The organism is Granulicella sp. dw_53 (assembly GCF_018449545.1).
Taxonomy (GTDB): Bacteria; Acidobacteriota; Terriglobia; order Terriglobales; family Acidobacteriaceae; genus Edaphobacter.
In genome coordinates, this window is the sequence record NZ_JAAVUR010000007.1 from 230,687 (window position 1) to 288,357 (window position 57,671).

Consider the following 57,671-nt stretch of genomic DNA (forward strand, 5'->3'; position numbering starts at 1 on the left):
GTATTCAACTGCGGACTTCCACTCACGCGCTTACCGATATGGTCGCAAAGATAGGTCAGCGCGGCGTAGCCATCGTTATCCGCCATCGCCGCGGTAAGGATCCTGTCGGCATCGGTCTTGTACTTGGCAGCCAAAGGCCCCGGCACCGCCGGCATCCCCGAGGACTGCTCCCCCGGCAACTGCATCTGAGCCCCTGCCTGCAACGTAGCAAGCAAGGCAGCGGTGGTGACGAACGACATAAAACGGTTCATTTGCATCTCCTATAAAAAAGCTTCTCAACCTAAAAAGGTTCTTAAAATCCTTGCTGACCAACGGCCACAAGCAGACACACCTGTCCGTTACACGCAACGACTCAACAAATAAAAACCGGCTGAGAGGACATCCTCTCAGCCGGTCTATGCATTCGTCATCAACATTCTCTGCAGGTCATCTTTCTTAGAAGATGATCTTGCCAGCGAACTGAACGTTGAACGGCTCGCCCGATCCGATACCAGGTGCGCCCGCGTTGTCACCAACCGTCGTCGTCGATCGGCCAAAGGAACCGGACGTAAATGATCCAATGGAACTGGTATTGGCCAGATTCAGACGGTTGAAGATGTTAAACATCTCTGCACGAATCTGAAGGTTGACGCCTTCATGCAAGGCAGTGTTCTTCACCAGGGAAGCATCCACCGTTCCGAAGCCTGGACCACGGCCATCGTTGCGATGCATCCCGCTGAAGGTTCCCTTTGCAGGAAGCGCATAAGCGGCGGGATTGAACCACTGCACATAAGCTCCTGCGGTTGCAGAGGCGCGAACGAGCGTGTGGGACGTTGTGTAGGGATTTGCAACCTGCACAGCACGGTCTTGAAACTCGCCCGTACCGCTGTTGTTGGTGGTGGTCTTCACGTTGATTGGCTTTCCAGTGAAGAAAGTCATGAAGGTGTTAACCTGCCATCCATTCGTAACCGGCTTCCAGCGCTCAGTGAACTTCGGCACCTCGTAGACAACATAACCGTTGAATGTATGACGGGTATCGAAGTCCGCGTTTCCGTACTCCGAAGCCAGATCCAGTGAATTCTGAGGAGCGAATCCCCGTGTTCCGGAGACGTTATCTAGGCTGTGGCCAAAGGTATAGCTGCCCTGGGCTGTCATGCCATGGTAGCTGCTGGTACGAATCATGGATTGGAGAGAGTGATAGTTAGATCCCGCCCTCGATTCATATTGATTGATCGCCGCGAAGGAAGGGAACTGATTGAAGTATGGCCGCGTGCTCTGGATAGTGGAGCCGGTATTATTCGCTGCAGCCTGGTTAATGTCGCGCAGATTGAATAGCCGGCGGCCGAGCGAGCCAACGTAGCCAATCTGAAGGACAGTGTTGCGGCCCAGTTGATACTCCGTGTTCAGGTTGAAGTTCTGAAGATATGCGTTCCTGAATCCCGGGGATACCGTAGAGACGCCAAAGGTGGCCGCCGCGCCGGTGCTCGGGAGCGGGTCTACATTGTTGGTGATCTGGAAGGCCGAAGACTTCGAGACCGTGAAGACAGGGCTCGGCCCAATCTTGTTCGCTTGGACGCCAACCGATGCTCCATTGCCTGGACGGTTGTCGAAGAAGCCATTCAGATTTGGCAGGTCGTAATAGATGCCGTACGTTCCACGCAGCACCAGCTTGTTCGTAACCTGAGTCGTGAAGCCGAGACGAGGCGCAACATTCCGGTAGCTACGCGGATAAAGAGTATCCCGGTTCTGACCGATGATTGCGAAACCCGTCGAGGAAGACGGATCGAAGTCCGACAAGGTGCCATTTGTCGAGTAAACCGGACCAGAGAAGTCCCAACGCAGCCCATAGTTGAACGTCAGACGGGGCGTGACCTGATATTGATCCTGAGCGAAGAGACTCCACTGGTTCAGATAAAGGTCGCGCTGCAACTGGCCGCGAACGATGCTTCCGGAGGTTGCATAGCCAGCGAGAAAGTCTGCCAGCGCCCGCGTTGTGCCGTCGGCTTCGTTTGCGTAGTTGTTGGTCGGATGAAGTGCTGTATAAGCCGTTCCATCGAAATTAAACGATCCACGAACATTGCGCTGATAAAGCAGGTTCATGTAGTTGCGACGGAACTCTCCGCCGACCCGGATCTGGTGTTTACCGGTAACAAACGTTCCCGTGTCGTTGAGCATGCCGGTGTAATCTTGCCGGCCGAGGGGCGGTGTGGGTCCGACCTGATCGAAGCTTGTAATCGTGATCGTCGGAGCTCCGAACAACGATGGGTCCGTAACTCCTGTAGCTAGGCCAAGTGCAGGAATGTTCTGGTTGTGAACGTTGTCGTTGAAGGTCTGGCCGAAGTAATTGACCGCCGCCAAAAGTTGGTTCGATAGGTGAGGGGTCACAGCCCAGTTGTGTGTGATCGCATAGTTGTGCACATGGTCCGGAGCAACCTGGTAGTACTCCCAGATGTTGGGTCCGGCATTGCCAAGCTGACGACCTGTGCCGATGAAAGCGCGAATGGAAAGAGTTTGCCTGGAGGTCAGGTTCCAATCGACTTTACCAACGGTATTGTCGCTGTATCCGCTCTGCGGACGAGCATCGGTGTAGTTGTTGATCGTAGCGCCGCCCGTGTTCTTGTTACCCTGCGGCCACAAGCTCAAGAGGTTCAAGGCAGTCTGGCTGACCGGAATGCCGTGGTTGTTGAGCAACTGCGTCGCTTGGGCAACCCAGGCTGTAGTTGGTTCAGTCGCAGCCGACTGGGCACCGATAATGTACTTCTGGCGTTCGTAGTTGACGAAGAAAAACAGCTTGTCGTGCATCACCGGACCACCCAGCGAACCGCCAAACTGGTTGTTGCGAATTTTTGGCTTGCGCGCAGTTGTTGCCAGCATCTGGCTCTTCGAGGCGAAGTACTCATTGCGCATGAAGTAGTACGCCGTTCCGTGGAAACGGTTGGTACCGCTCTTCACTACCATGTTGACCAGTCCGCCTCCGTTGCGGCCAACCTCGGCGTTCGCCTGGGATTGAACGGAGAATTGATCGATCGCGTCGATGGGCAGTGTTACGCCGGCGATACCGGAGACACCACCCTGATTCGCGCCCTGTGAGTTGTGGAAGATGTCGTTGTTGTCGGCGCCGTCGATCTGAAAATTATTCTGGTTAGTGCGAGCTCCGTTCAGCGAGCCTGCGCCATTGAAGCCAGGCGTGATCTTGAGCAATTGTGTAAAGTCGCGGCCATTCAAAGGAATATTCGCCACAGCCTGGGCCGGTACGACGGCGGTATTGGTCGAAGACTCGGTGTCAACGGCGATTGCATTTGCATTCACCTCGACCAGCACATTCGAGTTCGACAGGGCTAGCTTCGGGCTTAGCGAATACACAGCGCCTGGGCGCGTTGCGATGTCCACAATCTTTGCCGAAGCAAAGCCGGGTGCCGTGATGGTAATTGTGAACTTCCCAATCGGAAGATCCTGAAACGAGTAGGCTCCATCGCCTGTGCTCGCTGTTTCACGCGTAAGGCCCGTATCCTGCGACAGTAGAGAGATCTGCGCGTTTGGGATAACGGCACCAGTGCTGTCCTGAACCGTTCCGGAGATACCTCCGCGGAACGTCTGCCCCAATACAAACTGCGAGATACTTATCACAAGCAGTAGGAAGAGGAATTTCATTTGCTTTGGATGGGAATTCATTTGGCACTCCTTTTGGATCGCCCGACGCACTCCGGCAAATGCCAGAGTGTTAGGCAGTTTCAGACACGCGTCACCGCCCACCGCGTAGCACAAATACTTGCGGTGTGGGGGAACATAAGAACCCGTGCAGGTAAAAAATTAGGTAATTTCCACAAGTATACCTTCACCGCTTACTAATATGGGAATAAATCTTGTAAAGAAGGGTTAAGCGGCTCGGCCAGTACACAACTCCAAATCTGCACCCTCCCCCAAAAGTCCCACATCCGCCACCTCCCCAATCCACACTCCCCCAACTACACTTGTCGCATGTGTGGAATCGTCGGATACATCGGTCCTAAAGCAGTCGTCCCCGTCATCATCGAAGGTCTTCGTCGTCTTGAGTACCGCGGCTACGACTCCGCTGGAATCGCCGTTGCCGGTGGCCCGGACGGCATGCAGCTTCGCCGCGCGCCCGGCAAGCTCCGCAACCTCGAAGCCGTACTCGCAGACTCCCCCGTCCACGGCTCCTTCGGCATCGGACACACCCGCTGGGCCACCCACGGCCGTCCCACCGAAGAGAACGCTCACCCTCACCGCGACTGCACCGGCACCCTCGTCGTCGTACACAACGGCATCGTCGAGAACTACCTCGCCCTCAAAAAAGAGCTCATCGCCGCCGGCCACACTTTCGTCACCGAGACCGACACCGAGATCATCGCTCACCTTATAGAAGAAGAGATCAAGCAATCCCCCGGCGTCCTCCTCGAAGAAGCCGTCCGCCGCGCCGTCAAACACCTCACCGGAGCCTTCGCCATCGGCGTCCTCTCCGCCAACGAGCCCAACAAGCTCGTCGCCGCCCGCATGGGTCCGCCCGCCGTCATCGGCATCGGCGACGGAGAGTTCTTCCTCGCCTCCGACGTCCCCGGCATCCTCCACCACACCCGCGACATCCACTTCCTCCAGGATGGTGAGGTCGCCATCCTTACTCCCACCGGCGTCGAGCTTACCGACTTCCAGGCCGCACCGCTCAAGCTGAAGATCCAGCGCATCACCTGGGATCCCATCATGGCCGAGAAGGCCGGCTACAAGCACTTCATGCTTAAGGAGATCAACGAGCAGCCCCGCGCCATCCGCGACACGACCCTAGGTCGCATCTCTCTCGAGACCGGCAAGGTCCACCTCGCCGAGATGCAGATCTCCGACGAAGACCTCCGCAACGCCAGCCAGATCACCATCGCCGCCTGCGGAACCTCATGGCACGCCGGCCTCGCCGGCAAGTTCATGATCGAGCGCCTCGCCCGCATCCCCGTCGAGGTCGACTACGCCTCCGAGTACCGCTACCGCGATCCCATCGCCGACCCCCGCGCTATCGGACTCCTCATCACCCAGTCCGGAGAGACCGCCGACACCATCGCCGCCCAGCGCGAGCTCATCTCCAAAGGCTCCAAGACCCTCGCCATCTGCAACGTCGTCGGAGCAGCCGTCACCCGCGAAGCCCAGGGCACCATCACCACCAACGCCGGCCCGGAGATCGGCGTCGCCTCCACCAAGGCCTTCACCGCCCAGCTCACCGCCCTCTTCGTCCTCGCCCTGCACCTCGCGCAGGTCCGCGGAACCATCACCGAAGCCCAGTCCCTCCACCTCGTCGAAGAGCTCAGCAAGCTCCCCGGAAAACTCGAAGATGTCCTGCGCTCCGTAGACGACCAGTGCTTCCAACTCGCCAAGGTCTTCCACACCGTCAACGACTTCCTCTTCCTCGGCCGCGGCATCCACTACCCCATCGCCCTCGAAGGAGCCCTCAAACTCAAAGAGATCTCCTACATCCACGCCGAAGGCTACCCCGCCGGAGAGATGAAACACGGCCCCAACGCCCTCATCGACGAGACCCTCCCCGTAGTCTGCATCGCCACCAAAGACCCCGAAGACCCCTCCTCGGTCCTCAAGTACGAAAAGACCCTCTCCAACATCCAGGAGGTCACCGCCCGCAGCGGCCGCGTCATCGCCATCGCCATCGAAGGCGACGAGGAGATCAAACAACTAGTCGAACACACCATCCAAATCCCCCAGGCCCCCGAACTCCTCCTCCCCGTCCTAGAAGTAGTCCCCCTCCAACTCCTCGCCTACCACATAGCAGTACGCAGAGGCTGCGACGTAGACCAACCAAGGAACTTGGCCAAATCCGTCACCGTCGAATAACTTCGTCACATAAATCCAGGGTTCGATCTTATGCGGAGTATTGCCCTGCATGTCTGTTGCAAATCTCGTCTTTGAGTACGACCCACGCAAAGCTGCCGCCAATCTCCGTACCCACGGAGTATCCTTCGATGAAGCCATCACCAGCTTCTTCGACACCAACGCCATCTCCGAGCCGGACCCGAACCACTCGACACCCGGCGACGAGCGGTTGATCAACATCGGTAAATCCACCAGGAACCGTCTCCTGTTTGTGGTTCATAATGAAGAAGACGGGCGAATTCGAATCATCAGCGCCCGGTTGGCCAGCCCAACCCAGAGATCACTCTATGAAGAATCCTGAGACCTCCGCAGCAACCCCCGCCAAACGCACCGCTGTTCGCGGCAAGTACGCGAACCTGCTTCAGCGCGGAACCAACATCGCCGTCCTCGACGCCGATATAGTCGAACACTTCCCCGACTCTGAGTCAGTCAATAACGCGTTGCGTGCCTTCCTGGCTATCGGGAAACAGGTTCAGTCTGCGTCAATCCACATCCTGCCGAAGACTCCTCGTAGAGTGGGACCTAAAAACTCTGTTACCTTCGATCCACGGAAGGGCACAACCCTGAAAACGCGAGTTGCCGCAAAGTAGTCTTTCCTCGCTATTGGAGATAGCCAGGACGGCGAACTCCTAATCGTCCCTTCCAACTCCTCGCCTACTACATCGCCGTCCTTCGAGGCTCCGTAGACCTCTCCCATCCAAATCTACAACGTTAAGAATAAAAACGAAGCTCTGCAGGCACTTACAACCGAAACAACTACCGATCATGATGAGAGCATCGGAGTAAGCTTTACCCTTAGAGGCCATCCACACTTCTCTTTGACACATTGGGGGCACCATTTTGAATTCATCCTTTTTCTCCCTGCAGTACACGAGCATCCTGCCTTACTTCATTCTCATGGCGCTCTTTTACTTCGAAGCGTCCATCATCCTCCGCACCGTACCCTTCTACAAGCGCGCCCTGGCCCAGGACTTAGCCGACCGCAATCACTTCGCCCAACTCGACGGTCTCCGCGGACTCCTCGCCATCAGCGTCTTCTTCACCCACTCCGAGACGTTCCACCAAATGTGGGTCACCGGCTCCTGGGATCTGCCCCCCTCGAAGTTTTACTCGCAACTAGCCGTCGGCCCCGTCTCCATGTTCTTCCTCATCACCGGATACCTCTTCTGGTCCAAGGCGCAAAAGGGCACCAAAGAAGGCCTGGTCGTCTTCTTCCAACACCGCCTCCGCCGGCTCTTTCCCGCCTATCTCTTCGCCGTGTTGCTGGTTTGCATCGTCATTGCGTTCCTATCGAACTTCCACCGCACCGTCTCTATCTTCAGCCTCATCCGCGGCTCCATCGGCCTGCTCAGCTTCAACATGATCCCCGGGCCCGCCCTCAACAATCTGGAGAACACCTCGCTCATCTACGCCGGCGTCTTCTGGAGCCTTCGCGTCGAATGGATGTTCTACATCGCCTATCCTCTCCTGGCTCTCTTCGCGCGAACCTGGCGTCGCCAACTGCTTCTCGTCCTGATCACCTTCGGACTCTACATCCTTCTGCCCATCGTCCGCGGCCACATGCATGGTCAACACGGAACCCTGGGCCTCGGAACCATCCAGTACTTCATCTTCTTTCTGGTCGCCTTCTTCTCCTTCGGAATGGTGGCTGCCTTTATCAAGAAAAACTATCGGCTGGAATCCCTCGCCAATTCCATGCCCGCAACCTTGCTCGGCATCGCCGTCATCGTGGCCCTCTTTCTCTTCGTCCCGCCCACGCTGGACTGGGTTGAAGGCGCAGTGCTCGTATTTCCTTTCCTGCTCGTCGTCTACGGAAACTCCTTCTTCGGCTTGCTCCTCACCCGGCCTCTCATCCTGCTCGGACAAGTCAGTTACAGCACCTACGTCCTCCACGGAGTCGTTCTCTACACCATCAACCACCTTCTCGCTCGAACCATCAACATGGCGACCATCAGCCCTCTAGGCTTCTGGCTCGTCACCGCACTCATCGGAACCGCGGTGGTCTGCCTCTCCGCCCTCTCCTATCGTTTCTTTGAAGCCCCCTTCATGAAGGGATACGGCATGAAAAAAACTACGATCGTAACCGCTCCCGCCCTTGGTGTGCATTGATCGGGGCACCGTCATCATCGGTCCAATGAAAACTTAGATGTCCCTCCCAAAATCGGCGTCATAGATAAGGGTGAGATCTCTCTCGCACCCATAGGAGGTTAGGTTTGGAACACCCTCTCGTCTCCATCGTCGTATCGTCGTACAACCGGCCCGACATGCTTCAGAAGGCCCTGTCATCCGTGCTCGAGCAATCCTTCCAGAACATCGAAGTCATCGTGCAGGACGACAGCCCCGGCATGGAATGCGAAGCCGTCGTCACCAGCTACAACGACCCGCGCATCCGCTACACGCACAACCGGCCCTCGCTCGGTACCGGAGCCAACCTCCGCGCCGGATACCGCAAATGCACCGGCAAGTACTTCTCCACCCTCAACGACGACGACCTCTACGGCCCCGGCTATCTGGAGCGGATGGTCGCTATCCTCGAAGCGAATCCCACCTACTCCATGGCATTCAGCGATCACTATCTGATCGACGGAGACGGAACCGTCCTCCAGGAGGCGAGCGACAACAACAGCCGCCACTTTGGCCGCGCAACCCTCCCTCCCGGCTCCGTGTCCGATCCCATCCACTCCGCCCTGATCACCATGAGTGTCCCCGGAATGTTCGCCCTCTACCGCGCCGAAGCCATGGATCTCGACGACTTCCCCGACGAGGTCTCCTCCGGATACGACTACTGGCTCGTCTACCTCGCGGTACGCAGTGGTCAGCCCATCCACTACACCCCCGAGCGCCTGACCTCCTACCGCGTCCACGGCGGAAGCCAGACCGCCTCCTTCCAGGCTCCCAAAGAGAGGATGCGCTCCTACAACTTCGCCGAGTACATCGATCACAGAATTCTAGCCGACGAGCGCGTCCGCTCCGTATGGCCAGACGTACGTCAGCGCCTCAGCCAGATGCACACCTCAGGCGGCTTCGCCAACCTGCGCTTGAATCAACGCGCCGAAGCCAGACAGCAATTCCTTCTCTCCATCCGCAACAAAGCCACCCCACGCGCCCTAGCAGGCCTGCTCCTCACCGCCGCTCCCACCTTCGTCTTACAGCGAATCTTCAAAAAAAGATACGAGCCCAAGCCCGCAGAGTAAGCAACTGGCAGGAGCGTTGTGTGTACCATGACACTCTTTCGATGGGGCAGCCACAAGGAGCCGACTGAAACGTACATCGCAGTCCGCAGAGGAATGAAACTAAATTTATTCTTGACCGGATTCTAGTTTTGTCGCTAGTGTAGTTGCATTAACGTCTGGGCCCAGGTTTAACAGTTGAGAGTATTCCTGAGGTGTATCGTGACGCCATCTAATGAAAACCCAAATCCTTCAATTTTAACTTCAACTCCAACAACTCCAATAGATGGCAGTACTCCTACTAGGATTGAAGGAATGGGATTCAAAATTGAGATTCCACTTCCTAAATGGGCAATCGCTGGAATCGGTGTCATTGTTATTCTTGCTTCAGCTGGAGCCGGAGCTTTTTTTACATTTAAGAACATAGCTAATTCAGTTATTGTTCCCAAAGATCAACTAAGCGTATATCAAGCTACTCAGTTTCACGCACTTAGTGATCCAGAAGATCACCAAGACATCATTATCAAAGATTTTCCTGATGAAGGAGCCACCTTGACGATTCGCCACTATCATAGTGACGGTTGCGTGCAAGTAATTCGCTTTAATCATGCGTTGAAAAGAGGCGATAGTAAATGGTTGTTCGCCGCTTTAAGTACTCACCTAACTGGAGATGGAACTAAAAGCGGAGATATTAGAGATCCGCCCAAATTGCCACAAGTTGAAATGAAAGCTAAGGTTCTTGAGACTTCTCTAGGCGGCCCTATATCGCCAGGTTGGCACAATTTGATCAGTAGAAACTTATCAACTGCACCAACGACTGCAAACTTTATATTGGCGAGTGAGTCCAGTTCTCATAAATCTGATCCAGTTGTACGAGAGCCATTATTGGAGGCTGCTCGAGGAAAACTGGAAGCGACGAGCGAACCACAGGAACCTCAGATGGCAGATCCGGTGAAACAGGCTATTAGGGGCCTTCTACGACAAAGTGCCGATTCATTTCCCGCGACGTTTGCAAACTATCAGGGGGGAAGATGTATGGATCCGCATCCGGGAGCTTTCGGAGTTACAAACCAACAGGTCAATCAGTGCATAGTTCAAGTTTGGAGAAATTTTCAAGACGGGTGTACACACTTCCAGTATTTCAATGCTTGCACGGGCAGCTGGGATGTTTATCCTAACGGAGCTCCTCATGTGACTTGGACTAGATGCGTACATTAATTTCATCGACAGATGGCCCACCCGTCACTTAAATTAAAAACTAGCTTCAGTGCTTCATTTTCGCGACCTTGTTCTCTGGTTGTTCGCTTACTGCATAGCGGCACGCTGAGGCTATGATGTGGATTCGACCAAACCTTGACGGATACCGTTACAGCCAAATAAACAACCCGAGAAATTAAAAACCACGCGGAGGAAACCATTTTCCCTCAGCATTGAAATTACGCGATTTTTCGATACCGCAGGCGTTCCAAACCAAGTCAAGAGTCGGACGTAGTGTTTCTAATATGGATTCAGTCAGAGCAGAGAAGACCATTTCAGGCAAGATTAGATGATCTTGCAAAATGGGATCTGTACTGTCGAAACTATTGATTCCTAGTTGAGCCCCTCGCATATTGGTCATCGTCAGACCCACCGCAATGGGAGCTTGAACTCCAATCGTGTTTAGTAAGCTGATATATCTCGGAAGAGTCTCAATCAAGAGACGCTCATAGGCAACAGACGGCAAGTTATTTTTTCCGTTTGGCAAGATGTGATTAAGAATTCTTCCTTCGACCGCTTCGATAATTCCATTGCGATAAAGATGAACATAAGTGCTGGAAGTTTCACGAACCTCGGAGTAGGCCATGATCCCTTCGAAGGTGATTCGATTCCCCCAACCACTGGTATTCATTGGTCGAAAGTCATTTGAATTCTTGACTACGGATAAGTCGTAAGACTGTTCGTGGGTAAAAGCTTCAAATGGCATAAGGTGGAGAATGAACTTAGAACCATCCACCATCGGAATAGCAGGCTTTCCAGCGATAATCTCGAAGAGACGATCCGTTCTAAAAGCTCGCATTCTCTCGGTGAATGCCGCAGCTTCGGTGAACGATCGGCGCAATTGTTGCACGTCCAGCGAGTATTTACCCGCTGAGGTTCTTCCGTAGAACTTATCGTGGCCCTTGAGGATGACTCGATGCGGGCCGTTCCAACTTTTGTGTACACGGATTAGCAGAACCCTCCCACTCTTAGATTCGATTAACTTCAGAGAATGTCGAATGCGAGGTTCAAGTCCCGAACCGATAAGACTATCAAGGCGCAATACCTCCGAATCGACATCTGATATCCCGATGTCGATGATCGAAGAAGCGCAGCCGTCCAACTCTTGAATGCCGAACAGCAAGTCTCCTCCAGACGTGTTTGCCAACGCTGAGACATCAGCTAAAAACTCTTTTTTGTCAGTATCTGTTGATCCCGGCAACTCTCTCTTGAATTCAAGTGAGATGGATTCAGCTATCGAGTTACTTATAAGTGACTCGATATCAGCAGGTGTGACTTGGTCGAAGGGCTTGGCTATCAAACTTCACCTTGTTTCTTGAATTCAGCAATAAGTTGTTTGCCGTCTATTATTTTCCAAACCACCAAAGGCTCACATCGAAGCGCATCAAACGCTGCGATGTGAGCCCTTGGCGGAGAGGATGGGATTCGAACCCATGGTACTCGTGAGAGTACGACGGCTTCTTAGGCCGACACTTTAAGCCGCTCAGACACCTCTTGACAGACGCCTCGGGCGCCCCTCAACAACTGTCCGCCTGAGGTTATCATGACAATATCCGATTCGGTGGGCGAATATACTGGTCGTCCTACAATCTCTCCTTGCCTGTGCACACTGGCAACGAAAGATTGCCCATTCGAACCTAATATCAACTAACTCACCACAACCCGCAGCCAAAACAGATCTCCAGCCCTGAGCACGAATGTCTACCTCTTTCCAGCGTCCCGACTCGGACGCGGGCCAAGCCCTGTTCTGAGTTCTCCTATTTGCTGGAATCGCCGTTGTGCCTCACGATAATCTCTACCTCTAAATCCCGACACTGTCGAACTCCAGTCGCGCATTCGTCACACACAGACGAAGGTTCTTTTAGCTTGCAGCCATCATCTAACGCTCAGAGGCAGACTCACTTAGCCCGAAGACTTCGACGTCCATCGAAATACCTTTTGGAATGGCCAATCGGTTGCAATCAGTTGATCGGTTAAAGAAGGCACCCGAGGCTTCCGGCTGCTGCACCTAAAACCCTGATATAACTCACTACAACACGAAGCCCCAAACACATCCCCAGGCGCGAATATTCATGTCCAACTCTCTCCCGCGTCCCGGCGCCTCCCGGAACCTGGCCAAGAACCTGATCTGGGCCTTCCTCGGAATCGCCGGAATCTTCGTCCTCATCGATACCGATGTACCCCTCCTCTACCAGCCCAGCGCCTACCGCACCAAGCTCATCAAGGACGTCGTCCTCCTCGTTCCCCACATCATCTCCGGAGTCCTGGCCACCGCCCTCGGACCCTTCCTCTTCTCCACCCGCTTCCGCCAGCAGCACTTCAAACGGCACCGCATCATGGGCCGCGTCTACGTCATCTCCGTCGCCATCTCCGCTCCCACCGCCCTCATCCTGCAACACGGCGGCAATCCATTACTCTTCTTCGCGAACGGAGCCACCGCCGCCCTCTGGTTCCTCTGTACCCTCGCCGCCTTCCTCGCCGCCCGCAACCGCCAGATCCAGGTCCACCGCCAGTGGATGATCCGCTCCTACGTCTTTACCCTCAACTTCATCTTCTCCCGCATCCCCAACCCCATCCCCGCCTTCTTCAACATGTCCGACGAAGCCTTCTCCGTCACCCTCCTCTTCCTCTCCTGCTGCTACCTCGTCCTGCCGGACCTCTACTTCAACTGGAGCGAACTAACCACCTCCCGCAAACCCCCAAAAAACTAACCCACCCAAAACGCCCGGGTGCCCTATCCTTCGTTATTGTCGTTCGGATTAAGCGTAGGGCTTTAGCCCTACGAAAAAAGCCACGTCGTAAGGGGCTTTAGCCCCGGGCCTTCTTCCACCAGTACGGCGAGCTAGGCCCCGTAGAGATCGAATCCGAATGGACACACCGCCGGACAGAATCCAAAATCCTGTCAAGCCCCTGAACTCCCCACCAACCCCCTAAGTCCTTCAAACAACGAAAGATAAGAAATAAAACAAAGTGGCATGTTAGTTATGGCCCGTTTGATAAAATAGAACCAGCGAACAAAAAAGAAAGCCCCGGCCATCCGGGGCTTTGCTCTTTAAACAATCGAATCCCCGTAACTCCAACCGCTGCACGTACTTGGACGTAAGCCCTTTGTCTGCAATATTTTGGCACGGCTCGTGCCCCGTATCTCAGTGCAAAGACTGCGTTTATCCGCGGGCAAGGGGGGGCACCCACCCCCTTTACTCCTTACTTACGCCCCGCCCTATAGCGTGGAGTAAGAAGGGAGGCATCTTCACATGCCGAACGTGCACGGTATCGATTTCAGCGACAAGCAAGCTGAGCTCGTCAAAGACTTGATTCGAGAGCTACTGAAGGACGGCGGCTGCGCCGTCTATGCATTGCGCAACATGAAGCCCAGCGGAGAACTCCGCATGGCTCAATCTCCACCCACTCCGGGACCGAGGACTGCCCACGGCGTCTTCCTCCGGATTCGCCCTGGAGTAAAAGAAGCGACCATCGTGCGTCCGATGAACGCCAAGGCCGGTGAGAAGTTCACACCTGTAGCCAAGCTCACTCAGGCCCAGACGCTCGAAACCATCCGGACCTGGCGCAAGCAAACCGCACCTAGATAGCGCGCAGGCAGACAGCCCATCTTAGCCAGACAAAGCTAAGATGGGCCGCTAAACCAGCCCACCCATCAGAGGATCGCTGAAGCTGGACCGCCCCGTCTCCACCCGCCCAGCGAAGCGAGACTCACCCTTGGCTCCCTCCACCTTCACCGAGAAGTCATACCAGCCATGGCTCCCCTTGAGGTTGAGCACAACAGAAGCCTCCCGTCCCGCAGCAATCTTCTTCGTCACAACGCCGGTCTTATAGGAGTTGTCCTGCACCACCACCGAAGCCGCCCGCTCCCCATCATTCCGCAGACGAACCTCAACATTCCCACTCAACCCCGCCCCCAGCCGCTCGTACAAAGCATCGACCCGCAAGGCAGCCGCCCCCGAATCTCCCGAAAAAGAACGATAAAAACCATTCGGCCCATGAACATCGATCAAGTAACCAGAACTCGCAAACAGCTCCAAAGGAATCTCCTCGCGAAGCGCATCGCCAGCCTTCACAGCATAAGTCGCTACAACTAAACCTGCAGCGTCATGCGTATGACGCAGATACACGTTGAACGGAGCTCCAGCCGAGCGCTTTCCATGCACCTCGTTCCCAGCCTTCATATGCAACTCAATCTTGGCGCGATCCGCACTCAAGCGAGCATCCGCATAGAGCTCATAAGGAAGCGAGCAAGCCGGACGAATCCCCTTCTCCTGATGCGCTGTCGCAGGCGAATGCCGCTGATTCCGATTCACCTCTTCGATCTCTGCTAAGGTCAGCTTCCTGAAGTTCGAAGGAACCTCCTTGTAGCGAGCCTTCTGAATCCCAACGACAAACTTGTCGCGGTTCAGGAAGTCGAGCTTTCCTTCCTTCCCATTGTGAGGACGAAAGCACGAGGTGAGATCTCCGGAGATGGATCGACGCCACGCACTGATGTTCTCCTCGCGCACCTTCTTGCCATACTTCTTCTGCACAAAGTCTTCCAGAAACATCAAGGTCGAAGAGTGATCGAAGAGCTGAGAGTTCACCCAGCCACCACGAGTCCACGGAGAAGCGACGACCATCGGCACGCGATAACCCATCCCAATCGGTCCGGAGCGCGCCTGCTCCTTGTTGACACCTTGCTGCAACTCGTCCTCAGCATAGGTGTACTCGAGTCCCGTATCGATACCATCGGACGCGCGTCCCGTCTCCGGCCGCTTCGGATCCGCGGCGACAAAGGAAGGCGCGTGATCGAAGTAGCCATCGTTTTCGTCATAGGTCAGAATGAAGATCGTCTTCTTCCATACCTCAGGATTCTTGGTCAGGATGTCCATCACCTCGGAGACGTACCACGCTCCGTACCAAGGTGACGACGGATGGTCGGAGAACCTCTCCGGCGCGCTCAACCAGGAGACCGTTGGGAGCTTCCCTTCGTTTACGTCGCTCCGAAAGCGATGCAGAATATCGCCCTTCGGCACCATCATCTCTTGCTGCTTGCCATCACCTTCGAAGGAGAGCGACTCCAGGGATCTGTAATGTGGATCTGAGGTGTTGGTGATGAAGGCAGCATCGTGAAGCGCCCGTTGCTCCGGGGTAAGTGCCTGGTAGCGCGGAGTACCGCTGTCTTCGAGCGCCTTGTTCATCTTTTCGATTCGGTTTTGGTTGTTCGCGAGCCTTGCCCGAATCTGTGCTGCGCTGTGCTGATCCTTCTGGTCCGCCAAGGAGTGTTCGAGTTTTGCAATCTGCGCTGTAAGGAAAGCAATCTGCTCCTGCATCCAGGAGACGCAGCTAGGATAGGCCTCGATGTTATAGGCGGCGAAGTACTCGAGCAGGTTGCAGCCGTAGTTCGACAACCATGCTTGTTCCTCGTGGCTTAGTCCGCCCGATCTTGTCAGCTCATTCTGATAGAACTTCCAACTTACTCCGGCCTCATGCAGCCGTTCGGGATAGGTCTTCCAGGTCATGCCGCCAGTCAGAAGCTCGTCGTTGCGCATGAAGACTTTGGAGTCAGCGCGCTGCTCGTCCCGCACGGTTCCAGTCCAGAAGACACTGCGATTGGGAGTGGTGCTGGTCATTACGGAGCAGTAGTTCTGATCGCATACCGTGAACGCATCCGCCAGTTCATAGTAGAACGGCAAATCTTCGCGAGTGTAGTGCCCCATGGTGAGCGGCAGATGCGAGTATTCAGGCGTACCGGAGCGTTTGGCTTCCAGCCATCCGTCGTGGCGGCCGCCGTTCCAGGCATCCACCTGGCTGTTGCGGGAGTGAGGGACAGATCCCATCCAGGTGATGCGTGTGTCCCGGATGTCCAGTCTCCACGGAGCGTACGAATCGCCAGCGGCATCGGTCTGAACGAACACAGAGTTCCCGTTGGCCAGCCGAATTGCGCGTGGATCGTCGAATCCGCGAACACCTTGCAGAGTGCCCAGGGCATGATCGAAGGAGCGGTTCTCCTGCATAAGGATGACGATGTGCTCGGCATCCATATAGGTCGATCCTGCTGCTGGTTCGATTGCGTATGCCCGCTTGATGGAGTCGGGAACGAAGCCAGCCACGCCAGCCGCACCTGACAGCATTGCCGCTGCCTTTAAAAAGTCTCGCCTTGTTTGCGCCATAGTTCTTTCTTACGCAAACTATGTTATCGCCAGATTAATGCGAATCGTTTCGCGGCAATTTGAGACTGCTATCGACCGGGGATGAACTTATGCGCGGCCGGCAAACTCGCGGTTCTCCGTCGATACTTTTACCTTTTCTCCATCTTTGATGAAGAGGGGAACACGAATCTCCAGGCCGGTCTCGAGCTTGGCTAGCTTTGTTCCGCTGCCGCTCGATGAGTCGCCGCGCGATCCTGGTTCCGCATAGACGACGTCCAGTTCCACGAAGATCGGAAGCTGTAGACCGATAGGATTGCCGTTGTACTTGTGCAACTGGATCAACGCACCCTCGATCAGGAAGTCCAAAGCGTTGCCGACCATCTTGTCGGTAAGCGTCAGGGTCTCGTAGCTCTCCTGGTCCAGGAAGTGAGAGCCGTCACCATCGCTGTAGAGATAGGAGGCTGGGACGATCTGGAGGTCCGGCTCCTTGAACTTGTCGTTTGCCTTGAAGGTCTTCTCAAAGACCGCGCTGGTGAGGAGATTGCGCATCTTGAGACGCACCAGGGTTTGCGCGCCACGGGCGGTAGGAGAGGTTACCTCTGCTTCCAGGCAGGCATACGGGGTATTTTCAAGCTCAAACAAAGTCTTGCGCTTGACGTCAATCGCATCGATTAATACGGCCATGAACTCCTCATCGGAAGGTTGCGGCGGACTGACGGCAACCCGATACTGACTTTAAGTATAGGGGAAGGTGCTCGGGCGATAGAAGATCGAAGCTCCGTTCGAGATTCCCGCTACGGAGGGATCAGAACTAGTCGGGCAGTCGCCTCTCTCTTCCGACCACCTCATGAAGATTTGCGCCAGCGATCTTCATGAGGTCTTGTCGAATATTCTGCTTGCCAAACGCAGCCAATCGGCCCATTCTGGATCGCATTCCAAAGATATATAGAGAGAGGTCGCCTAACGTGAAGAAGGCTTTGCTCCTCCCGCGAGTTCTCTCGTTGGCTATGGCCTTTTGTCTTATTGCAGCTCTGGCGCCTCTCTCGGGATGTGTTCCCGAGGGATATGCTGCGACAGTTACCGAGTTCGAAGAGTCCTCGGATAGACTTACCGGGGTCTTTCACTCGCTTCTGGTCAATGCGAACATCACCGAAGAGAATCACTTCATCGACAGCCAGGTCTTTGCCGCGCAGCCTATCGATCCGGTCTCCATTCAGGGCTCCGACATTCTCACGCCCAATGAGATCAAGCTCCGCATCTCGGCCATTCGAGCGCTCGCGGACTATACGACGGCTCTCGCTACTTTGGCGTCGGGCCAGCCCGCGGCGCAGATTCAGATCGACGCAAATAACGCCAGTGCCAGCCTGCAGACTCTCTCGGCGGATGCGGCATCTGCCCTGGCCCACCCTACCGAGGGTTCCACCACTCCGAACTTCTCCGGCGCCATCGGCTCCGCCGTCAGTGCTATCGGAGAGGTCATTGCGTTGGTCGAAAAGCGTCGAGGCGAGAGGGAGATCAGGGAGAGCCTGAGGAAGAACGACCCTCAGCTTCGGGCACTCTTTGAGTTGATGAGCAAAGAATCCAGGGAGCTTTACGCACGGCAGAGATTGACCCTCAGAGCCACTGGGGTCATTCTCTTCCATGATTACGATGTCGCTCGCCGTGCGCAATCCGCAAATTCCGCCGTCCTAATGGAACTTAGCGACCGCATCAAGCGATATCGAAGAGACACGGCGCTTATCGACGAGGCGGATCCGTCGCGAGCCATCCAGGCCTTTCAGAGATCGCACGACGCACTCGTTGAAGTGATTCTGGCGCCGAAAGAGAAGAAGAAAGAGTCGCTGGCGCAACTGATTGGAGCAGTCAAGGCTTTCGCTTCCGAGGTCACTCCGCTAGCCGAGGATATCTATGCAGTCGGAAGACCTTCCTAAGGAGAGACCGGTGAGCCCAGAGGATCTGTTGGCCCTGATCGTGGTTGCAATCGGGCGGCTAGATGCGTCCATGAACGGTCTGCACGACCAGGATGAACTGTGGGAGCGGCTCTACAAAGCGAGAACTCTTCTCGACGAGAAACATAAACTGTTGCTCAAGGCGGAGCTCCAAGCGGACGACGCCGAGTTTCAAAGGTTGACCGGCGACCTCCAGAGTGCAACCGAGAAGCTGAACGCGAAGATCGGTGATATGACGAAGATCGACTCGATCCTCAAGATCGTCTCTGAGATCGCTTCCAATGCCGACAGCATCTTGAAGCTCGTCTGAGAGGCTAACTCCGAAACCGGTAACGCTGAATCTACTTCTGACCGTCCCGTTTGATGCATCCCACTCTGGGACATTCTTACTGCAGGCTTGATCGAACACAGTGGTTCGATCTAAGGTCTGTCCTTCGAGGGCTTTGCACTTTTTTGTCGCGGACTTCGGAACCTCCGCGGTTAGTTCTCCGAATGAAGATCGGTCGGATCGAGCGAAAAGGTTCAAGCGGTTCGCTTGTCAGCTCTAACGGATCATCTATATAGTGTCGGCTCGAACTGAGCCGGAGTATTTCCGGTCTCCAAGTCCATTCAGCCTATGTATTTAGAGTCAGGGTGTTTAAGTGCAAATTTTAGGCAACACGCAACCCCAATCCAGCGCACCTCCAATCGCAAGCCATCCCTTCGAGCACGACGAGAGATGGCTTCTTGTGCAGCGTATCGTCCGAAGCAGGCACTTCGTCAAGGCCTCTCAACTCCGAGAGATTCTGATCTACGTCACTCACCGTGCTCTCTCCGATGAGGGCATCGCGATTCCCGAGCACGAGATTGCGTGCCGTGTGCTCGGACGTAGGGAAGGCTTTAATCCTAACGACGACAATATCGTTCGCGTCCAGGCCGGGCATCTCCGCAAGAAGTTGGAACAATACTTTGCGACCGATGGCCGAGGTGAAGCCTATCTCCTCGTCATTCCGAAGGGAGCGTATGTTCCTCACTTCGTGCCGAGACAGAGTGAGGAGGCGCTCGACAGATCGATCTTGAGGTTCGAACCGAATCCAGAGAGTCCTCAATCCAATCTGACGACTCAAGTCTTGATCTCTTCGGAGGTCAAACGAGCTGCGTCTCTTTCCTCGCCGACTTACTCCGATCTTGACGAGGCCTCCTTGCTCGAGCCGTTTCCTCAGCCGTCCGCGGAGATAGGGACGCGATGGTCTCTCCCATCCCTTCGCAAGGTCCAGTGGTACTGGACGCCGCTGGCGTTCTGCCTGGGAGTTGGCGCTGTGGTCGGCTTCTATCGGCTCGGTCCAACTGTGCCGTCTGTCGCGGTGACGAAGGTCCTTCCACGCAACATTATCGAACAGCATATCTTTGCTCCGGGTGTCCCTCTTTCCATCGTTGCTACGGATTCGAGCCTTGTCCTGCTGCAAAATACTCTGCATACCGATATCTCCGTGGGCGACTATATCGATGGCCAATATCCATCGAGCATCCTCTCCCAGTCGCCGGATGATGGGAGACGTGCCGCTCTGGAGAATGCCACGGCTGGGCGCTATACGAGCCTCGGGGATCTGACCATTACCTGGCAGTGCGAGGAGTTGGCTCAGCAGTTGGGAGTTTCGGCTACGCTGCGTTACGCACGCTATATGAGCGTTCGGGACTTCGAGAAAGGGAACTTCATCGTCATTGGAAGCCGAAGAGGAAATCCCTGGACCTCTCTCTTTGAGCCGCAACTGAACTTTGCCCTCGAAGAAGATAAAGCGACGCATATGTTTCATTTTGTGAACAAGAATCCGAAGCCTGGGGAGCAGAGAGAGTATGCCAACCAGCAGGAGCCCCATGGGGACTATCTCAGCTATGTCGACATTGCACTGATTCCGAATCTCACGAAGACAGGATATGTTCTTCTCCTTAATGGATCGGTGATGGACTCGAACGAGGCGGCTGCTCATCTGATTTTGAATGGCACTTTATCTGCACCACTGCTGCATGCAATCAATGACCAATGGAATAAAGCACAATCGATCGAAATCTTTCTTCGCGTTCACTCCGTCGGCGGTGCACCCAGTAAAGTCGAGGTAATTTCTCCGCGGATTGGGTTCGTGAGTCCATAGACGATCTGTGCGATTCTCCTGCGGTTTCTTTCGCTATTGACTCCAGGACTCGGACTCAAAATAGAATTTTGAGTCCGACCTGAAGCTGGCGTGGGGAGTTGGACTGCGCTGAGACCACGCCAAAGTTGGGATCTGCGACGTTTGTGACTGGCCCTGAGAAGGCGGGTGTATTGAAGGCGTTGAATGCTTCGACCTTTAATACTGCTTTGACTCTCTCTGCCTCGAAAAACTCCTTGCTGACTGAGACGTCAAGATTTCGCAGACCAGGATTGCGAAGGTAGCCCGACGTACGGGACATATTTCCGAAGGTATAAGTGGCCGGTTGCGAGAAGGTCGCGGTGTTGAAGTACTTGCTTAGCCGATCCTCGACTCTTCCGCCGATCGATGCATTCTGGCCGTTGCTGTTGGGACGCTCTCCTGGGTTGAAGATATTGGCGACGTTGTTGGCCGAGAAGGCGAGCGGCGTGCCATTATGCGCGGAGAAGATTCCATTGATTCCATATCCTCCGAAGAGGGTATCCACAAGACGATTCCAGTGGGAGCCGAACTGCTGACCACGGCCAAAGGGCAAGTTGTAGACTCCACTGATCACTAAGTTTCGAGAGATATCGAAGCTCGAAAGAGAGTAGGAGTCCTGTACGAGAGGGATGCTGGCGTCCTGATAGGTTCCGTTGTTCCCGTAGTTGGAGTTACTGATGGAGTAGTCGTCGAGCGACTTACTTCCGGTGTACGAGAGAAGCAGCGTTGCATTCTTGCTGAAACGCCGCTCGACACGTATCTGTACCGAATCGTAGCGGGAGATCGCTCCAACGTCCTGATAGCCGTTGACAGTCGTGAATTGGGGAAACGGTGCGAGCAGGTATCGTCTCTGAACGGTAGCTCCGGAGAGTGGTCCCGAGATCTGAACCTTCCCTTGGAAGGGGTTGGAGACGGTCTCCAGCAACTTTCCTCCGAGAGCCAGCGCCGAATCCGGAAGCTGATTGTAGCTTGGGCTAAAGGGCAGTTGCAGACCACGGCTTCCAACGTATGTCACACCGACCAACCAGTCTGATGGCAGTTGGTATTCGACTCCGAGTTGGTAGTTCTCCGAGTAGGGCGAAGGCTGTCTGCGCAAGCCTGCCACGATTGATCCGCCTGTTCCTGTAAGGAGGCCGAATGTATTTCCAGTCTGCGCGACGAAGGCTCCTCCGGGAAAGGGATTGGAGAGGTAGTTATTGGGTGTTGCTCCATCGAGGGTTCCAAAGTACGAGGTGGTGGCGCGATAGCCAGTGTTCTGAACAGTTGCTGCGGCTTGGTTCGGGCTGTCGGCGAAGAAGATGCCGTAAGCGGCGCGCAGGACGAAGGGGCGAAATGGGTGGTACGCGAATCCGACGCGAGGAGAGAAGTTTTTGTAGTTCGGGTCGGTTACGTTCCTGGGGTTGCCGTTCACTCCTGCGTACTGGAGACCGCCCTTCAGACCGGGGAGTCCGGTCGTTGCGGCGAGGGGGGAGGGGACGTTGAGGTCCAGGAAGGTGGTCTGGTTGTGGCGCTCTGTCCGGGGACGGAAGAGATCGTAGCGCAGACCGAGGTTGAGGGTCAGCTTGTCGGTTACTCTCCAGTCATCCTGGAGGTAGGCTGCAGCGTAGTGGCTGATGCTGTTGACGATCTTGAAGTAATGGACCACGCTACCTGACGTTCCCAATCCGAGCAGGAGGGAGGCGAATCCGTCTCCCGCTGTAGGTGAGGCTGTCAGTGCGTTGGGACCCTGGGTCAAGGTGGTTCCGAAGGTAAAGCTGCCAGTTGCTCCTCCGTCGCCGTTGGCGTTGTTGGCCAGGATTCTAAATTCGCCTCCGAAGTTGAGTGTGTGGCGATTCAACATCTTGGTGTTGTTGATCAGCAGCGAGTCTTGCAGGTATCCGTTATTTCCTTTGCCTTGCTGGCCGCCGGAGCCGATTGCGAGATATCCGGCTGGAGCGATTCCGGGAAAGGTAAGTGCGGTTGCGGAGCTTTGGACGGCCGCTTCTCCCAGATAGGAGGGGAAGCCCAGCGTTGCGGGGTCGAATCCGTCGCCGGCGGTGGCGACGTTGTAGTTGACGTGACTTACTCCGGCTCTTAGCTCGAAGATGTACGTCGAGCTCTTGGCGAAGGTATAGTCCAGACCTGCTCCGATCGCCGGTTGAGATCCAGTGGTTGCGTTTTGCGCGACCTGAATCGCGCTGGGGAACTGATGTGCGTAGCCTGTGGTGGGATTTCTCTTAGAGAAGCGGAACGACACGCGATGGCGGTCGGAGATGATCTCATCCACCTTGATGTCGTACTGGTCGATGATGTAGGGAGATGAGGCGTTGACGATGTAGTTGTTTCTCCCGAAGGTTCCGGGAGTGTTGGGCAGCGGATAGTACTTCAGGATGTTGGCTCCGACCGGATCGAACCGCGACGGATTGATGAAGTTTCCAGGGAATGGCGATCTGGAGAAGCTGGTGGAGCCGTTCGCGGAGACTGTTTTTACGGTCGTCGCCGGATCGTAGATCACGATCTTGGCTCCGGTGCTGGTGGCGAGGGCGGAGAAGTCTCCTCCGCGCTCGGCGAGGGTTGGGACGGTTGTCGTCAGTTGCGAGGCGGTGTCCTGTCGGAGGCCTTCGTAGTCGACGAAGAAGAAGGTCTTGTCGCGTCCGTTATAGAGCTTCGGGATATAGACGGGGCCGCCGAGGCTAAAGCCGAACTGGTTTCGCTTGAAGCTGGGCAGCTTGAACCCGAAGCGGTTGGCGAAGAAGTTATTGGCATCCACGTAGGAGTTGCGGAGGAAGTCGTAGACGCTGCCGTGGAGGTCGTTGGTTCCGGACTTGTAGATCACGTTGATGATGCCGCCAGCGGCGTTTCCAAACTGCGTGGAGTAGTTGTTGGTCTGGAACTTGAACTCCTGCGTGGCGTCGACGGATGGAAAGATGCTGAGCACGGTGACGTTGTCCGTCGGGGGCGAGGCCGGTACGCCATCGAGCAGGACGTCGGTGTTGCCGGCTCTCGCTCCGTTGACGTTGAACTGCAGGCCGTTGAAGTCGGATCGGACCGTACCCGTGACTCCGGTAGCGAGAAGGACCAGGCTGAAGGTGTTCCTCTGGTTGAGAGGGAGGTTCTCGATGCTCCTGGTGCCGATCACCTGGCCGATATCGGAGGTCTGAGTCTCGAGGAGCGGTTCGGCGGAGTCCACGCGGATGGTCTCGGTGGTCGATCCTACCTCCATGACGAGGTCGATCTGCGCGGTCTGGTCTACGTTCAACACCAGACCGGATCTCTCGAGGTGTTTGAAGCCGGGCGCGTCTACCGTGATGTTGTACGGCCCTGGAGGCAGATTGGAGACGTCGAACTGGCCTGAGCCGTTGGTTTGCAGCCTGGAGGTTGCGCGGGTGCCGGTGTTCATCACGGTCACGGTTGCGGTGGGAATTACGGCGGTGGTGGAGTCCCGGACGGTGCCGCGGATGGAGGCAGTAATTCGCTGGGCGCTGAGTTGGAAGGCGTGAGCGAAGAGAAGTATCGCCGCGAGGGTTAGAAGGGTCCATGCCTTGGCAGTTGAGGTCAGGTGAAGCTGGGAGATCTTTCCTTGCATTTGTGGCCTCGAAATTTGAATGGACAGATGGAGCAGAGAGAGCAGTCCGGAGGGAAGCTGCGGTCAGAACGACCGTGCATTCCACATTCAAAACTCAGCCTTGGTAAACCATTCACTGGCCTGGAGTAAGTTAATTTACCGTATACAGACTGCGTTTACGGTAAAGAGCCTTTTAGAATCAGTGAGTTGGTTTGTCCCACTCTGTGGGTTTTCCTTCGGGAATTTCGCGGCAAGGCAGTCCCTATGAGGCCCTTGGTGTGGCCCATTTTCCGCCCATATTACGGGTGGAAGGCACCCCTCCCGGGCGGTGGCGCGGGCGGGGGACCCCCTCCCCCCTTTTTTGGACAAAGTCTTTATTCGAATCGATTTAGGCGGGGACTTCCGAGGGGCCGTTTGGCTCGGATTGGATTGGCAAGGAACACACAGCTTCTCTTCGCACTGAGCGAATTGAGATCGTGCTTTTTTTAATGCTTCTAGTTAAATTCTACGCAGTGGAGCATAACTAAAGTGCCATTTCGATCTCATTGATTTGGATGGTTTAGCGCGATTAGGGGCTTGACAAGATGTTTTGCTGGATTTTTACGAGGTGCATGTTGTAACTCCAGTCGGGCCAAGGGTTCCGGCTTGCGTTCAGATTCTCTGATTGATTTGTTCTCCCTGTGGGACCTGGATTGGTGACGGCGCGACCTGGAAGGAGCGGAGGTTGAGGAGGATGAGTCCGGTGATGACGATGGCGACGCCTACGTAGGCGGTCCAGCCGATGGACTCGTGGGCGATGGCGCCCCAGAAGAGACCCCAGATGGGCAGGAGGTAGGTGACGGCGGTGAGGTGGGTGGCGGAGATGTGGGCCAGGAGGGTGTAGTAGAGGAGGTAGGCGAGACCGCTTCCGACGATGCCCAAGGTGGCGACGGCGGCGATGGAGGAGAGGCGCACGGAGACCGGATGTGGTCCGGTGAGGGCGACGGGCAGGACCATGAGGGCCGCGAGGCTGAGTTGGGTGGTGGCGAGGCCGATGGGGTCGAGGCCCTTGAGTTTGGCCTTGGCGAGGACGGTCGCAATGGCGTAGCCGAGGCCAGCGCAGGCGATGAGTACGACTCCGCGAAGGTAGGCGCTGTGGCTGATGCCGATGGCGCGATCGGTGTTGTGACCGTAGACGACGAGCAGGACTCCGAAGAAGCCGAGTAGTACGCCGAGCACGATGAACTTGTTGATTCGTCCGTTCGCGATGACGAGGCTGAGAAGCATGGCCCAGATGGGCGTGGTCGCGTTGAGGACGGCGGCGGTGCTGCTGGGGACGGTCTGCTCGCCCCAGGCGAAGAAGGTGAAGGGTATGGCGTTGTTGAAGAGCGCGACGAGGAAGAGCCAAGGGAAGAGGCGGCGCGGCGGCAGGGAATGTTTGCCGGCGAGGAGGACGGTCCAGAGCAGCGCGGCTCCGAAGGTGGAGCGCAGAAGGGCGACCCAGAGCGGCGGGAAGCTGGCGCCGGCGATGCTGATGAGGAGGAAGGAGACGCCCCAGACGGCGGATAAGAGAAGGAGTTGAAGGACGTGTGCGGTCTTCATGATGGAAGGATGGCAGCGCCACTCTATCGGGTCAAGCGAATTGATATGATGGATAGCATCGTAAATTTCGATGGGAGGCATGATGCTCGACCTTCGGCAGATGAAGACGTTTCGGACGGTGGCGGCGGAGCGCAGCTTTACGCGGGCGGCTGCGTTGTTGAACTATGCGCAGTCGAGTATCACCGCCCAGGTGCATGGGTTGGAGGAGGAGCTGGGCGTGCCTCTGTTCGACCGGCTGGGACGGCAGGTGGAGCTGACAGCCGCGGGGCATCAGTTGCTGAGTTATGCGGATAAGCTGCTGGAGCTGGCGGAGGAGGCCAGGCTGGCGGTGCATAGCAAGGGCGAGCCTGCCGGGCCGCTGACGGTGAGCGCTTCGGAGAGCTTGTTGACGTATCGTCTGCCGAAGTTGCTGCGGGCTTTTCAGTGCAGGTATCCAGCGGTGCATCTCTCGCTGCATGCTTCGCAGGTTTGTATCGCTGGAAGTCCGCTGGAGCCGGGAGTGGATGTGGCGCTGAAGATCGATGAGCCGGTGCATGCGGCGAACTTCATCGTGAAGCGGCTGCGGAAGGAGCCGATGGTGACGGCTGTCTCCGCCGATCATGTGTTGGCGAAGAAGAGGCAGATTCAGGCGTGCGATCTGGTGGAGCAGCAGATTTTGTTAACGGAGCAGAGTTGCAGCTACCGGGCGCTGTTCGAGCGGATGCTGGTGGCGGAGGGAGTTCGGGTTACGAAGTCGCTGGACTTCGCGAGTGTGGAGGCGATCAAGCAGTGTGCGCTGGCGCGGATGGGGGTCGCGGTGCTTCCGGAGTTCGTGCTGCATGAGGAGCTGATGCGGGGAAGTCTGGTGGCGCTGGCGTGGCCTGCGCAGAGGATGCATGTCTATACGCAGATGATCCGGCATAAGGATAAGTGGGTCTCGCCGGTGGTGGAGGCGTTCTGGAAGATGGCGAGCGAGATGCTGCCAGTCAGCCGCGGAGAAAAGCTGCGTGGAGATCAGCCTCGTGGTGTTCAGCGTGACTTAGTAGCCAGCGGCCTTGCCGAAGTCTCTGCGTGAGTCGTGGCCGCCTAAGAGCTCGCCGGTTTTGGGGTCGATGGCGATGAGTTCGCAGTCGCCCCAGACGCCGGGGTTGTTCTCGTCGAACTCGCCGGAACGTTTGATGGTGTAGCCCATGGTCTTGAGCTGGTCGGTGATGTTGATGGGGAATCGCTTTTCGACTTGAAGCTCGTCGGGCAGGTACTGGTGGTGGAAGCGGGGTGCGTCGGCGGCCTGCTGGACGTCGAGTCCGTTGTCGACGATGCTGATGATGTTGTTGGCCACGGTGGTGATGATGGTGGAGCCGCCGGGGGTGCCTAGGACGTAGCGCAGTTTGGCGCGGCGGTACCAGTGGCCCTTGGTGGTGACGATGGTGGGGGTCATGGCGGAGAGGGGACGCTTACCGGGTGCGATTGCGTTGGCGGGGCCCTGGATGAGGCCGAATCCGTTGGGGACGCCCATCTTGGAGGCGAAGTCGTCCATCTCGTCGTTGAGGAGGAAGCCGAGGCCTTCGACGGTGACTCCGGAGCCGAAGAGGAAGTTGAGGGTGTAGGTGTTGGAGACGGCCATGCCGTCGGCGTCTACGACGGAGAAGTGGGCGGTCTCGGTGGACTCATGGGTCTCGGGGAGTTTGGGCGCGGGAGGCATGAATCCAGCGGGGCGGACGAGGTCGGCGGAGGCGGTGGGCTTGAGGGGGGTGATGGTCTTGCGCCATGCAGAGGCGTATTTAGGGTCGGCCATTTGTTTGAGGGGCATGGAGGCGAAGTCGGGATCGCCGAGGTAGTCGCCGCGATCCATGTAGGCGCGGCGGAAGGCTTCGGTGATGAGGTTGACCTGCGCGGGAGAGCGGTCTGCGCCGACTTTGGGCAGGTCGTAGCCGGTGAGGATGTTGAGGGATTCGAGGAGGACGATGCCGCCGGAGGAGGGTGGCGGTGAGGTGATGATGCGGTAGCCGTGGTAGTCGCCGGTGATGGGCTTGCGGTCTTTGACCTGGTAGGCGGCGAGATCGGCGGAGGTGATGAGGCCGCCGGATCGGGACTCGAAGTCGGCGATTTGTTTTGCCATGGCGCCGCGGTAGAAGTCGTCGGGGTTGGCGGCGATGCGCTTGAGGGTGGAGGCGAGGTCGGGCTGTTTGAAGGTCTCGCCGGCTTGGTAGAAGTCGCCGTTGCGCTGGTAGATGCGGGCGGACTCGGGGAACTGGGTGAGGCGAGCGGCGTGGAGGTTGGCTACCTCTCCGGGGGAGAGGACGAAGCCTTCTTCGGCGAGTCTGATGGCGGGTGCGAGGTCTTGCGCGAGGGTGAGTTTGCCGAAGTGTTTTTGAGCGTAGGCGAGGCCGGCTACGGAGCCGGGGACTCCGGAGGCCTTTTGGCCGACGGTGCTCAGGCCCTTGATGACGTTGCCCTGGGCGTCGAGGTACATGTCGCGCGAGGCGGCGGCGGGGGCCTTCTCGCGGTAGTCGAGGAAGTGGGTTTTGCCGGAGCGGTCGCGGATGAGCATGAAGCCGCCGCCACCGATGTTTCCGGCCTGGGGGAAGACGACGGCGAGGGCGAAGCCCACGGCTACGGCTGCATCGACGGCGTTGCCGCCTTGCTTGAGGATGGCGAGGCCGGCGTCGGAGGCGTCGTGGTGGATGGTGACGACCATGGCGTGTGTAGCGCGGGTGGGAGCGAGGCTGGGTTGTTGGGCGGGCAGCGAGGTGGCGAGGAGGGTTACGAGAAGGTGCGGGACGGGCAGAAGACGCAAAGGGCTTGCTCCAACGGGGTTGTTCCGGGGTTCTGGAGACAAGGATAGCTCGATTGGGACGCGTGGGTGGGTTCTTTGGAATAAATGTGGGTGTTGTGTGTGGAGGGATGGGCTGGGAGAGGAGGGCGGTCGTGCTTCGCACGATACCCCACCCTATTTGCGATGAGACTGCAAAAAGGGTGGGGCACCCGTTTTTGTGGTTTCCTTGAGGTTTTGGGCGGTGTTGGCGGGGTCTATGGAATAAGGAAGGCCAGCCTAGTGTTTCCTTATCAGGAATTAGATGGCACATCGAACCGGAAGCAGCGCGTACGTCCGTCCCAGTCGTTCGCACGTCGAGGAACCCGAACGGACTCCAGTGGGGGATGGCCTCGGGATACATCTTGATCGCACGCCTAGGCGGAAGCCTCCAGTAGCGGTGAAGATTCCCTGGTACCGGGAGCTGAGCCGATATCAGGTGCTGGTGGTGGTTCTTGCTTCGCTGGGCTGGATGTTCGACTGTCTGGATCAACAGCTCTTCAACCTGGCGCGCAGGCCGGCGATCGTGGATCTGCTGAAGGTGTTGCCGGGCGATCCTACGGGAGCGGCGCGGGTCGCGGAGTATTCGGGCTACGCGACGATGATCTTCATGATCGGGTGGGCGTCGGGTGGCGTCTTCTTTGGCGTGCTGGGGGATCGTATCGGGCGCGCCAGGACGATGATCTTTACGATCTTTCTGTATGCGGTGTTTACGGGTCTCAGCGTCTTTTCAAAGGGTGTGTGGGATTTTTCGTTCTACCGGTTTCTTACAGGGCTTGGGGTGGGTGGGCAGTTTTCGGTGGGCGTTGCGCTGGTGGCAGAGACGGTTCCTGACCGGGCCCGGCCGTACGCGCTGGGTTGGTTGCAGGCGCTTTCGACGGTGGGAAATATGCTTGCCGCGGGGATCGGGATTCTGCTGAGCCAGCTTCAGGAGGCGGGTGCGATTGCGAGCTCCTGGCGGTACATGTTCGTTGTGGGTGCGCTGCCTGCGTTGCTTTGCATTCCGGTGTTTCGCAAGCTGAAGGAGCCGGATGCGTGGCAGCGCGCGAAGGCTGACCGTCGAGGCAGACAACTGGGCAGCGTGAGGGATCTGTTTGCGGAGCCGCGCTGGCGGAGGAATGCGGTCGCAGGGATGCTGCTCGCGTTTGCGGGAGTGGTGGGGCTGTGGGGGATCGGCTTCTTCAGCTTCGACCTGCTGCGTTCGGTGTTGGATAAGACGGATATGAGTGCGGGGCGGAAGACGCTGTGGATCAGCGTGACGTCGCTGTTACAGAATATCGGGGGCTTCGTCGGCGTGTATGCGTTTATGCACCTTACGGCGAGGACGGGGCGCAGGATCGCCTTTGGTATCGCCTTCGTTCTTGCGATGTGTGCGACGGCGTTTACGTTCTGGAACCTGAGGACGTTCACGGATATTTTGTGGATGATTCCGCTGATGGGCTTCTCGCAGTTGGCGTTGTTCGGCGGGTATGCGATCTATCTGCCGGAGCTGTTTCCGACGAGGCTGCGAAGTACGGGGACGTCGTTCTGCTACAACGTGGGCCGCTTTGTGGCGGCGCTTGGGCCGCTGGCGCTGGGTCTGCTGACCAGCCGGGTGTATGCGGACAAGCCGGAGCCGATGCGGTATGCGGGCGTCACGATGTGCCTCGTTTTTTTAATTGGACTTGCAACACTGCCTTTCGCTCCTGAGACCAAGGGCAAGCCGCTGCCGGAGGACTCGCTTGCGAGATTCGCCGGCAGGCGGGTGCTTTGAACGAAGGGATTGGCCAGGGGTTTCTTGGTGTTTGTTGAGCGGTACACAGATCTGAGCGGTACAGAGATCTACCTTGATTCCGAATGAGGGTTGAATGGCAAGAGCATTTGGAGGTGAGACCGGTATGTATCTAGTTCTTCTCGATCAGGATGGACAGCATTTTCTGTGGCCCGAGGTGGTTGCAGTGCCAGAGGGGTGGAACACCATCCACTCTTTCGACAATTGGCAGCACGGCGTCGCCTACATCAGGGGCCTGAGTTTACGCCGGTTCCAGGTGCACTAAAAGTAACTTCAGGGCTGGGGCAGCGTCTCTTCAATAGGGGTAGATGGAGCGGACTCGTTGCCGGAGGTGTCGACGGCGGTGACGGTGTAGGCGTAACGCTGGCCCGGGACGGCGGTGAGGTCGCGGAAGGAAGGGCCGGAGAGAGGCGTGGCGGTGAGGCGGGAGGCTGGAGTCGAGGTGTTGGAGAGAGTGCGGCGATAGACGAGGTATCCGGCGAGGTCGGGCTCGGAGTTGGGCTGCCAGGAGAGGTCAATGGAGGAGGAGCGGGTAGGGCCGGTGGAAGGTTCGCCGAGGATGGCGGCCAGCTCGGTTGGTACGGCGGGTGGAAAGGTGTCGCGGAGGGCGATGGAGATGAAGCTAGAAGGAACGCTACGGATTTCGAGGGTCCTACTTTTCAGATGAACGATACGAACACGCTGAGCGGTGTAACGGTAGGTTTCGCCGAGGTGGGCTGTCTGGTCTATGGTGCCAGCGGGCTCGGGGGCGGTCTCCGGCTGGCTTTGCGTGGCGGGGGCTCCGTCACCGGGGGCTGGGGAGGGGCCGCTGCCGGCGCGGAGGTGGACCTCGGCGCTCTCCTGTTTGGCGAGTTGGGGGGACTGGCTGGATTTGGACTTGGAGGCGGTCTGCCGGGCAGCGAGCTCGGGGCTGAGGCGGCGGAGTTCGATGAAGGTTGGGGACGACGCGGAGGTGGCTACGTGTGGCTGCCACTCGAGCCGGGCTCCGGTTGGTACGGCAGTGGCGCGGAGGGATGTGACGGGCGGTGGCGCGGAGCCGGCGGCGACGAAGGCCTCGCTGGAGGGTCCGGCGGTGTGGCCTGCGGCGTTCTCGATCTCGACGCGATAGCTGAGCAGGGAGCTGGGGTCAGCAGTGAGAGAGGAAGGCAGGGTGTCGGTGGCGGTGTCCTGTCCGGTGTGGGCGGCGACGCGGAGGACGCTGGTGCAGGGCGGGGTGGATGGCTTGGTGGAGGCGAGCGTCGTGGGTGTGGCAGGCGTGGTGGCGGCTACGGCGTCGCGGCAGATGCGGGCGGTGAAGTTGCCCTTGAGGGGCAGCTTGTCGGTGGTCTTGGTCGGAGTGGTCCAGTGGAGGATGACCTGGTCGCCGATGCGCTCGGCGGTGAGGTCGGTGGCGGGTTGAGGGAGATTGAGCGAGGGTGGGCGCGGGGGGCCAGGGCTGGCGCAGCCGGTGGCGATCAGGATTGCAGCGGAGGCAAAGAGGAGACGTACGCCGAGAGCAGGGAGGGAAGTTACGGCAGACCGATAACTGGACGAGCTGCGGAGAGGAAGCATCTCTGTCAGCCTAGCATTTTCATTGGGTTGGAGAAACGGGCCAAAGGTAGGCAAACACGGGTCCAACCCCCAGAGGAAAAAGAGAATCTATTGATCAGGCACAAACATGTGTTTACAGGACCAACATCATTATGACTATGGTAAAGCGTAACTTAGATTTGTCCATCGATTCCCAGATCGGTGTGGACGAAGAGATGATTCCATTGCTTACTCCGACGCTGGTGGAGAAGAGCGGTGCAGGCCAGCGGGTGCAGGTGGACTCGGAGGCTGCAGAGGCTTTTATCGGCGAGAAGCGAATCGGTGAGCGGATCAAGTACCTTCGGCTGAAGAAGTCGATGGGGCTGGTGGAGCTGGGCCGGCATACGGGATTGTCGGCGAGCTTTTTGTCGCAGCTAGAGACGGGCCGCGTGGTTCCTACCTTGCGGAACCTGGCACGGATCTCGATGGTGTTCTCCAAGGATCTGAGCTACTTCTTCGATCCGGAGCCGCAGACGCTGTTTCGCATCCATCGTCAGAAGGACCGTGTGCGGTTGCCGCAGACGGGGGTGGAGGAGCCGTCGTACTTCTTCGAGAGCCTGGGGTACATGGTGCCGGACCGGCAGCTCGATCCTTACTTCGCGGAGTTTCTTCCGGCGAAGGCGGGGCGGGAGCCGCGGGCGCATCAGCATGTGGGCTGCGAGTTTCTTTATCTGCTCTCGGGCAATCTGGCGGTACGGCATGGAGAGACGACGCATGAGCTGGAGCCGGGAGATGCGGTGTACTTCGACGCGAACACGATCCATAGCTATGTGTGCCGGGGCGAGGTCTCGGCGAATGCCTTGATCGTGACGCTGCAGCATCCGGTGCCGCTGCATCTGGGGCATGGCAGAGCGGCAGCGATGAATGGTGCTCGGATGCGCAGCTTGAATGGAAATGGAGCTGCGAGTGGGTTGAAGAAGGGGCTGGAGCGTACGCAGTAAGGCGTAACGGTGATTTGAGGGATAAGAGCGGGATAGGAGAGGGTCTGGGCTTTTTTGCCTGGACCCTTTTCTTTTTGATGGGTTGGTTTTTGTTTTTTTGTTGGGTGTTTGGTTTTATTTCACTGGGGAGAAGGGTAGGGGGCGGAGGATTGTGTTGCTGATGTTGGCTACGATTTCGGCGTCCTTTAGTTCAGGTGGGGCGCTGAGGCGCTTCCATTCGGGATCGGAGCCGAACTGCTGCCAGAGTTTTTCGCGGCCGTCGAGGTTGTCGAAGGAGAGCATGTAGGTGATGTTGGGTTGGCGGGGGCCGATGATGGACTCGCCGATGAAGATGGGACGCATGCCGAGACGCTGGAAGGTGGCTATCTCGCCGTTGTTGAACATGCCCACTTTTTTGTTGAGGGCTGACATGGATTGGGACTGGTAGGTGCGGAGCTCGAAGATGCGCGGAGGACGGCTCGCGGCGTCGGTAGGGATGGCGGGCTCGGGGAGGATGGCGAGGCTGTGGAGGAGGCTGCTCTCGACGGTGACGAAGGGCATCCCGGCACCAGAGCTGAGTTGCTGGGAGGCCTTTTCGTGAGTTTCGTCCGCGGCGAGTTTGGTGAGGGTGTCCTGCAGGGCGACGAGGGATGGATATTGGGTGATGGTGACGAGGTAGGGTCCGTCGGCGCCGATGAGGTTGCTGAAGGCTGCGATGGGCTTCGCTCCGGCGCGGGTGAGAGCGGGGAAGAGGCCGGTCTCGAGATAGTCGGAGATGCGTTTGGCCTGGGCTTCATGACTGTTGTGCAAGTACCAGGTCTTGATTTCGAGGAAGGATCTGGTTGGCACGGAGGCTTGGACCTTTGAGGTGAGAAGTGCGGACATCGCTGCTGCGCCGGTGATCATCTGTCGTCTGTCCATTGCAGCTACCGTATATCAATTCCTGGGTTGATGGGGTTCTTTTAGAGAGGATTCCGGGCGGCGGGGTGCGCTTCTTTACTTCTTGAAGAGTTCGCTATGGGAGCCGAGACGAGCCAGCTCAAGCATGTCTGGATCAGACTTGCGATAGATCAGAATCAGGTCGGGACGGATGTGACAGTCCCGAAAGCCTTGCCAGGTAGCGCTGAGAGCGTGGTCTCGAAAACGGTCGGGAGGGCTTCGTCTGTCGCAAGTAAATGGATTGCCGCAGGTAGATCGGTTTGATTGTTTTGGCGTGTTCACCGCCTTGAACGCGCTTGTAATCTTTCTTGAAACGCGAAGAAAGCTTAATCGTTCGCATTCAGGTCTGCCATCAGATCGTCGATTGATGCAAAGCTCTTCCCGCCACCACGATTGAGTTCTTCGATTGCTTCGGCAGTTTGGGCGTTCGGTTGAAGATCGAAGGGAAGTGCCTTATCCGTGGCGATACGAGTCATCATGAGGCGGAAGGCAATCGATGGCGTCAATCCCAGGGACTTAAGCACTTTGGTGGCTTTCTTTTTGGTCTTTTCGTCGATGCGGGCACGGACTACAGCATTAGCAGTCATAGGAGACTCCTGGGCTACATTGTAGCTCACAGAGGATTTTAATTCTCTAGTGTCGTGCTCCCATCTCCGTATAGGTCTTTCTTGCAACTACGATTGTCTGGGTTGAGGTGGTTCGCTCCCCTGTGTGAGGCTGGTTGCTTCGCGTCTGGTTTCGCCTTACCATCGCCGGAGTGGATATTTCAGGACACAAGACGAAGGGGAAGGTGAATCACGCGTCGGCGGAGGCGGAGCGGCTGGTTTCGGCGGGGCGTGCGGAGGACGATGACGCCTTTGAGCTGAAGCTTCGGCCTACGCGGCTGGCGGAGTTTATTGGGCAGGAGAAGGCGAAGGAGCAGTTGGCGATTGCGCTGGAGGCGGCGAAGTCGCGGGGTGAGGCGCTGGATCATGTGCTGCTGTTCGGGCCGCCGGGGTTGGGGAAGACGACGCTGGCGACGATCATCGCGAATGAGCTGGGGGTGGGGTTTCAGCAGACGAGTGGACCGGCGTTGCAGATACAGGGCGACCTGACGGCGATTCTTACGAATCTGCGGGAGCGGCAGGTGCTGTTTCTGGATGAGATTCACCGGCTGCAGCATGTGCTGGAGGAGAAGCTCTACACGGCGCTCGAGGACTACAAGCTGGACATCATGATCGGGACGGGGCCGAGCGCGCGGACGCATGTGATGGAGATCAAGCCGTTCACGTTTGTGGGGGCGACGACGCGGCCGGGGATGTTGAGCTCGCCGCTGCGGGGGCGGTTCGGGATTCTGCTGCGGCTGGAGTTCTATACGGATGATGAGCTGCGGTTTGTGGTGGAGCGCAGCGCAGAGGTGCTGGGGGTGCCGATCGACCGGGATGGAGCGGCGGAGATTGCGATGCGGTCGCGAGGGACTCCGCGCATTGCGAACCGGCTGCTGCGAAGGGTGCGGGACTATGCGCAGGTGCGGGCGAATGGCGTGATCGACCGGCCTACGGCGGAGGCTGCGCTGGCGATGCTGGAGGTGGATGCGCATGGGTTCGATGAGCTGGACCGGAGGCTGCTCCGGACGATCATCGAGAAGTACGACGGCGGCCCGGTGGGGCTGAATACGCTGGCGGCTGCGCTGGCGGAGGAGCAGGACGCTCTGGAAGAGGTGTATGAGCCGTTCCTGATCCAGATCGGGTTTCTGGACCGGACGCCGCGGGGCAGGGTGGCGACGCGGCTGGCGTATGAGCATCTGGGGATCGAGATGCCGCGAAAGATGGGGCTCTTCTAGGTCTGCCGACTGGATGATCGAAGAGCAGGCGATGGCGTGGGGATGCTGGGATTTTCGTGTGTGCCGTCTGATGGTCTGCGGGTGAGTTAAGTACCGATAGGTCTCTAAGTGCGATTACGGTCTATCTGTGCGTATATCAGCAGATACGTACAACGAGAAAGCACGCTGCGACATCCAGTAACAATGCTCTAAATGTCTGCGAAGGGAAGCGGCGGACGTGAATTATGTTGTTTGCGCGACATTTATGGTCGAGGCAGGCTGCGTTGCTCTATGCTGGGTCATCGAGCAGAGCAGAGTTTCATGCTTAATCCATTTAGATCTGAACAATTCCCAGAGAGAAATTGCCGCAATTGTGCGCGGCGACGGCTGAAACCGCAGTATGGACCTCAAAACTTCCTTTGCTTTCTATTTCATATCGTTAGCGCTGTATCTCGCAGTGCTGACGTTAATGGCGTTCGCGGATAAGCGGGTGATGGGTACGCGGTGGCTGGCGTACTCGGTGATGGTCGAGATGGTGAAGGTCGGCCTGCAGGGGATGTCCGGGACGGTCCCGCGAGTTCTTTGGACGATGGTGGCGAACGAGCTTAGCCTGGTGGCTTTCTTCACGCTGTATATGGGGTTGAGGTGGTTTGTACGCAGGGAGCCGCTAAGCAGCCGGACGGGGCCGATTCTGCTGCTAGTGGTGATGGCGGTGTACTGCGGGATGTACTCGCTGCATCTTCCGTTTGCGTTTCCGGTGATGGCTGCGGGGCTGCTGTGGATGTGCGGGATTACGGTGAAGATGCTGCTGGGGCACGTCGAGGAGCGCTTCCGGGTTCCGGCGGGAATTACGGCGGCCCTGGTGGTGCTGCTGATGGTGCTGGTGGTCTACCGGATCGACCTGTCGGTACAGGCCTCTTTACTGGGTAAGGATTGGCAGATCGCCGGGACCGATCCGCGCTGGGTCTACTCGCTGATGCTGATCGTGATGATCTCGGACTGCCTGCTGATCATGTATGTGTGGTTCGCGGCGGCGGAGATGTACAGCGCGGTGGCGGCGACGGCGGGGATCGACTCTCTGACGGGATGCCTGAACCGGCGGGCGCTGATGAAGGTTGCGATGCATGAGGTGGCCCGGAGCGAGCGGACGGGGATGCCGTTGACGGTGGTGGCGCTGGATCTGGACCGCTTCAAGAGGGTAAACGATACCTTCGGCCATCCCGGTGGGGACGCGATGTTGTGCGCGGTGGCCTTCCTGCTGCAAGGGCGTCTGCGATCGGTAGATGTGGTGGCCAGGGTGGGGGGCGAGGAGTTCCTGCTGCTGCTTCCGGATACGGATGCGGTGAGCGGAGCCGTGGTGGTGGAGAATCTGCGGCTGGCGATGGAGGAGATGCAGGTTCCGTACGAGGGCCAGTTGATCACGACCACGATGAGCGCGGGAGTAACCCAGATTCTGCCGCGAAACGATAGTTGGACGGCGATGCTGAATCGTGCGGACCGAGCGTTGTATGCGGCCAAAGAGAGTGGAAGGAACCGCGTCGTTCTGGATGAGCTGGTGGCGAAGTTGCCACGCCGCCAGGAGCCGGGAACTTTGAGCGAAGCGGCCATTGCGGCGGCTGGCGGTGGGGCTGCGCTGCGGTTGATTCGTAAGAGGCTTTAGGGTGGTTTTTGGAGAGAGCCTAGAGCTGAGCTAAGTCTCCAATTGCTCTTTAGCCAGATCAACATTCGGAATAAACAAGTGTCCCAAGGGGTTTTCATAAATCGGTCTGCCGCTCATCGAACGACTTCGTAGTCGTTTCGATGAGCGGTAGACGCGATTGAAGCTAAGGTTTGGCAGGGAGGACGGGTGTTTTGGCGTCGGTGAGGTAGTAGGTGGGGATGTTGGGGTGCTGCTCTTCCACGAGGCTGAGGGTGCGGAAGTCGAAGCTCTGGACTTCGGCGCGGGATTCCATGTGGCTGTGAACGATGGCACCGCAGAGGGCGTCGACGAAGGCCTGGGGATCCAGGGTGTGGTTGGTGGTCGGTCTGGGGTTGTAGGGGCCGGTTTTACCGAGCGCTTCCTGGGGGAGGTGCGAGATCTTGGTCTCTAGGTTGAAGCGGGCCTTGGCGGCGTTCGCGGCGCGGGCGGCGGCTTCGGGGTGGGACTTGCCGGGGCCGGTGCGGTAGTAGGTGGTGTAGAAGGCGACGAAGCGGAAGAGCTGCTCGGCGTAGGTGGGGACGTAGGGGTTGGTGAGATGTTCCTTTTTAGCGAAGGCGAAGGCGACGGAGACGGGCGAGAGGTTGAGGTCGTTCTTCTGGTCGGGGAAGGCGTCGTGGCCGTAGGTGGGGCCGATGTGGAGCTTGTCGCAGATGAAGGTGCGCTGGGCTTCGGTGGAGGAGATGTCGCTGAGGTAGACGCGATTCTCGAGGGTGTAGGGGGCGCCATCGGCGCGGCGGCAGGACTGCGGGCTGTAGAACTGGTCGTGCCAGATGAGGGAGACGTGGTCGGTGGAGACGCCGGTGTCGGTCTCGAGGGTGTTGCTGAGCTGGTCGAGGCCGCTCTCGAAGGAGGGCAGGGTGTTCTCGGGACGGAGACCGCGTCCGCCACGGTGGGCGGTGACGTCGACGCGGGCGAGGTAGGCGAGCTGCTCGGAGTTGCCGGCGGCTGAGGCGCGCTCTTCTTTGAGGACGGACTGCAGGATGTCGGGGCGGTCGGTGATGATGCCGTCGACGTGCAGGGCGAGGAGGGCGCGCATCTTCTCTGGCTCGTTGGTGGTCCAGGGAACGACCTGAAAGCCGGCCTTGTGGAGGGAGGCGACGTTCACCGTGGGGAGGGTGCCGATGAGGGTCGAGTCTATCGGGGAGAGGACAGGAGGCACGGTGACGCCGTGGGCAGAGGCGTGGGTGCGGGCGGCGATCATGAGGTCGAGGAATGGGTCGGACACGGGACTAGCCTGCTGTGCTGTAGCGAAGGCTGAGAGAAAGAGGATGCCAACAGAGCTAACAGTACGGTATCGGGAGAGACGCGGGAGAGTTGGGAAGAGATACATAGCGTCCCAGCTTAGACGATTTTTATTTCGTCGTAATGAATGCGCTCAGGCGAGGGCGGCGGCGAGGCTACCGTGAGCGGCTTCGAGGCGGGCTTCGGCGGCGGCGCGGTCGAGCGAGAGCTTGTGCATCACGATGGCGGTCTTGACGGTGGCGGCGCGGGCGAGAAGGCCGGCTGCGGTGGGTTGGTCGACTCCGGTGGCGGCCATGATGATGCGCTGGGCGCGGTCGACGAGCTTGCCGTTGGTGGGCTGGACGTTGACCATGAGGTTGCCGTAGACGGCTCCGGTCTTGATCATGACTCCGGTCGAGAGCATGTTGAGAACGAGCTTGGTGGCGGTGCCGGCCTTCATGCGGGTGGAGCCGGTGATGATCTCGGGGCCGACGGCGGGATTGATGGCGATGTCGACGGCCTGGGCAATAGGGGAGCCGGGGACGCAGGTGAGGCCGATGGTGAGGGCTCCGAGCGAGCGGGCGTGGGCGAGGGCTCCGAGGACGTAGGGGGTGCGTCCGCTGGCGGCGATGCCGACGAGGGTGTCGGGCGAGGAAGAGGCGCCGAAGCCGGCGGCGGTGAGATCTTTGACGCCTTGTTCGGGGGAGTCTTCGGTGGCTTCGCTGGAGGTGCGGAGGGCGGAGTCTCCACCGGCGATGATGCCCTGGACGAGGGTGCGGGGGACGGAGAAGGTGGGAGGGCACTCGGAGGCGTCGAGGACGCCGAGGCGTCCGCTGGTTCCGGCACCGATGTAGAAGAGGCGTCCGCCCTGGCGGAAGCGGGTTGCGATGGCATCGACGGCGGAGGCGATGTGGGGGAGCTCGGCGGCTACGGCTACTGCGACGCGGGCGTCTTCGCTGTTAATGAGGCGGAGCATGTCCAGGGTGGGGAGGGTGTCGATGTGCTCGGAGGCGGGGTTGCGGGCCTCGGTGGCGAGCTGAGCTAGATTTTGCGTGGGGGTTTCCATGACTGGTACCAGAATGGCTCAGCGGAGGGAGGAGATGCAATGGGATTGGAAGTAAAGGGTGTTTAGGCTGGGGCCGATGTTCCCGGAGGGAAATATTTTCAATACCTAACCAAATTGACGTTTTGGAGGTTAGGATAGTGTGGCCTGGATTTGTGGCGTACAGGACGGACAGCGCCATGAGTCCGCAAGTTTGAAATTTCTGCAACGACTGGAAGTGTGGCAATGAAACGATATGGAATGTTGATTGGATTGCGGCCCGAGCACTATGACGAGTACAAGCGTTACCACTCCGCCGTATGGCCGGAGGTTCTGGCGACGATCGAGAGCTGCAATATCAGGGATTACACGATCTATCACAGTGGTGGACAACTGTTTGGGACCTACGAGTATCACGGGACGGATCATGCGGCGGACATGGCAAAGATGGCCGCAGACCCGGCGACGCAGCGGTGGTGGGCGATCATGAATCCGATGCAGAAGCAGATCGAGGGAACTCCAGAGGGCGAGTGGTGGATGCCGATGGAGGAGATGTTCCACTTCGATGGGCCGCAGGGATCGTAGATAGAAAAACCTACGGGAGCCCAAGGGCTCCCGCTTTTATGCGTGTACGAAGGTAGAAGCGTTAGACCTTGAACTTGCGGCGCATGGCTCCGACGATACCGAGGAGTCCGGTGCCAAACATCGCGAGTGAGGCGGGCTCTGGAACTGGGCTGGCGGTGGTAGTTGCGGAGAAGGTGACATCGCTGCCGTCTCCACCACCCTGGGTGGTCAGGTCCAAGGTTCCGTAGTACGTGACGCCGTTGACGACAAGGGTCGCGTTTCCGTTGAAGCCGAGATCGTTCGCGACATTTGGATCGTCCGAGATCGTGTTGATGGAGGTAAGCGTCAAGGAGGCATTATTGCCGTTATCGGCGATGCTGTAGAGCTGAAGGGGAGAGAATGCGTCGCCCTGTGTGTAGCTCAAGGTCGGAGCCATCGTGACGCATTGGAAGCAGCCGAGAAAGCCGCTGAAGATGCCAGTCGAGGTGCCGCCGACGTTCGCGAGCGGATCGAAGTTGATGGTGAAGCTGGAGGTCGGGCTACCGGTGGTGGTGTAGGTGTCACTACCGCTAATCGAAATTTTGTCGGCTTTGGCGAAGGTCGCGGTACCGATGACCAAAGCAGTAAATATGGCGAGTTTCTGCAATTTCATGTGATTCTCCCTGGGGTCGAGCTTCACGTTCGGGGTGGTAACTTACCCTTGTACAAGACATAAGCAGGTGGGCTGCCAAACCTCCCTAAGGGGCATTGTTTCGATATTGCAAGAAGTTGCAGTCACGGGATTGCGGGGTATGAGTTTCGGTGTGTAAATATTTGCGCCGAAAGTGGAAGGTGTTTTCCTCTTTTGTTGGCTCCGGCCTACAGGTCTGGGTGGCTTACCCCTGACAGGCGGTCACTTAGTCGGGTAGCGTACCATTCGGGTTTTGGGCCGGAGTGAAGCTCGCCGAGGCAGGCGTTGAAGTAGGCTACGAGAGATAGCAGGGACGACCGACCTTGCTATGCGGTGTCAACGCATGAGCTTGAATCAAATGGCCCATTTCGTCCTGAAACGTTGCCACACCCCGAACCAGCTCCAACTGGTCCTGCTCTTTCTCGGGTGGGTCGAAAGACTTTGGCTCGTATATCGCTCGGTGAGTTTGTCTTTAAAATTCAGGATTGGCGTTTCATAGAACTTGAACGAGAGATAAGCGATACACAAGGAAAGACTGAGGCTGATTAGAGATACGACCAAGGCGGGTGAGTAGGAATGAGTGGCGAACCCCATTCTCATTCCTACCTGGTCGATAAGGACATAAATGGGTACGTGGACCAGGTAGAGGGTGTAACTGATTGTGCCTATCGACACAAAAGGCTTCAGTCGGAGAAAGCGGCTGAGTGGGTGATCGCTACCGGCATGCAGAATGACGAAGCTCAGCAGTCCCGCAAAACACAAGGCGATCAAGGGCATACCAAAGACTGAAAATTTCACGCTGTCGCGAACTTCGCGGCCAAGAATTGGATGTATTGAATACAAAATCCAGAAGAGCAGGATGCCGGCGATTATCGTTGCTGCCGAAAGACAAGAATCCACCCTGCGTTGGACCCGTTGCGACAGGACGCGACGCTTTTCAACCCAAAGGGCCAGCAAGGCGCCACCGAGCAGAACGTCTATGCGAGAAAAGAAATCGAAGTAGCCACGGATCCCGATAAAGCCGAACCAACGGATAAAGAGTGCTGCAACAATTACGCCGATACAAATAAAGCCGAGAGTCCTCCGTCTGAAATGCAAGACCAAGGGCGCCCAAAGAACGTAAAACCACTCCTCAACCGAGAGTGACCATGTTGGACCTAAACTTGAAGTAATTCCGTAAGCGTGGAAGCCATTTGACGCTTTCGGAAGAATCACCGACACGAATGGATTGGGGATGGGGTGGACGCCTGTAAGAGCCTGCCAGATGTTGTGCAGCACGTTGAAGGAGTCACTGAAGCTTTGCAAGAAAAGGGCCCTCCCTATATAGCGCATCCATTCCGTAGAATCGTGCTGAAACAGGGCCACTACCAACACCAATAGGACGACCGCATAGTAAGGCGGAAAGATGCGCAAAATGCGCCGTATATAGAAGACCTTGTAGGGGTGAGGTCTATTCTTCAACTGGAGAAGAATGCTTGTAATCAAAAAGCCGGAGAGTACAAAGAAGAGTTCCACGCCAGCCCAGCCGAACTCTGGAATGCTAAAGAACATAGTGCTGAGAGGAAAGTAGTGGCATCCAATCACCGCCATGATGGCGAAGGCCCGAATACCATCCAGCTCTAAAATTCGGCGCATTTAGGAGTTCCCCTTATCTATTTCGTAGCGGTCGTGGCGTGTGTTCTAGAGTTTGAACGGAATTAAGCCGCAGGCGATAGCACACTCTGAATTACTCGCCTGTAGCTGCCCAGTAGGCGTGGCACACGCTTCCAGTAGCTGGAGTTGAGCCATAGTGTTTTCTTGGAGAACGGCAGGGCAGTCTTCTCCAAGGCATCGAACCATGGTTTTGCGTGAGGAAAGAGCGTCTTTCCCCCCATATCCCACGGCTTAGGGCTACCCAAAAAGTGATATATGCCCTGTCCTTTGGACATTGAGGAGCCACGCTTCGGATAGACCTTGATATTGAAGCTGCGGTTCAAGTGGAAACAGTTGTCCGCGAAGAGAGCGTTCAGGATTGTCTGGTCATGAGAGAGCAACTGGGCACCGTACTTGCCCATAAACACCTTCACCTGCTGCGAATAATCAAGTTGGTGCCATCCTGCTGGATTGAAGAGCATTACTCCAGAGTTGAACATCGGTGAGTCCAGGCCCCGCCCCAGTCGGAGAAAGAAGCTGCGCTCCAGACTGGATGCCACAGTACCATCAATCACGAAGCCCGTGACGCAGTCGTCCATGTCCTGGATAAATAGCGGGGCAATATCCACCGTGGAAATCGTATCTACATCTATGTAAAGAACACGCGGCTCGTCAATCAAATCCGGCAGCAGTATCCGATTATACGCAGTGTGGCTTCCATGCAGAGAGGGGAAATCGCGGAACATCCCGGCTGCTTCGTCCGACAGGAAAGTTAGTTTGTAAGCCCTTTCCTGAACATCCAAGGTACGGCGAAGATCGTCCCTGGCGTGGTCTGAGAAGCCCGTAAGGAGGAGGTAGAAGTGAGGTTCGACTGTGGATGAAAGGTGGGCCAGAAGAGAAGCAAGGGCCACATGCAAAGGCACCTCCATCAACAAATCGGAGCAGAGTGCAACTGCAATGGTGGTTACTCTCGTCTCTTTCAGAGCCAACACGTTCTCCTTGGGAGGTACGATAAATTGTAACGGACTCACTGAACGTCCGTTTCAGACGAGTGCAATCGGTCCAGATGAACGCGTTTCCCTTCTCAAACGAAGACAATGAACATTGCGCCATGCTCTTTGCGCGTCGGCGTTACAGTGATTTCAACGTCCTGGCCAAGTGCCGTTAGGAAATCGATCAATTGGCCCACGGAGAAGTTACCTGCCCTGTTGTGGGTAAGCGCCGAAACGTGCGATAGGGGAGATTTCCGGGGTGCGTTCGCGTAGGGGCGATAGAGTCGATAAGATAGAGAGTGATTCGAAACGATAAAGGATATGAAGCGATGAGCACGGATACACAGGCGATTTTGGCGGGACAGGTAGGGGCTGCGGCGAAGGCGGCTGGCCTGGTCGTGGTTTCGAGCGCGGTAGGCGCGGATTTTTCGGGGAACCCGACGACGCGATTCATGCTGGGATTGATCTCCGATCCGGCGAAGACGCAGGTGCTCGAGTTGAGCGACAAGTTCGACTTCAGCCGTGCGGATCTGCTGGCCGAGGTGGGAACGTATCTGACTGAGGCGGCGAAGCGGTTAAAGAATCCCCGTCCGGACGTCTACCTGACGCTGCATGGTCTGCCGTTAAGCTTCGGGAAGTTTGCATGGCCGTTCCACCTTTCGACCTCGGGCGCGGATACGTACCTGGTGCATGGCGAAGTGCGGTTGGAGGATGGCGAGGAGAGCATCCTCCATGCGAAGATCGCGGCGTCGATGACGGTTACGTTTGCGGAGATCGTGGCTGCTCCAGAGCAGCCGTTCGCAGAGGGATTTATCTATAACGCGGTCCGCAAGACGATGGACCAGGGACAGCTGGAGTTAGTGAAGAGTGGCAATCGCCAGCCGGTGCCGGTGACGACGCGGTACTACAGCCGGTGGCAGAAGAAGTTCAGTTTTAACGATACGACCGAGACGCAGCGTCAGGAGTATCTGGCGGCGAAGGTGTACTGGCTCTCGGGTGTCTTGGGTGGAGGACAGCCGGTTTGGCTGCTGGACCCGCGGGATGCTCAGTATCTGAATACGACGGTTCCGGAGCTGCGCAAGACGGCGGAGTTTTTGGCACACGAAGGCATCGTGCAGTTGGCGGGATCGTGGGCGGCGGACGGAGAGTATGCGACTCCGACGGAGGCTCTGATGGGGCATCGTGCGCGCTATGAGGTCGAGGTAGGTGAGGCGCTGGCCTTCATCAAGCCCACCTTCAATGAAGATATGCGGGGCGGCCACACGAATATGTAAGGAAGTCCGGTTTGAGTGTTTCCGAAAGAGCCCCCATGCGGGCTCTTTTGGCGTTTGGTGGTGGGTATCTGATTCGCCGGCAAAGTAGTTCCAATTCGGGACTATTTTTGCAAGACGTGTGTTCCTTATGGTAGTGTTCTAAGCGGCCCCAAGGTCAAAGTAGATCCGGGCGAAGAGGTTACACCAATGAAGAAGATGATTCGTTTCACAGCACCGCTGATTGCAGTGGCGCTGATGAGCATTGCACCAGCTTTTGTGCGCGCTCAAGACTCCGCAAAGACCAACCAGAGCCAGAATGTATCCACCGAGGCCTGGAACACTCCTCCTGCAGGAACGGAGCAGTCACAGCAGGGCTACCGTGATGGAGTCCAGGCTTTGCAGTTGGATATGGCAGCCAAGCGGACGATTGACGCCAAGGTTTCGCACCTCTACGTTCATCCCCCGGTCAGGGGTGCGGCTCGCGATGAGTACCGCGCCAGCTTTACCGCCGGATACGAGGCAGCGAAGAAGCACACCACCGCGGGCGGCGGCGGCGAATAAGCTACCTACAGCCAGTATCGAGAGAGGCCCCTTCGGGGGCCTCTTTCTTTGTCTTTTAACGAATGCGTCGTGCTGGGAAGCTGAGGGGCTGGGTTCGGTCTAGAGTGGAGTGACAGGAGAAAACCTAAGCATGCGGAAGATGGTGGGGATTGCTGGGGCGATGTTGTCCGGGACGTTGTGGGCTATGGCGCAGGATGGCGCTCCGAAGGCTTCGGCGCCGGAGGCTCCGGTCCAGCCCGTGGTGGCGGCGCCCTCCGGTCGATCGGCGGAGGTGCCGGTGTCGGGGATGGTTCGCAGGGATATGTATACGGTGGCGGTGGCGCTGCCGGATAAGCGGATCGTGAAGAACGTCGACGAGGGCAAGGATCTGCTGCTGCACGACTTCAGCTTCGACGATGTGGCGGTGACGACGAACAAGCTGCACTTCAAGGAGCTGGCTCCGGGCGTGATGGAGATTACCAGCACAGCGTACTCGATGGGGATGTGGCAGTTCCTGGTGCGTGATGCGGCGAACTACTACGGGCTGGGTGAGCGGTTCAATACGCTGAACCATGCACGGACGATCGTGAAGAACGCCTCGCAGGATAACGGCATCGCGAAGGGCGCGGGCGCGTACAAGGCAGTGCCCTTCTTTATGAGCACGAGCGGGTATGGGTTGTGGGTGGATACGACGGCGGAGGCGACCTTCGATCTGAATGCGACGAGCATTACGGATATTCAGGTTTCGGTTCCGGCGGAGAAGCTGCGGGTGGTGGTGTTCAAGGGCCCGGAGTTTCCTAAGATCCTGGAGCGGTTTACGGGGATTACGCAGCGAACGATTCTGCCTCCGTACTGGGCGTTTGCGCCTTGGATGGGGCGCGACTTCCACCAGAACGATGCGCAGGTGCGGGAGGATGTCGATAAGACGCGGGCGCTGGGGTTGCCGGCGAGCGTGATCGTGATCGACTCGCCGTGGACGACGTCCTATAACAGTTACAAATTCAATCCGAAGCAGTTCGACGATGCGCCGGGGATGATCAAGCATCTTCACGATGAGGGCTACAAGCTGGTGCTGTGGCATACGTCCTGGATTAATTCGCAGTCGAACGAGCCGGGAGAGGCGGGGTTTGCGGGGAAGATGCTGCTGCACTCGGAGAGCTACGATGAGGCGGCTGCGAATGGCTACTTCGTGAAGAAGCCGGATGGGACGCCGTATGTGGGGCGGTGGTGGAAGGGGTTGGGATCGCTGATCGACTTTACGAATCCTTCGGCGAAGAACTGGTGGCAGGATCAGGTGCGTCAGGCGATCAAGGCTGGTGCGGATGGCTTCAAGGACGACGATGCGGAGGGGAACTTTCAGGGGGATGTGAAGTTCGCGGACGGCAGCAACAAGCTGGTGATGCGGAATCGCTATGGGATGCTCTACAACAACGCGATGGAGGAGCTGATCCAGAAGGATCTGAAGGGCAATGGTGTGTTGTTTGCTCGGAGCGTGACCACGGGTGCGAACGGCATTGGGTTTCTGTGGGGCGGGGATAACGAGGCGAGCTTCAGTCCGGAGAACGGCCTGCCGACGGTGGTGACGGCTGGGCTGAATGCAGGGATGAGTGGGATGTCGTTGTGGGCGGCGGATCTGGGAGGCTATCTGAAGACAGCCACGACGCCGGACCCGCTGCTGGTGATGCGGTGGACGGAGTTTGCCGCCTTCTCGCCGACGATGGAGATTCTCTCGCAGTCGAATACGCAGCCTTGGGATTGGGATGCGAAGACCGGAGGGACGCAGGCGCTGGATGTGTATCGGAAGTACTCGCTGCTGCATATGAGTTTGTTTCCGTACCGGTATGCAGCGGCGCAGGAGTCGGCGAAGACTGGAATGCCGATTCTGCGGGCGTTAGCGCTGGTGTATCAGGATGACGACCGGGCTCGGCTGACGCGGGATGAGTATCTGTTTGGGCCGGATCTGCTGGTGGCTCCGGTCGTCGATGAGAATACGCGGCGGCCGGTATATCTGCCGGCGGGCGAGTGGGTGGACTACTGGACGGGCACGGCGGTGACGGGCGGCAAGGTGATCGCGGTGGACGCGGCTGTCGACAAGATCCCGGTGTATGTGCGGGCGGGTGCGGTGATCCCGAAGATTCCCGAGGATGTGATGACGCTCGTGCCGCAGAGTGAGAGCGGCAACACGAAGGTGAAGTCACTCGATGACCGGCGCGTGTATGAGTTGAACGATGCGGAAGGTGCGGGCAGTATTACCGACTTCGAAGGGCGAAGCGTGGTGCGGAGTGGGAGGACTTTGAAGATCTCGGGGGACTCGGCGGCGCACATGATCGTGCGTTGGAGGTTTGTGAAGCCGAAGAACGTTACGGTGAATGGAGCTGCGGTGAAGCTAGTGGATGGAGGCGCTGCGGTGGAGTTCGATCACTTGAAGGAGAGTGTTGTGGAGTGGCGGTAGTTCTCTTCGCGTGGGTTGGCCTGGGTTCGCCTTGGGGAGGAAGGCTTAACACCGATTTGCACGGATGACACCGATCTGCGTTGATGAAGGCGTAACGGTGATAGGGGGATCGAGGGGGATAAGAGCTTAACCTTCTTTCTGGGAGAGTTATATATTCCGCTAGATTGCTGAGCGGGCGGCTCCGCAGTGGGGGCAGAAGATGGCGGTGGGATCGATGGTCTGGCCGCAGGCTGCGCAGAACTGGGTGGTGGGGATCGATCCTGCGGAGTAGAAGGGTTTGGGGTCGGTGGGCGTTGCTCCGTTGGTTGGGTGGGCGAGGATCTGGCCGGCGATGAAGGAGGCCTGAGAGGCGTTGTAGTCGCGGACGCGGCCAGGCATGAGGAAGCACTCGACGAAGCCGAGGAAGGCGGGAATACCGGTCCAGAAGAAGACCAGATAGAGGACGCCGGAGTTGTTCTGGTGGAGGTAGAACTTGTGTATGCCGAAGCTTCCGAGGAAGAGTGCGAGCAGAACGCCGACCATCTCGTCCTTGCGGGCCTGTTCGTACTCGGCGTAGAACCAGGTGCGCTGCTGGTCGGTCATGGTGGCGGTGTAGATGGGGTCGCTGGGTAGCATGTTGAGTCTCTCCAATTGCTGACAGAGGTACGCATGGTGGTGCGAGGTTGTTCCCGTGTAAGCCTTAGGCGACGAAAGTGGTCGTATTTATTGGGTATGCGACACATTCGGTCGCAATTTACAGAACAAAGAGGAGTGCGTAGAGTCGAGATTAATTGCTGAACGCGAGACAACGTGGTTCGGCAATTACAACTCAGATGTATAGAAACACGGAGGCTTTATGCAGACACTACAGACCGGACAATGCGGACTTTGTAACCACTTCGGCGAGCACCATGCCCAGGCCGCCGTCCTGGTGACGATTCACTCCAGCAAGACAGCCGAGCCGACGCTGCTAGATGAGTGCGGCCATCCGAAGCACGCAGCGCTTCACCTGAAGGTCACGCCCATCAGCGGTTGCGATGGTTTCATCCCTGCTGCCGAAGCTTAATCAAATGGATTTCGGACGGTCAAGCCTTCAAGACCTGACCGTCCTTCAAGTTCGGATGAGGAACAGAGATCAGCGTTCATTCATCTCATCCCGTGTATATTTCCGCTCAATCTTGACGGAATGTAACTGATTCATCATGGTGTCGAATTTCTCGGCGGTAGTGGAAGCGATACAGTTCAAGGTAGTATTTCGTGAACGCGCTGCGTCAAGAGCCCTCTGAATAAGTATTTTATTCGCCCTGAGAGTGATCTTCTTCACGAAGAGATTGTACTAAGATTCAGAACTAATAAAAGCCGCTCTCCGGTTCGGAGAACGGCTTTTCTAGTTTCTATTAGGACAAATTACATCTCTTTGACGCCGTCGACGAAGGCCTTCAGCTTGCGGCTGCGGCTGGGGTGACGGAGCTTGCGGAGGGCCTTGGCTTCGATCTGGCGGATGCGCTCGCGGGTGACCTGGAAGGACTGGCCGACCTCTTCGAGGGTGTGCTCGGAGCCGTCTTCGAGACCGAAGCGCATCTTGATGACGCGCTCTTCGCGCGGCGTCAGGGTGCGGAGGACCTGCGAGGTGTACTCCTTCAGGTTGACCGAGATGACGGCGTCGGAGGGGCTGACGGCCATGCGGTCTTCGATGAAGTCTCCGAGGTGCGAGTCTTCCTCTTCTCCGATGGGAGTCTCGAGCGAGATAGGCTCCTGTGCGATCTTGAGGACCTTGCGGACCTTCGCGACAGGGATGTCCATACGCTTGGCGATCTCTTCGGAGGAGGCTTCGCGGCCAAGCTCCTGCACCAGCTGGCGGCTGGTACGGATGAGCTTGTTGATGGTCTCGATCATGTGCACCGGGATACGGATGGTGCGGGCCTGGTCCGCGATGGCGCGGGTGATGGCCTGACGGATCCACCAGGTGGCATAGGTCGAGAATTTGTAACCACGACGGTACTCGAACTTATCGACCGCCTTCATGAGGCCGATGTTGCCCTCCTGAATGAGGTCGAGGAACTGCAGGCCGCGATTGGTGTACTTCTTGGCGATGGAGACCACGAGGCGAAGGTTGGCCTCGATGAGCTCACGCTTGGCGCGCTCGGCATCCATGTCGCCCTGAACCATCTCGCGCTGGGTGCGCTTGAGATCGGCGAGGGAGATGCCGGCGTCGGCCTCTACACGCTCGAGGTCGGTGCGGCAGTTCTTCTGCTGGCGGCGGTACTCCTTGCGCAGCTCTTCGGACTTGCTGACCTCATACTTGGCGTCGAGCGACTTGATCTGACGCTCGAGGGTGCGCATGGCGTCCACGGTCTTGTTGACCTTGTCCAGCAGGCGCTTCTTCTCGCCGTTGGTGTACTTCAGTTCGCGGACGATGCGGTTGATGTAGACGTGCTCACGGCCCATGAGCCAGCGGTGCTTGCGCTGATCCTTGGATTTGGCCTTGGCGTCCTTGCCGACGGGTGCGTCGAGCTTCTCCTGGAGGGCCTGGAGCTTCTTCTGGTGCTTGACGATGACGTCGATCCGGCCGGCGGTGGCGCGGACGCGTGCCTGAAGGATCTCTTCGGTGAGCTCTTCTTCGTCGAAGGTGACCACTTCCTTGATGTTGCGGACGCCGCGGCGGAGGTCTTCGCCCAGGCCGACGATCTCACGGATTACGATCGGCGAGCGGGAGATGGCCTTCATGACGCGGATCTGGCCGCGCTCGATGCGCTTGGCGATCTCAACTTCGCCTTCGCGGGTGAGCAGGGGAACGGTGCCCATCTCGCGGAGGTACATGCGGACGGGATCGTTGGTCTTCTCGAGGGTTCCGGGCGAAAGATCGAGTTCGACGTCGTCGGACTCTTCGCCGGCCTCGGGTTCGTAGGCGTCGCGGCCGCTGCTCAGGCGATCGTCGCCAGCGCCCACGTCGATACCCTGCGTGCTGATGGTTGTAAGGAGATCGTCCAGGTCGTCGGGGGTGGTAATATCACCCGGCAGGAGGTCGTTAACCTCTCCATAGGTGAGATAGCCCTTTTCTTTTCCTGTGTCGATCAGCTTGTCGATGTCGTCTTCATACTTATCAATTTCTTCGGCCACGGCGATACGCACTCCTGCGAAAGATTTTCTGGTGGGGGAGCTGTCCGGACTCCTGTTTTGGGAATCAAACTTTCGGTATTCAGGCGGACTAGTCCCTTAGTTGTTACGTAATTGGCAGGGAGCAGGTAGCGGTTAAGACCGCGTTGGCCAGCCGGAACCTTAGGGAAGGTCAGGGCATTCGAAGGCGCACGTCCCCAGCGAATCACAGAATACCACAATTCTTTAGACGAGTTCCATGCCAAAAAGATTCGGGGGCGGGTCGCGAAGAGGCTCTCCTTTGGTCCCATTTTGGTGGCTCGGACAGCGGCGGAGGTGGATGTCCTTACCCGCAGAGCCGTAGTTGTGGCCGCAATGGCCGCAGCGAAGGTGATAGATGGTCTGGCCGGGGAAGCTCTCGGAGGGAAATCCGGTGCGGGAGATGACGATCTGGCCGTGTTTATTGCGGTATCCGGGGTCGGTGGTCTGAAATCTTGGCATTTATTTGATTGTCTAACTGGCTCATGACCACGTATTAGCGGTCGTTTAGGGGTGAGGCATGTTGTTGAAGCCAAAGTGCGAGTCCTGCCTCCGAGATCTCTCCCGCAGCCAGAGCGTAGAAGGTGAGATAAAGCGCCTCCTGCGTCGCGGTTACGGTAAAGCCGTTCAGACGAAGGAAGGTCAAGGAGACGACGAATGCGATGCGTTTGTTGCCATCTACAAAGGGATGATTTCTTGCCAGGCCAAAGGCATACGCTGCAGCGAGTTGAAAGAGAGTCGCAGGCGGGTCGGCGTAAGCGTGGAGGTTCCTGGGGCGATCCATGGCCGACTCGAAGAGGCCGGAATCGCGGATGCCGCTAGCTCCGCCGTGTTCCGCGAGCAGCATCTGGTGGAGGACCGCGGCCTCTTCCAGACCGACCCAACGCGGCTTTTTAGGCCGCTTCATTTCGCCAGGCGCCGAAGCACATCCCTATTCTCCCGCATCACCTCGCGGGCAGCTTCGATGGTCTCGGCGAAGTCGGCGCGATACGGAGTAAGTTCGATCCCGTTGGGGGTCTCGGTCGCGTAAAGCTGGTCTCCCTTTTGCACTCTGAGCTTGGCGAGCAGCTCCTTCGACAGGATGATGCCCGTTGAGTTTCCTATGCTGGTGACTTTTAGGATGGCGGTCATGGAGGCTCCCGTTAAAGTATAACTTTTGTTATACGGAGGGTCAATCCCTGAGTTGTCGTGTTCTTCGGCTTAGTACTCGCGAAGCTTGTTGTCTATCTGCACCTTTTCAGTATTGAGTTTGCTGAGCATGTCTTGGTCACCGCGGCGGTCGGCTTCGGCGATCAAAGACCGGATTTCGCGCTGGCGGCGCCCCATCCAATCGCGTTCGAGTATATGAAGAACGTCTTCGACTTGATCGAAGATAGAGGTGCTCTGTGAGCTCGTTTGGTCGGGAGCATGTTCCAGTGCGCGGGCCAGTAGAACGCGCCCTTGATTGTCAGGCGCGGCGTCGAGCGGATTGGCGGGCGCCGGGGCGTTGGCCAGTGATTCGAGGACAGTTGCGGCGGGCAGGGTGTCGTACCACTCCGGATGCAGCTGAAGCTGCTCAGCGGCGAGGATGCGGGCAGGGTCGTCTTCCGGCAGGACGAGGGCGCGGAGGAGGACGCGCTCGATCTCGCTGGCGGGCTCTCCGCTGTGGGAGCGGACGCTCTCGACGCGTTGCGCCGCGGCCTGCTTCAGCTCCTGGCGGAGGATGGCGGAGTCGATGCCGAGCTTCTGGGCGGCGTCGGCGGCGAACTCGTCGCGCTGGATGCGGTTGGGCATGCGGCGAATGTGGGGCAGCAGGAAGTTGAGCGCCTTGACCTTGGCGTCGGCGCTGCGCGTGGGGAACTGCTCGCGAGCCCGGTCGATGAGGTAGTCGGAGTAGCGTTTGGCCGTGCGGATGGCGTCGGTGTAGGCCTGGATGCCTTGTTCGCGGACGAAGCGATCCGGATCGAGGCCGCCTTCGAGGGTCATCACCTTCACCTCGAAGTCCTCTTCGACGAGCATCGAGATGGCCTTCTCGGCGGCGGTGATTCCGGCGGTGTCCGGATCGAAGTTGACGACGATGTTCTTGGTGAAGCGACCGAGCAGTCGCACCTGCATCTCGGTGAATGCCGTGCCGGAGGTGGCGATGACGGGCTGGACTCCGGCCATGAAGACGGAGATGCAGTCCATCTGACCTTCCACGAGAACGGCGAAGTTGAGCTGGCGGATGGAGGCTTTGGCCTTATCCAGGTTGAAGAGTACCTGTCCCTTGGTATAGAGCGGCGTCTCGGGGGAGTTGAGATACTTCGCGACGCCGCGGCCCTTGTCGTCTACCTCCTCCAAAGCGCGTGCGGTGAAGGCGATGGTCTTGCCCTGCTCGTTGGCGATGGGGAAGGTGATGCGCTTGCGGAAGCGGGCGTAGATCGGCTGTGCAGTGCCGTCCTCCGACTCCTTCGACGAGAAGAGGCCGCTGGCGCGCATGACCTCTTCATTGAAGTGAGCCTTCAGGCGGTCGCGCATGTCGTTGAAGTCGTCGGGTGCGTAGCCGATGCGGAACCTGGCGATGGTCTCGGCGCTGACGCCGCGCCCGGTAAGGTACTCGCGGGCCCGGGCCGCGCCGGGGGACTTCAGTTGAGCTTCGAAGTACTGTGTGGCGGCCTCGTGGATGTCGATGAGAGAGCGTCGCAGCCCTGCGTCGCGGGCTTCGTCGGGAGAGTTGAACTCACGCTGGGGCAGTGGGATGCCGCACTTCGTGGCGACGACACGGAGGGCCTCGGGGAAGCTGATGTTCTCGAGCTTCATCACGAACGTGAAGACATCGCCCTTCTCGTGGCAGCCGAAGCAATAGAAATAACTATGGGTCGCGTTGACGGAGAAGCTGCCGGTCTTCTCCTTATGGAAGGGACAGAGGCCGGTGTAGTTCTGGGCGCCGGTCTTGCGCAGCTTGATGTAGTCGCCGATGATGCGGACGATGTCGGCCTGCTGCTTCACGAGTTGGGCGAAATTATCGGACATGACTCAAAGGTGGTAGGAAGTTCCGGGCAAAAGGAAGAATTTATCTACTACTGGAGCAACTTCTAAGTTTAGATGACTTAAGGGAAACTTCGGAACTTCCGAAGGTAGAGGGGGTTTGTATGAGTGGAATGAGATTTATGGAGTGTAACGTTATGCGATCTTTTAGCACGATGCGAAAGCTTGTCATTGCGGGAGCGTTATTGCTCGCGCCAGCAGCTTCCTTTGCGGGAATATTTCTTTCGGTAGGTATCGCTCCCCCACCCTTGCCTGTATACACCCAGCCCCTTTGCCCTGGCGATGGATACCTCTGGACCCCAGGCTTCTGGCACTACGGGCCAGGAGGCTACTACTGGGTTCCTGGAGTTTGGGTCCGTCCTCCGCAGGCCGGCTTTCTCTGGACTCCGGCGTACTGGGGTTGGGGCGGCAGCGCCTTCATCTTCCATGAAGGCTACTGGGGCCCGCACGTCGGCTTCTATGGCGGCGTGAACTATGGCTTCGGCTACGGTGGCAGAGGGTACGAGGGCGGTTACTGGAATCATGGCGCCTTTGAGTACAACCGCTCGGTCAACAACATCAATGTTGGCGTGATTCACAACGTCTACAACCGGAATATCGTTGTAAATAACGCTAATCGAGTGAGCTACAACGGCGGGAATGGCGGCATCTCGGCTCGTGCCTCGGCGCAGGAGCAGGCGGCGATCCGTGAGCGCCATGTCGCTGTCACCGGCGAGCAGCAGACGCACTTCCAGGCTGCCCGCAACGATCGAAGCCAGTTGGCCAGCGTCAACGGCGGACGTCCCCAGACCGCAGCGCTGCCTCGCGTAGGCGAGCGCCCTGGGAACCAGCAGCAGGCACGAGTGACCAACAATGTCCGCTCCGGTCCGGCGACCGCGCAGGAGCATCAGCAGGTCAATCAGCGGCAGAACAACGTCAGCCGCCCAGCCGCAAACGACAACCACAACGCCGCAGCGGTTCAACAGCGTCAGCAAGCTGCGGCTGCACCCCAGCGCCAGCAGGCTGCGCCTCAGCGTCAGCAAGCAGCGCCTCAACACCAACAAGCGGCTGCACCTCAACACCAACAGGCGGCACCCCAGCAGCATCAGCAGGCTGCGCCTCAGCACCAGCAAGCCGCGCCGCAGGGTGGTCATGCTGAGGGTCATCCTGAAGGGCATGAGCACCACTAGAACGATTGCTCTTAGAGACGGGAAAGCCGGCTCGCTTGAGCCGGCTTTCCTGCGTTAGGGTTGCGTACGCGAAGAGCGCTGCAAATCCGCCTAGAATAGCGAGAGCCCTTCTGATACGGAAAGATTGAGAGCAATGCCGAACACTGAAGATCTGGATCGCATCGTGGTTGTGTTGGTCCGTGCGCGGAATCCCAGCAATATCGGCGCGGTGGCGCGTGCGATGCACGACTTCGGCTTCCGCCGGCTGCGCGTGGTGAATGAGTATGAGGTGCCCTTCGTGGCGGCGCGCTCCGCGGTCGATGCCTCGGCGGTATTGGCGGAGGCGAAGGTCTTCGGCAGCGTCGCGGAGGCGGTGGCCGACTGCACACTGGTGGTGGGGACGACCGCCGTGGGCGAGCGCGTCCTGCAGCACCCTTTGCAGGCTCTGCCTGATGCGGCGGCTGGAATATTGCAACATCTTGCGCAGTGTGGGGAGGAGGGCCGCGTGGCGTTGCTGTTCGGCTCGGAGAAGACGGGCCTCAGCAATGAGGAGTTGAGCCACTGCCAGTCTCTGCTGACGATTCCGATGCAGGAGCACGAAGATCTGCGGCACCCTTCGATGAACCTCGGGCAGGCGGTTGCGGTGTGTCTGTATGAGCTCGTCCGGCAGGGCGGTTTGGAGCTGCCCGAGGGCTTGCCTCGCGGAGCCTCTCCAGCGAGCGCGGCGGAGGTGGAGCGGGTGGCCCTGCTCTTGAATGAGGTGCTCGAAACGGCAGGGTACCGGAGGCACCATCCGGCGAACTCTGGGGATGAGGACATTCGGCGGCTGGTGGTGCGAATGGGGCTCTCGGCGACCGATGCTCCGGTGTGGATGGGCATGCTGCGCCAGTTGCTGTGGGGGCTCTCGCAGCGTTAGCGCAGTGACGAACAACGCCGGGACAGGCTACACTCCAGCTATGAGACGACCTTGTATTTTAGTGATGGATGCTGAGTTCCCGGGATCCATCTCCAGCCGGAAGCTTGTCATCGAGACGGCAAAATTCAATGTGATCACTGCCTACAGCGGTGAGGAAGCTGTTGAGACCCTCCAACGCTTTCCCAACATGGATGCGGCAGTGCTGAATGCGGCAGATCGGGACATGCCCTGCGCCGTCCTGGTGGAGCGCTTGAAGCAACTGGTGCCCACTCTTCCCATCATCGTGTCGTCGGCGAGTGGGGCGGAGGATTGTGGTGCGGCAGACCACCATGTTCGCAGCTACGATCCCGGCGGTCTGTTGGAGAAGCTGCAAAGCCTGTTTTCCCGGGCGACCGGCGAGATCGAGCGGACAGAGAAGAAGCTCGCCGCGGATACGAAGAGCTAGTAGCTTTTCTGCAAGAGCGCCCGCTCCCTGTAGACTGACTCCCATCCGTTTCATAAGCCGGAGGGAAGAAGAATGTTTGCAGGCAAGCGAATGCTGAAGGTCTCGACTGTAGCAGCGATGTTGGGGCTCAGCGGTTGGGCAGTAGCGCAACAGGGGCGTCAATACACGGCGGCGGACTACGCGCAAGCTGAGAAGTTCATGCAGTACAACGTGAATCCACTGGTCTACCATGGGGTGGATGCGCCGACCTGGCTGGCGGACGGGCGCTTCTGGTATCGCGACAACGGGCCGGATGGCGTGGTCTATACGCTGGTCGATCCGGCGAAGAAGACCAAGGTCCCTGCGTTCGATCACGCCAAGTTGACGGCTGCGTTGACCGCCGCCGTTCCAGGGAGAGGCTTCAAGGCAGCTGCGCTTCCTATCAGCGATCTTGCCTTCGAGCACGGCGACCGCACGGTGATGGTCACCGTAGATGGAGCTACCCTGCGCTGCGATCTCAGTGGGACGGGCACTTGTTCTCCGGTTCCGGTGCCCAAGGCTGCGCGTAAACCCGGGCATATTCAGGCGGGCGTCCGCGCCCCCGGACGGCCACATCCCACGAGCATTCTTTCTCCGGATCGAAAGAAACAGGCGTTTATCCGCGACAACAACCTGTGGGTGGTGGATGTCGAGACAGGGGCAGAGAAGCAGCTAACCACCGATGGCGTGAAGGACTACGGTTACGCTACCGACAACGCCGGCTGGTCGCACAGCGATGCAGCTGTGCTGTTGTGGTCGCCGGACTCGAAGAAGATCGCGACCTTTCAGCAGGATCAGCGCAAGGTGCGCGAGATGTACCTGGTGCCCGTGGTTAACACACATCCCGACTTACAAGCCTGGAAGTATCCCCTGGTGGGCGACCCGAACGTGACGATGATCGAGCGGGTGGTGATCGATGTCGAAAAGCCGAAGGTGGTGCGGCTGAAGATGCCGCCGGATCAGCACCGCTCCACCATCTGCGACGATGTGGCCTGCCACGGTGGCGATACCACCTGGGACGATGTGCAATGGAGCGAGGATGGCACGCATCTGGGCTTCGTCTCCACCTCGCGCGACCACAAGCAGGAGTGGATGCGGATCGCCGATGCGGTGACGGGCGAGGTTCGCGAGGTGATGGGCGAGACGGCCGCCAAGTTCTTCGAGAGCGGCAACGACCGGGTCAACTGGAAGTATCTGCCGAAGTCGAATGAGCTGCTTTGGTTCAGCGAGCGAGATGGCTGGGGCCAGATGTATCTCTACGATCTGACTACGGGTGCGCTGAAGAACCAGATCACCCACGGTGAGGGCAATGTTACGCAGGTGCTGCACGTCGATGAGAAGGCGCGTACGCTCTACTTTCTTGCCGTAGGCAAGGAGCCGGACTGCGACCCTTACTTCTCGCACTTCTACAGCGTGAAGTTCGACGGCAGCGATCTGAAGCTGCTGACTCCGGAGAAGGCCGCACATGCCATCACGGTCTCGAACGACGGGCGTTCCTTTATCGACGTGTACTCTACT

At 58.0% G+C, this 57,671-nt stretch carries 48 protein-coding genes (2 of these 48 running past the window's edge); 25 read left to right on the forward strand and 23 right to left on the reverse strand.

Annotated elements, in window-relative coordinates:
- Together HB393_RS12890 and HB393_RS12895 are read right to left on the reverse strand one after the other, a co-directional pair.
- Positions 1 to 251 carry the 5' portion of a M20/M25/M40 family metallo-hydrolase gene (locus HB393_RS12890; protein WP_213805583.1) on the reverse strand. 1,291 nt of this gene lie to the left of the window's left edge, so the window shows 251 of its 1,542 coding nt (coding positions 1-251); the start codon lies at positions 249 to 251; the stop codon falls past the left edge of the window.
- Positions 252 to 435: 184 nt separating this feature from the next.
- Complete coding sequence (locus tag HB393_RS12895) at positions 436 to 3,651, reverse strand: carboxypeptidase regulatory-like domain-containing protein (protein WP_213805584.1); 3,216 nt, start codon at positions 3,649 to 3,651, stop codon at positions 436 to 438.
- A gap of 306 nt (positions 3,652 to 3,957) precedes the next feature.
- Here HB393_RS12895 and glmS point away from each other — a divergent pair, with 306 nt between their 5' ends.
- From glmS to HB393_RS12925, 6 genes are all read left to right on the forward strand, one after another.
- Positions 3,958 to 5,826: a glutamine--fructose-6-phosphate transaminase (isomerizing) gene (gene glmS, locus HB393_RS12900; protein ID WP_213805585.1), complete on the forward strand. Its 1,869-nt coding sequence runs from the start codon at positions 3,958 to 3,960 to the stop codon at positions 5,824 to 5,826.
- A gap of 49 nt (positions 5,827 to 5,875) precedes the next feature.
- Positions 5,876 to 6,166 carry a BrnT family toxin gene (locus HB393_RS12905; protein ID WP_213805586.1) on the forward strand — a complete coding sequence of 97 codons (291 nt, stop codon included), beginning with the start codon at positions 5,876 to 5,878 and terminating at the stop codon, positions 6,164 to 6,166.
- On the forward strand, positions 6,153 to 6,455 hold the full coding sequence (locus HB393_RS12910; protein ID WP_213805587.1) for a hypothetical protein: 303 nt from the start codon (positions 6,153 to 6,155) through the stop codon (positions 6,453 to 6,455). The genes HB393_RS12905 and HB393_RS12910 overlap by 14 nt, the downstream gene beginning before the upstream one ends.
- 250 nt (positions 6,456 to 6,705) lie before the next feature.
- The gene (locus tag HB393_RS12915; protein WP_213805588.1) at positions 6,706 to 7,974 is read left to right on the forward strand and encodes an acyltransferase; all 1,269 of its coding nucleotides are present in this window, start codon (positions 6,706 to 6,708) and stop codon (positions 7,972 to 7,974) included.
- 104 nt (positions 7,975 to 8,078) lie between these two features.
- The gene (locus HB393_RS12920) at positions 8,079 to 9,059 is read left to right on the forward strand and encodes a glycosyltransferase family 2 protein (protein WP_213805589.1); all 981 of its coding nucleotides are present in this window, start codon (positions 8,079 to 8,081) and stop codon (positions 9,057 to 9,059) included.
- A gap of 198 nt (positions 9,060 to 9,257) precedes the next feature.
- Positions 9,258 to 10,253, forward strand: a complete 996-nt coding sequence (locus HB393_RS12925; protein ID WP_213805590.1) for a hypothetical protein — start codon at positions 9,258 to 9,260, stop codon at positions 10,251 to 10,253.
- A 175-nt stretch (positions 10,254 to 10,428) separates the two neighbouring features.
- Here HB393_RS12925 and HB393_RS12930 read toward each other — a convergent pair whose 3' ends face one another.
- On the reverse strand, positions 10,429 to 11,592 hold the full coding sequence (locus HB393_RS12930) for an ATP-binding protein (RefSeq protein ID WP_213805591.1): 1,164 nt from the start codon (positions 11,590 to 11,592) through the stop codon (positions 10,429 to 10,431).
- A 772-nt stretch (positions 11,593 to 12,364) separates the two neighbouring features.
- Here HB393_RS12930 and HB393_RS12935 point away from each other — a divergent pair.
- Positions 12,365 to 13,003: a DUF2306 domain-containing protein gene (locus tag HB393_RS12935; RefSeq protein WP_213805592.1), complete on the forward strand. Its 639-nt coding sequence runs from the start codon at positions 12,365 to 12,367 to the stop codon at positions 13,001 to 13,003.
- A 543-nt stretch (positions 13,004 to 13,546) separates the two neighbouring features.
- Positions 13,547 to 13,882, forward strand: a complete 336-nt coding sequence (locus HB393_RS12940; protein ID WP_213805593.1) for a CRISPR-associated protein Cas5 — start codon at positions 13,547 to 13,549, stop codon at positions 13,880 to 13,882.
- A gap of 48 nt (positions 13,883 to 13,930) precedes the next feature.
- On the opposite strand, the gene HB393_RS12945 is transcribed toward HB393_RS12940, so the two are convergent.
- Positions 13,931 to 16,450, reverse strand: coding sequence for a phospholipase C, phosphocholine-specific (locus HB393_RS12945; RefSeq protein WP_213805594.1), 2,520 nt, complete (start codon positions 16,448 to 16,450; stop codon positions 13,931 to 13,933).
- A gap of 87 nt (positions 16,451 to 16,537) precedes the next feature.
- Positions 16,538 to 17,113 (reverse strand): elongation factor P, encoded by a 576-nt coding sequence (locus HB393_RS12950; protein WP_213805595.1) that lies wholly within the window; start codon positions 17,111 to 17,113, stop codon positions 16,538 to 16,540.
- A 281-nt stretch (positions 17,114 to 17,394) separates the two neighbouring features.
- Here HB393_RS12950 and HB393_RS12955 point away from each other — a divergent pair, with 281 nt between their 5' ends.
- From HB393_RS12955 to HB393_RS12965, 3 genes are all read left to right on the forward strand, one after another.
- Entirely contained in the window at positions 17,395 to 18,360 is a 966-nt protein-coding gene (locus HB393_RS12955) for a hypothetical protein (RefSeq protein WP_213805596.1), read from the forward strand.
- 10 nt (positions 18,361 to 18,370) lie between these two features.
- A complete protein-coding gene (locus tag HB393_RS12960; protein WP_213805597.1) occupies positions 18,371 to 18,688 on the forward strand; it encodes a hypothetical protein in 318 nt (105 codons plus the stop codon).
- A 418-nt stretch (positions 18,689 to 19,106) separates the two neighbouring features.
- Positions 19,107 to 20,507, forward strand: a complete 1,401-nt coding sequence (locus HB393_RS12965) for a hypothetical protein (protein WP_213805598.1) — start codon at positions 19,107 to 19,109, stop codon at positions 20,505 to 20,507.
- A 55-nt stretch (positions 20,508 to 20,562) separates the two neighbouring features.
- On the opposite strand, the gene HB393_RS12970 is transcribed toward HB393_RS12965, so the two are convergent.
- Entirely contained in the window at positions 20,563 to 24,090 is a 3,528-nt protein-coding gene (locus HB393_RS12970; RefSeq protein WP_213805599.1) for a TonB-dependent receptor, read from the reverse strand.
- Positions 24,091 to 24,720: 630 nt separating this feature from the next.
- Positions 24,721 to 25,731 (reverse strand): DMT family transporter, encoded by a 1,011-nt coding sequence (locus HB393_RS12975; RefSeq protein ID WP_213805600.1) that lies wholly within the window; start codon positions 25,729 to 25,731, stop codon positions 24,721 to 24,723.
- Between HB393_RS12975 and HB393_RS12980 the strand changes: the two genes are divergently transcribed.
- A complete protein-coding gene (locus HB393_RS12980; RefSeq protein WP_213805601.1) occupies positions 25,730 to 26,704 on the forward strand; it encodes a LysR family transcriptional regulator in 975 nt (324 codons plus the stop codon). The genes HB393_RS12975 and HB393_RS12980 overlap by 2 nt on opposite strands.
- On the opposite strand, the gene ggt is transcribed toward HB393_RS12980, so the two are convergent.
- Complete coding sequence (gene ggt, locus HB393_RS12985) at positions 26,669 to 28,426, reverse strand: gamma-glutamyltransferase (protein WP_255551057.1); 1,758 nt, start codon at positions 28,424 to 28,426, stop codon at positions 26,669 to 26,671. The two genes, HB393_RS12980 and ggt, sit on opposite strands and share 36 nt — an antisense overlap.
- A 280-nt stretch (positions 28,427 to 28,706) precedes the next feature.
- Between ggt and HB393_RS12990 the strand changes: the two genes are divergently transcribed.
- Positions 28,707 to 30,194, forward strand: coding sequence for an MFS transporter (locus HB393_RS12990; protein WP_213805602.1), 1,488 nt, complete (start codon positions 28,707 to 28,709; stop codon positions 30,192 to 30,194).
- Positions 30,195 to 30,485: 291 nt separating this feature from the next.
- Here HB393_RS12990 and HB393_RS13000 read toward each other — a convergent pair whose 3' ends face one another.
- Complete coding sequence (locus tag HB393_RS13000; RefSeq protein ID WP_213805604.1) at positions 30,486 to 31,763, reverse strand: fibronectin type III domain-containing protein; 1,278 nt, start codon at positions 31,761 to 31,763, stop codon at positions 30,486 to 30,488.
- Between the two features lie 194 nt (positions 31,764 to 31,957).
- Between HB393_RS13000 and HB393_RS13005 the strand changes: the two genes are divergently transcribed.
- The gene (locus HB393_RS13005) at positions 31,958 to 32,722 is read left to right on the forward strand and encodes an XRE family transcriptional regulator (protein WP_213805702.1); all 765 of its coding nucleotides are present in this window, start codon (positions 31,958 to 31,960) and stop codon (positions 32,720 to 32,722) included.
- A gap of 114 nt (positions 32,723 to 32,836) precedes the next feature.
- On the opposite strand, the gene HB393_RS13010 is transcribed toward HB393_RS13005, so the two are convergent.
- From HB393_RS13010 to HB393_RS13020, 3 genes are all read right to left on the reverse strand, one after another.
- On the reverse strand, positions 32,837 to 33,622 hold the full coding sequence (locus HB393_RS13010) for an NIPSNAP family protein (protein ID WP_213805605.1): 786 nt from the start codon (positions 33,620 to 33,622) through the stop codon (positions 32,837 to 32,839).
- 75 nt (positions 33,623 to 33,697) lie between these two features.
- Complete coding sequence (locus HB393_RS25685) at positions 33,698 to 33,922, reverse strand: type II toxin-antitoxin system YafQ family toxin (protein ID WP_213805606.1); 225 nt, start codon at positions 33,920 to 33,922, stop codon at positions 33,698 to 33,700.
- Positions 33,923 to 33,966: 44 nt separating this feature from the next.
- Positions 33,967 to 34,227 (reverse strand): type II toxin-antitoxin system RelB/DinJ family antitoxin, encoded by a 261-nt coding sequence (locus HB393_RS13020; RefSeq protein ID WP_213805607.1) that lies wholly within the window; start codon positions 34,225 to 34,227, stop codon positions 33,967 to 33,969.
- Positions 34,228 to 34,397: 170 nt separating this feature from the next.
- Here HB393_RS13020 and ruvB point away from each other — a divergent pair, with 170 nt between their 5' ends.
- Positions 34,398 to 35,462 carry a Holliday junction branch migration DNA helicase RuvB gene (ruvB, locus tag HB393_RS13025; protein ID WP_213805703.1) on the forward strand — a complete coding sequence of 355 codons (1,065 nt, stop codon included), beginning with the start codon at positions 34,398 to 34,400 and terminating at the stop codon, positions 35,460 to 35,462.
- Between the two features lie 379 nt (positions 35,463 to 35,841).
- Entirely contained in the window at positions 35,842 to 37,101 is a 1,260-nt protein-coding gene (locus HB393_RS13030) for a GGDEF domain-containing protein (protein WP_213805608.1), read from the forward strand.
- Between the two features lie 163 nt (positions 37,102 to 37,264).
- Here the strand turns inward: HB393_RS13030 and HB393_RS13035 are convergent, their stop codons facing one another.
- Both HB393_RS13035 and murQ read right to left on the reverse strand, forming a co-directional pair.
- Positions 37,265 to 38,365, reverse strand: coding sequence for a glycerophosphodiester phosphodiesterase family protein (locus tag HB393_RS13035; protein WP_345945183.1), 1,101 nt, complete (start codon positions 38,363 to 38,365; stop codon positions 37,265 to 37,267).
- Positions 38,366 to 38,515: 150 nt separating this feature from the next.
- Entirely contained in the window at positions 38,516 to 39,427 is a 912-nt protein-coding gene (gene murQ / locus HB393_RS13040; protein ID WP_213805610.1) for an N-acetylmuramic acid 6-phosphate etherase, read from the reverse strand.
- Positions 39,428 to 39,649: 222 nt separating this feature from the next.
- On the opposite strand from murQ, the gene HB393_RS13045 reads away from it, so the two are divergent.
- A complete protein-coding gene (locus HB393_RS13045) occupies positions 39,650 to 39,988 on the forward strand; it encodes an L-rhamnose mutarotase (protein ID WP_255551058.1) in 339 nt (112 codons plus the stop codon).
- A 61-nt stretch (positions 39,989 to 40,049) separates the two neighbouring features.
- Here the strand turns inward: HB393_RS13045 and HB393_RS13050 are convergent, their stop codons facing one another.
- The 3 genes from HB393_RS13050 to HB393_RS13060 all read right to left on the reverse strand — a co-directional run bounded on the left by HB393_RS13050 (position 40,050) and on the right by HB393_RS13060 (position 43,258).
- Positions 40,050 to 40,619 (reverse strand): PEP-CTERM sorting domain-containing protein, encoded by a 570-nt coding sequence (locus tag HB393_RS13050; RefSeq protein WP_213805611.1) that lies wholly within the window; start codon positions 40,617 to 40,619, stop codon positions 40,050 to 40,052.
- Positions 40,620 to 40,991: 372 nt separating this feature from the next.
- Positions 40,992 to 42,272, reverse strand: a complete 1,281-nt coding sequence (locus HB393_RS13055; RefSeq protein WP_213805612.1) for an acyltransferase — start codon at positions 42,270 to 42,272, stop codon at positions 40,992 to 40,994.
- Positions 42,273 to 42,334: 62 nt separating this feature from the next.
- A complete protein-coding gene (locus HB393_RS13060; RefSeq protein ID WP_213805613.1) occupies positions 42,335 to 43,258 on the reverse strand; it encodes a glycosyltransferase in 924 nt (307 codons plus the stop codon).
- Between the two features lie 332 nt (positions 43,259 to 43,590).
- Between HB393_RS13060 and HB393_RS13070 the strand changes: the two genes are divergently transcribed.
- The 3 genes from HB393_RS13070 to HB393_RS13080 all read left to right on the forward strand — a co-directional run bounded on the left by HB393_RS13070 (position 43,591) and on the right by HB393_RS13080 (position 47,506).
- The gene (locus tag HB393_RS13070; protein WP_213805614.1) at positions 43,591 to 44,535 is read left to right on the forward strand and encodes a hypothetical protein; all 945 of its coding nucleotides are present in this window, start codon (positions 43,591 to 43,593) and stop codon (positions 44,533 to 44,535) included.
- Between the two features lie 186 nt (positions 44,536 to 44,721).
- The gene (locus HB393_RS13075) at positions 44,722 to 45,075 is read left to right on the forward strand and encodes a hypothetical protein (protein WP_213805615.1); all 354 of its coding nucleotides are present in this window, start codon (positions 44,722 to 44,724) and stop codon (positions 45,073 to 45,075) included.
- 130 nt (positions 45,076 to 45,205) lie between these two features.
- Positions 45,206 to 47,506, forward strand: coding sequence for a TIM-barrel domain-containing protein (locus tag HB393_RS13080; protein WP_255551059.1), 2,301 nt, complete (start codon positions 45,206 to 45,208; stop codon positions 47,504 to 47,506).
- Between the two features lie 159 nt (positions 47,507 to 47,665).
- Here the strand turns inward: HB393_RS13080 and HB393_RS13085 are convergent, their stop codons facing one another.
- A complete protein-coding gene (locus HB393_RS13085) occupies positions 47,666 to 48,121 on the reverse strand; it encodes an NINE protein (RefSeq protein ID WP_213805616.1) in 456 nt (151 codons plus the stop codon).
- Between the two features lie 220 nt (positions 48,122 to 48,341).
- On the opposite strand from HB393_RS13085, the gene HB393_RS13090 reads away from it, so the two are divergent.
- Entirely contained in the window at positions 48,342 to 48,551 is a 210-nt protein-coding gene (locus HB393_RS13090; protein ID WP_213805617.1) for a hypothetical protein, read from the forward strand.
- Between the two features lie 341 nt (positions 48,552 to 48,892).
- Here the strand turns inward: HB393_RS13090 and rpoD are convergent, their stop codons facing one another.
- The 5 genes from rpoD to dnaG all read right to left on the reverse strand — a co-directional run bounded on the left by rpoD (position 48,893) and on the right by dnaG (position 53,611).
- Positions 48,893 to 50,605 carry an RNA polymerase sigma factor RpoD gene (gene rpoD / locus HB393_RS25690; RefSeq protein WP_213805618.1) on the reverse strand — a complete coding sequence of 571 codons (1,713 nt, stop codon included), beginning with the start codon at positions 50,603 to 50,605 and terminating at the stop codon, positions 48,893 to 48,895.
- Positions 50,606 to 50,827: 222 nt separating this feature from the next.
- Complete coding sequence (locus HB393_RS13100; protein ID WP_213805619.1) at positions 50,828 to 51,082, reverse strand: hypothetical protein; 255 nt, start codon at positions 51,080 to 51,082, stop codon at positions 50,828 to 50,830.
- A 34-nt stretch (positions 51,083 to 51,116) separates the two neighbouring features.
- A complete protein-coding gene (locus HB393_RS13105; protein WP_213805620.1) occupies positions 51,117 to 51,527 on the reverse strand; it encodes a type II toxin-antitoxin system death-on-curing family toxin in 411 nt (136 codons plus the stop codon).
- A complete protein-coding gene (locus HB393_RS13110; RefSeq protein ID WP_213805621.1) occupies positions 51,524 to 51,751 on the reverse strand; it encodes an AbrB/MazE/SpoVT family DNA-binding domain-containing protein in 228 nt (75 codons plus the stop codon). The genes HB393_RS13105 and HB393_RS13110 overlap by 4 nt, the downstream gene beginning before the upstream one ends.
- Before the next feature lie 69 nt (positions 51,752 to 51,820).
- On the reverse strand, positions 51,821 to 53,611 hold the full coding sequence (gene dnaG, locus HB393_RS13115; protein ID WP_213805622.1) for a DNA primase: 1,791 nt from the start codon (positions 53,609 to 53,611) through the stop codon (positions 51,821 to 51,823).
- 152 nt (positions 53,612 to 53,763) lie between these two features.
- Between dnaG and HB393_RS13120 the strand changes: the two genes are divergently transcribed.
- The 4 genes from HB393_RS13120 to HB393_RS13135 form a co-directional block, all read left to right on the forward strand.
- The gene (locus HB393_RS13120; RefSeq protein ID WP_255551062.1) at positions 53,764 to 54,795 is read left to right on the forward strand and encodes a YXWGXW repeat-containing protein; all 1,032 of its coding nucleotides are present in this window, start codon (positions 53,764 to 53,766) and stop codon (positions 54,793 to 54,795) included.
- A gap of 133 nt (positions 54,796 to 54,928) precedes the next feature.
- Positions 54,929 to 55,690, forward strand: coding sequence for a TrmH family RNA methyltransferase (locus tag HB393_RS13125; protein WP_213805623.1), 762 nt, complete (start codon positions 54,929 to 54,931; stop codon positions 55,688 to 55,690).
- Positions 55,691 to 55,730: 40 nt separating this feature from the next.
- Positions 55,731 to 56,135, forward strand: a complete 405-nt coding sequence (locus HB393_RS13130; RefSeq protein ID WP_213805624.1) for a response regulator — start codon at positions 55,731 to 55,733, stop codon at positions 56,133 to 56,135.
- Positions 56,136 to 56,207: 72 nt separating this feature from the next.
- Positions 56,208 to 57,671, forward strand: partial view of a DPP IV N-terminal domain-containing protein gene (locus HB393_RS13135; protein WP_255551064.1) — the 5' portion only. It continues 966 nt past the right edge of the window; 1,464 of the gene's 2,430 nt are visible here — the first part of the coding sequence; the start codon lies at positions 56,208 to 56,210; its stop codon lies off the right edge, out of view.

Excerpts from the sequence above, each read along its gene's own strand:
- HB393_RS13000 (WP_213805604.1), bottom strand. The coding sequence starts at position 31,763 with ATGCTTCCTCTCCGCAGCTCGTCCAGTTATCGGTCTGCCGTAACTTCC.
- HB393_RS13100 (WP_213805619.1), bottom strand. The coding sequence starts at position 51,082 with ATGCCAAGATTTCAGACCACCGACCCCGGATACCGCAATAAACACGGC.
- murQ (WP_213805610.1), bottom strand. The coding sequence starts at position 39,427 with ATGGAAACCCCCACGCAAAATCTAGCTCAGCTCGCCACCGAGGCCCGC.
- HB393_RS13010 (WP_213805605.1), bottom strand. The coding sequence starts at position 33,622 with ATGGACAGACGACAGATGATCACCGGCGCAGCAGCGATGTCCGCACTT.
- HB393_RS12975 (WP_213805600.1), bottom strand. The coding sequence starts at position 25,731 with ATGCCTCCCATCGAAATTTACGATGCTATCCATCATATCAATTCGCTT.
- HB393_RS13125 (WP_213805623.1), top strand. The coding sequence starts at position 54,929 with ATGCCGAACACTGAAGATCTGGATCGCATCGTGGTTGTGTTGGTCCGT.
- HB393_RS13050 (WP_213805611.1), bottom strand. The coding sequence starts at position 40,619 with ATGAAATTGCAGAAACTCGCCATATTTACTGCTTTGGTCATCGGTACC.
- HB393_RS13045 (WP_255551058.1), top strand. The coding sequence starts at position 39,650 with ATGAAACGATATGGAATGTTGATTGGATTGCGGCCCGAGCACTATGAC.
- HB393_RS12910 (WP_213805587.1), top strand. The coding sequence starts at position 6,153 with ATGAAGAATCCTGAGACCTCCGCAGCAACCCCCGCCAAACGCACCGCT.
- HB393_RS13075 (WP_213805615.1), top strand. The coding sequence starts at position 44,722 with ATGAAGAAGATGATTCGTTTCACAGCACCGCTGATTGCAGTGGCGCTG.
- HB393_RS13005 (WP_213805702.1), top strand. The coding sequence starts at position 31,958 with ATGATTCCATTGCTTACTCCGACGCTGGTGGAGAAGAGCGGTGCAGGC.
- HB393_RS13090 (WP_213805617.1), top strand. The coding sequence starts at position 48,342 with ATGCAGACACTACAGACCGGACAATGCGGACTTTGTAACCACTTCGGC.
- HB393_RS13080 (WP_255551059.1), top strand. The coding sequence starts at position 45,206 with ATGCGGAAGATGGTGGGGATTGCTGGGGCGATGTTGTCCGGGACGTTG.
- dnaG (WP_213805622.1), bottom strand. The coding sequence starts at position 53,611 with ATGTCCGATAATTTCGCCCAACTCGTGAAGCAGCAGGCCGACATCGTC.
- HB393_RS12980 (WP_213805601.1), top strand. The coding sequence starts at position 25,730 with ATGATGCTCGACCTTCGGCAGATGAAGACGTTTCGGACGGTGGCGGCG.
- HB393_RS13020 (WP_213805607.1), bottom strand. The coding sequence starts at position 34,227 with ATGACTGCTAATGCTGTAGTCCGTGCCCGCATCGACGAAAAGACCAAA.
- HB393_RS12990 (WP_213805602.1), top strand. The coding sequence starts at position 28,707 with ATGGCACATCGAACCGGAAGCAGCGCGTACGTCCGTCCCAGTCGTTCG.
- HB393_RS13055 (WP_213805612.1), bottom strand. The coding sequence starts at position 42,272 with ATGCGCCGAATTTTAGAGCTGGATGGTATTCGGGCCTTCGCCATCATG.
- HB393_RS12935 (WP_213805592.1), top strand. The coding sequence starts at position 12,365 with ATGTCCAACTCTCTCCCGCGTCCCGGCGCCTCCCGGAACCTGGCCAAG.
- HB393_RS12945 (WP_213805594.1), bottom strand. The coding sequence starts at position 16,450 with ATGGCGCAAACAAGGCGAGACTTTTTAAAGGCAGCGGCAATGCTGTCA.
- HB393_RS13130 (WP_213805624.1), top strand. The coding sequence starts at position 55,731 with ATGAGACGACCTTGTATTTTAGTGATGGATGCTGAGTTCCCGGGATCC.
- HB393_RS13120 (WP_255551062.1), top strand. The coding sequence starts at position 53,764 with ATGCGATCTTTTAGCACGATGCGAAAGCTTGTCATTGCGGGAGCGTTA.
- HB393_RS13110 (WP_213805621.1), bottom strand. The coding sequence starts at position 51,751 with ATGACCGCCATCCTAAAAGTCACCAGCATAGGAAACTCAACGGGCATC.
- HB393_RS12895 (WP_213805584.1), bottom strand. The coding sequence starts at position 3,651 with ATGAATTCCCATCCAAAGCAAATGAAATTCCTCTTCCTACTGCTTGTG.
- glmS (WP_213805585.1), top strand. The coding sequence starts at position 3,958 with ATGTGTGGAATCGTCGGATACATCGGTCCTAAAGCAGTCGTCCCCGTC.
- HB393_RS13030 (WP_213805608.1), top strand. The coding sequence starts at position 35,842 with ATGGACCTCAAAACTTCCTTTGCTTTCTATTTCATATCGTTAGCGCTG.
- HB393_RS12950 (WP_213805595.1), bottom strand. The coding sequence starts at position 17,113 with ATGGCCGTATTAATCGATGCGATTGACGTCAAGCGCAAGACTTTGTTT.
- HB393_RS13085 (WP_213805616.1), bottom strand. The coding sequence starts at position 48,121 with ATGCTACCCAGCGACCCCATCTACACCGCCACCATGACCGACCAGCAG.
- HB393_RS13070 (WP_213805614.1), top strand. The coding sequence starts at position 43,591 with ATGAGCACGGATACACAGGCGATTTTGGCGGGACAGGTAGGGGCTGCG.
- HB393_RS12940 (WP_213805593.1), top strand. The coding sequence starts at position 13,547 with ATGCCGAACGTGCACGGTATCGATTTCAGCGACAAGCAAGCTGAGCTC.
- HB393_RS13105 (WP_213805620.1), bottom strand. The coding sequence starts at position 51,527 with ATGAAGCGGCCTAAAAAGCCGCGTTGGGTCGGTCTGGAAGAGGCCGCG.
- HB393_RS12905 (WP_213805586.1), top strand. The coding sequence starts at position 5,876 with ATGTCTGTTGCAAATCTCGTCTTTGAGTACGACCCACGCAAAGCTGCC.
- HB393_RS12970 (WP_213805599.1), bottom strand. The coding sequence starts at position 24,090 with ATGCAAGGAAAGATCTCCCAGCTTCACCTGACCTCAACTGCCAAGGCA.